Source organism: Bordetella sp. (genome assembly GCF_051960075.1).
Taxonomy (GTDB): domain Bacteria; phylum Pseudomonadota; class Gammaproteobacteria; order Burkholderiales; family Burkholderiaceae_B; genus Bordetella.
Genome location: NZ_JBQCER010000011.1, coordinates 1 through 54372 on the forward strand (window position 1 = coordinate 1; position 54372 = coordinate 54372).

At 65.0% G+C, this 54372-nt stretch carries 58 protein-coding genes and 1 riboswitch (1 of these 59 only partly in view); of the genes, 33 read left to right on the forward strand and 25 right to left on the reverse strand.

From position 1 onward, the window contains the following. Window positions 1-213: 213 nt before the first annotated feature. The gene (locus ACTHJ1_RS01095; RefSeq protein ID WP_440186534.1) at window positions 214-945 is read right to left on the reverse strand and encodes a phosphoribosyltransferase; all 732 of its coding nucleotides are present in this window, start codon (window positions 943-945) and stop codon (window positions 214-216) included. Window positions 946-1218: 273 nt separating this feature from the next. Here ACTHJ1_RS01095 and ACTHJ1_RS01100 point away from each other — a divergent pair, with 273 nt between their 5' ends. From ACTHJ1_RS01100 to ACTHJ1_RS01110, 3 genes are all read left to right on the forward strand, one after another. Next, entirely contained in the window at window positions 1219-2802 is a 1584-nt protein-coding gene (locus ACTHJ1_RS01100; RefSeq protein ID WP_440186536.1) for an AAA family ATPase, read from the forward strand. Between the two features lie 22 nt (window positions 2803-2824). Beyond that, complete coding sequence (locus ACTHJ1_RS01105; protein WP_440186538.1) at window positions 2825-3625, forward strand: L,D-transpeptidase; 801 nt, start codon at window positions 2825-2827, stop codon at window positions 3623-3625. Window positions 3626-3731: 106 nt separating this feature from the next. After that, entirely contained in the window at window positions 3732-4265 is a 534-nt protein-coding gene (locus ACTHJ1_RS01110; RefSeq protein WP_440186540.1) for an Hsp20/alpha crystallin family protein, read from the forward strand. A gap of 5 nt (window positions 4266-4270) precedes the next feature. Here the strand turns inward: ACTHJ1_RS01110 and ACTHJ1_RS01115 are convergent, their stop codons facing one another. Genes ACTHJ1_RS01115 through ACTHJ1_RS01125 form a run of 3 tightly spaced genes read right to left on the reverse strand, consistent with a single transcriptional unit; the run spans window position 4271 to window position 6912 of the window. Further along, the gene (locus ACTHJ1_RS01115) at window positions 4271-6004 is read right to left on the reverse strand and encodes a PHA/PHB synthase family protein (protein WP_440186542.1); all 1734 of its coding nucleotides are present in this window, start codon (window positions 6002-6004) and stop codon (window positions 4271-4273) included. A gap of 21 nt (window positions 6005-6025) precedes the next feature. Then, complete coding sequence (locus ACTHJ1_RS01120; RefSeq protein ID WP_440186544.1) at window positions 6026-6679, reverse strand: BON domain-containing protein; 654 nt, start codon at window positions 6677-6679, stop codon at window positions 6026-6028. A gap of 47 nt (window positions 6680-6726) precedes the next feature. Further along, entirely contained in the window at window positions 6727-6912 is a 186-nt protein-coding gene (locus tag ACTHJ1_RS01125) for a hypothetical protein (protein WP_440186546.1), read from the reverse strand. 194 nt (window positions 6913-7106) lie between these two features. Here ACTHJ1_RS01125 and ACTHJ1_RS01130 point away from each other — a divergent pair, with 194 nt between their 5' ends. The 5 genes from ACTHJ1_RS01130 to ACTHJ1_RS01150 all read left to right on the forward strand — a co-directional run bounded on the left by ACTHJ1_RS01130 (window position 7107) and on the right by ACTHJ1_RS01150 (window position 11998). Next, window positions 7107-8582 (forward strand): PAS domain-containing sensor histidine kinase, encoded by a 1476-nt coding sequence (locus ACTHJ1_RS01130; protein WP_440186548.1) that lies wholly within the window; start codon window positions 7107-7109, stop codon window positions 8580-8582. Next, entirely contained in the window at window positions 8579-8992 is a 414-nt protein-coding gene (locus ACTHJ1_RS01135) for a response regulator (RefSeq protein WP_440186550.1), read from the forward strand. Before ACTHJ1_RS01130 ends, ACTHJ1_RS01135 begins: the two co-directional genes overlap by 4 nt. Window positions 8993-8994: 2 nt before the next feature. Beyond that, window positions 8995-10494 carry a PAS domain-containing protein gene (locus tag ACTHJ1_RS01140; protein ID WP_440186552.1) on the forward strand — a complete coding sequence of 500 codons (1500 nt, stop codon included), beginning with the start codon at window positions 8995-8997 and terminating at the stop codon, window positions 10492-10494. Beyond that, window positions 10475-11113, forward strand: coding sequence for a response regulator (locus ACTHJ1_RS01145; RefSeq protein WP_440186554.1), 639 nt, complete (start codon window positions 10475-10477; stop codon window positions 11111-11113). Before ACTHJ1_RS01140 ends, ACTHJ1_RS01145 begins: the two co-directional genes overlap by 20 nt. Before the next feature lie 141 nt (window positions 11114-11254). Next, window positions 11255-11998, forward strand: coding sequence for a helix-turn-helix domain-containing protein (locus tag ACTHJ1_RS01150; protein ID WP_440186556.1), 744 nt, complete (start codon window positions 11255-11257; stop codon window positions 11996-11998). Between the two features lie 22 nt (window positions 11999-12020). Here the strand turns inward: ACTHJ1_RS01150 and ACTHJ1_RS01155 are convergent, their stop codons facing one another. After that, window positions 12021-12986: a universal stress protein gene (locus tag ACTHJ1_RS01155; RefSeq protein ID WP_440186558.1), complete on the reverse strand. Its 966-nt coding sequence runs from the start codon at window positions 12984-12986 to the stop codon at window positions 12021-12023. A gap of 17 nt (window positions 12987-13003) precedes the next feature. Next, window positions 13004-13357, reverse strand: coding sequence for an SPW repeat protein (locus ACTHJ1_RS01160; protein ID WP_440186560.1), 354 nt, complete (start codon window positions 13355-13357; stop codon window positions 13004-13006). A 252-nt stretch (window positions 13358-13609) separates the two neighbouring features. Here ACTHJ1_RS01160 and mgtA point away from each other — a divergent pair, with 252 nt between their 5' ends. Further along, the gene (gene mgtA, locus ACTHJ1_RS01165; RefSeq protein ID WP_440186562.1) at window positions 13610-16126 is read left to right on the forward strand and encodes a magnesium-translocating P-type ATPase; all 2517 of its coding nucleotides are present in this window, start codon (window positions 13610-13612) and stop codon (window positions 16124-16126) included. Here mgtA and ACTHJ1_RS01170 read toward each other — a convergent pair. From ACTHJ1_RS01170 to ACTHJ1_RS01185, 4 genes are read right to left on the reverse strand one after another with little or no spacing between them, the layout of a single operon-like run. Further along, complete coding sequence (locus ACTHJ1_RS01170) at window positions 16116-17099, reverse strand: zinc-dependent alcohol dehydrogenase family protein (protein WP_440186564.1); 984 nt, start codon at window positions 17097-17099, stop codon at window positions 16116-16118. The genes mgtA and ACTHJ1_RS01170 overlap by 11 nt on opposite strands. Window positions 17100-17102: 3 nt before the next feature. After that, window positions 17103-17549 carry a carboxypeptidase-like regulatory domain-containing protein gene (locus ACTHJ1_RS01175; RefSeq protein ID WP_440186566.1) on the reverse strand — a complete coding sequence of 149 codons (447 nt, stop codon included), beginning with the start codon at window positions 17547-17549 and terminating at the stop codon, window positions 17103-17105. 38 nt (window positions 17550-17587) lie between these two features. Further along, on the reverse strand, window positions 17588-18040 hold the full coding sequence (locus ACTHJ1_RS01180; protein ID WP_440186568.1) for a baeRF12 domain-containing protein: 453 nt from the start codon (window positions 18038-18040) through the stop codon (window positions 17588-17590). Between the two features lie 26 nt (window positions 18041-18066). Beyond that, the gene (locus ACTHJ1_RS01185) at window positions 18067-18717 is read right to left on the reverse strand and encodes a SagB/ThcOx family dehydrogenase (RefSeq protein ID WP_440186570.1); all 651 of its coding nucleotides are present in this window, start codon (window positions 18715-18717) and stop codon (window positions 18067-18069) included. Window positions 18718-18856: 139 nt separating this feature from the next. Between ACTHJ1_RS01185 and ACTHJ1_RS01190 the strand changes: the two genes are divergently transcribed. Both ACTHJ1_RS01190 and ACTHJ1_RS01195 read left to right on the forward strand, forming a co-directional pair. Next, window positions 18857-19300, forward strand: a complete 444-nt coding sequence (locus tag ACTHJ1_RS01190; RefSeq protein WP_440186572.1) for a hypothetical protein — start codon at window positions 18857-18859, stop codon at window positions 19298-19300. A 6-nt stretch (window positions 19301-19306) separates the two neighbouring features. Then, entirely contained in the window at window positions 19307-19528 is a 222-nt protein-coding gene (locus tag ACTHJ1_RS01195) for a hypothetical protein (RefSeq protein ID WP_440186574.1), read from the forward strand. Between the two features lie 16 nt (window positions 19529-19544). Here the strand turns inward: ACTHJ1_RS01195 and ACTHJ1_RS01200 are convergent, their stop codons facing one another. The 4 genes from ACTHJ1_RS01200 to ACTHJ1_RS01215 all read right to left on the reverse strand — a co-directional run bounded on the left by ACTHJ1_RS01200 (window position 19545) and on the right by ACTHJ1_RS01215 (window position 23064). Further along, on the reverse strand, window positions 19545-19946 hold the full coding sequence (locus tag ACTHJ1_RS01200) for an SPW repeat domain-containing protein (protein ID WP_440186576.1): 402 nt from the start codon (window positions 19944-19946) through the stop codon (window positions 19545-19547). Window positions 19947-20134: 188 nt separating this feature from the next. After that, window positions 20135-21355 (reverse strand): amidohydrolase family protein, encoded by a 1221-nt coding sequence (locus ACTHJ1_RS01205; RefSeq protein ID WP_440186578.1) that lies wholly within the window; start codon window positions 21353-21355, stop codon window positions 20135-20137. 24 nt (window positions 21356-21379) lie between these two features. Next, window positions 21380-22858, reverse strand: a complete 1479-nt coding sequence (locus tag ACTHJ1_RS01210; RefSeq protein WP_440186580.1) for a sodium:solute symporter family protein — start codon at window positions 22856-22858, stop codon at window positions 21380-21382. After that, window positions 22855-23064 carry a DUF3311 domain-containing protein gene (locus ACTHJ1_RS01215; RefSeq protein ID WP_440186582.1) on the reverse strand — a complete coding sequence of 70 codons (210 nt, stop codon included), beginning with the start codon at window positions 23062-23064 and terminating at the stop codon, window positions 22855-22857. Before ACTHJ1_RS01215 ends, ACTHJ1_RS01210 begins: the two co-directional genes overlap by 4 nt. A gap of 181 nt (window positions 23065-23245) precedes the next feature. On the opposite strand from ACTHJ1_RS01215, the gene ACTHJ1_RS01220 reads away from it, so the two are divergent. The 7 genes from ACTHJ1_RS01220 to ACTHJ1_RS01250 all read left to right on the forward strand — a co-directional run bounded on the left by ACTHJ1_RS01220 (window position 23246) and on the right by ACTHJ1_RS01250 (window position 28531). Further along, complete coding sequence (locus tag ACTHJ1_RS01220; protein WP_440186584.1) at window positions 23246-24004, forward strand: GntR family transcriptional regulator; 759 nt, start codon at window positions 23246-23248, stop codon at window positions 24002-24004. Window positions 24005-24011: 7 nt separating this feature from the next. Next, complete coding sequence (locus ACTHJ1_RS01225) at window positions 24012-24626, forward strand: DUF2946 family protein (protein ID WP_440186586.1); 615 nt, start codon at window positions 24012-24014, stop codon at window positions 24624-24626. Window positions 24627-24636: 10 nt separating this feature from the next. Further along, window positions 24637-25218: an NUDIX hydrolase gene (locus ACTHJ1_RS01230; protein ID WP_440186588.1), complete on the forward strand. Its 582-nt coding sequence runs from the start codon at window positions 24637-24639 to the stop codon at window positions 25216-25218. Window positions 25219-25307: 89 nt separating this feature from the next. Further along, on the forward strand, window positions 25308-26048 hold the full coding sequence (gene aat, locus ACTHJ1_RS01235; protein ID WP_440186590.1) for a leucyl/phenylalanyl-tRNA--protein transferase: 741 nt from the start codon (window positions 25308-25310) through the stop codon (window positions 26046-26048). Window positions 26049-26126: 78 nt separating this feature from the next. Continuing rightward, window positions 26127-26840, forward strand: a complete 714-nt coding sequence (locus ACTHJ1_RS01240) for an arginyltransferase (protein WP_440186592.1) — start codon at window positions 26127-26129, stop codon at window positions 26838-26840. Between the two features lie 58 nt (window positions 26841-26898). After that, window positions 26899-27936, forward strand: coding sequence for a quinone-dependent dihydroorotate dehydrogenase (locus tag ACTHJ1_RS01245; RefSeq protein WP_440186594.1), 1038 nt, complete (start codon window positions 26899-26901; stop codon window positions 27934-27936). Between the two features lie 49 nt (window positions 27937-27985). Continuing rightward, window positions 27986-28531: a DUF924 family protein gene (locus tag ACTHJ1_RS01250; protein WP_440186596.1), complete on the forward strand. Its 546-nt coding sequence runs from the start codon at window positions 27986-27988 to the stop codon at window positions 28529-28531. Window positions 28532-28656: 125 nt separating this feature from the next. Here the strand turns inward: ACTHJ1_RS01250 and phaP are convergent, their stop codons facing one another. Continuing rightward, on the reverse strand, window positions 28657-29232 hold the full coding sequence (phaP, locus tag ACTHJ1_RS01255) for a TIGR01841 family phasin (RefSeq protein ID WP_440186598.1): 576 nt from the start codon (window positions 29230-29232) through the stop codon (window positions 28657-28659). 364 nt (window positions 29233-29596) lie between these two features. Between phaP and ACTHJ1_RS01260 the strand changes: the two genes are divergently transcribed. Beyond that, window positions 29597-30577 carry a tripartite tricarboxylate transporter substrate binding protein BugD gene (locus ACTHJ1_RS01260; protein ID WP_440186600.1) on the forward strand — a complete coding sequence of 327 codons (981 nt, stop codon included), beginning with the start codon at window positions 29597-29599 and terminating at the stop codon, window positions 30575-30577. 76 nt (window positions 30578-30653) lie between these two features. Here ACTHJ1_RS01260 and ACTHJ1_RS01265 read toward each other — a convergent pair whose 3' ends face one another. Beyond that, window positions 30654-31559, reverse strand: a complete 906-nt coding sequence (locus tag ACTHJ1_RS01265; RefSeq protein WP_440186602.1) for a LysR family transcriptional regulator — start codon at window positions 31557-31559, stop codon at window positions 30654-30656. A 114-nt stretch (window positions 31560-31673) separates the two neighbouring features. On the opposite strand from ACTHJ1_RS01265, the gene ACTHJ1_RS01270 reads away from it, so the two are divergent. Both ACTHJ1_RS01270 and ACTHJ1_RS01275 read left to right on the forward strand, forming a co-directional pair. Continuing rightward, the gene (locus ACTHJ1_RS01270) at window positions 31674-32747 is read left to right on the forward strand and encodes a succinylglutamate desuccinylase/aspartoacylase family protein (RefSeq protein WP_440186604.1); all 1074 of its coding nucleotides are present in this window, start codon (window positions 31674-31676) and stop codon (window positions 32745-32747) included. Between the two features lie 42 nt (window positions 32748-32789). Continuing rightward, window positions 32790-33713, forward strand: coding sequence for a pyridoxal-phosphate dependent enzyme (locus tag ACTHJ1_RS01275; RefSeq protein ID WP_440186606.1), 924 nt, complete (start codon window positions 32790-32792; stop codon window positions 33711-33713). A gap of 13 nt (window positions 33714-33726) precedes the next feature. On the opposite strand, the gene ACTHJ1_RS01280 is transcribed toward ACTHJ1_RS01275, so the two are convergent. The 3 genes from ACTHJ1_RS01280 to ACTHJ1_RS01290 all read right to left on the reverse strand — a co-directional run bounded on the left by ACTHJ1_RS01280 (window position 33727) and on the right by ACTHJ1_RS01290 (window position 36261). Next, on the reverse strand, window positions 33727-34578 hold the full coding sequence (locus tag ACTHJ1_RS01280) for an IclR family transcriptional regulator (protein WP_440186608.1): 852 nt from the start codon (window positions 34576-34578) through the stop codon (window positions 33727-33729). A gap of 81 nt (window positions 34579-34659) precedes the next feature. Continuing rightward, complete coding sequence (locus ACTHJ1_RS01285; RefSeq protein ID WP_440186610.1) at window positions 34660-35460, reverse strand: competence/damage-inducible protein A; 801 nt, start codon at window positions 35458-35460, stop codon at window positions 34660-34662. A gap of 15 nt (window positions 35461-35475) precedes the next feature. Then, on the reverse strand, window positions 35476-36261 hold the full coding sequence (locus ACTHJ1_RS01290) for an EI24 domain-containing protein (RefSeq protein WP_440186612.1): 786 nt from the start codon (window positions 36259-36261) through the stop codon (window positions 35476-35478). 71 nt (window positions 36262-36332) lie between these two features. Here ACTHJ1_RS01290 and ACTHJ1_RS01295 point away from each other — a divergent pair, with 71 nt between their 5' ends. Then, the gene (locus tag ACTHJ1_RS01295; RefSeq protein ID WP_440186614.1) at window positions 36333-36716 is read left to right on the forward strand and encodes a thioredoxin family protein; all 384 of its coding nucleotides are present in this window, start codon (window positions 36333-36335) and stop codon (window positions 36714-36716) included. A gap of 41 nt (window positions 36717-36757) precedes the next feature. Here ACTHJ1_RS01295 and ACTHJ1_RS01300 read toward each other — a convergent pair whose 3' ends face one another. Continuing rightward, on the reverse strand, window positions 36758-38197 hold the full coding sequence (locus tag ACTHJ1_RS01300; RefSeq protein ID WP_440186616.1) for a DEAD/DEAH box helicase: 1440 nt from the start codon (window positions 38195-38197) through the stop codon (window positions 36758-36760). Window positions 38198-38326: 129 nt separating this feature from the next. Between ACTHJ1_RS01300 and ACTHJ1_RS01305 the strand changes: the two genes are divergently transcribed. Further along, window positions 38327-39826, forward strand: coding sequence for an MDR family MFS transporter (locus ACTHJ1_RS01305; protein ID WP_440186618.1), 1500 nt, complete (start codon window positions 38327-38329; stop codon window positions 39824-39826). A gap of 34 nt (window positions 39827-39860) precedes the next feature. On the opposite strand, the gene ACTHJ1_RS01310 is transcribed toward ACTHJ1_RS01305, so the two are convergent. Both ACTHJ1_RS01310 and ACTHJ1_RS01315 read right to left on the reverse strand, forming a co-directional pair. After that, on the reverse strand, window positions 39861-40184 hold the full coding sequence (locus ACTHJ1_RS01310) for an AzlD domain-containing protein (RefSeq protein WP_440186620.1): 324 nt from the start codon (window positions 40182-40184) through the stop codon (window positions 39861-39863). Next, entirely contained in the window at window positions 40184-40930 is a 747-nt protein-coding gene (locus tag ACTHJ1_RS01315) for an AzlC family ABC transporter permease (protein ID WP_440186622.1), read from the reverse strand. The genes ACTHJ1_RS01310 and ACTHJ1_RS01315 overlap by 1 nt, the downstream gene beginning before the upstream one ends. Window positions 40931-41030: 100 nt before the next feature. On the opposite strand from ACTHJ1_RS01315, the gene ACTHJ1_RS01320 reads away from it, so the two are divergent. From ACTHJ1_RS01320 to ACTHJ1_RS01330, 3 genes are read left to right on the forward strand one after another with little or no spacing between them, the layout of a single operon-like run. Beyond that, entirely contained in the window at window positions 41031-41951 is a 921-nt protein-coding gene (locus ACTHJ1_RS01320) for a branched-chain amino acid transaminase (protein WP_440186624.1), read from the forward strand. 40 nt (window positions 41952-41991) lie between these two features. Continuing rightward, a complete protein-coding gene (locus tag ACTHJ1_RS01325; protein WP_440186627.1) occupies window positions 41992-42201 on the forward strand; it encodes a zinc-finger domain-containing protein in 210 nt (69 codons plus the stop codon). A 1-nt stretch (window position 42202) separates the two neighbouring features. Further along, window positions 42203-43300 carry a YheT family hydrolase gene (locus ACTHJ1_RS01330; RefSeq protein ID WP_440186629.1) on the forward strand — a complete coding sequence of 366 codons (1098 nt, stop codon included), beginning with the start codon at window positions 42203-42205 and terminating at the stop codon, window positions 43298-43300. Between the two features lie 99 nt (window positions 43301-43399). Here the strand turns inward: ACTHJ1_RS01330 and ACTHJ1_RS01335 are convergent, their stop codons facing one another. Next, complete coding sequence (locus ACTHJ1_RS01335) at window positions 43400-44908, reverse strand: M48 family metalloprotease (protein WP_440186631.1); 1509 nt, start codon at window positions 44906-44908, stop codon at window positions 43400-43402. A gap of 131 nt (window positions 44909-45039) precedes the next feature. On the opposite strand from ACTHJ1_RS01335, the gene galU reads away from it, so the two are divergent. After that, window positions 45040-45879 carry a UTP--glucose-1-phosphate uridylyltransferase GalU gene (galU, locus tag ACTHJ1_RS01340; RefSeq protein WP_440186633.1) on the forward strand — a complete coding sequence of 280 codons (840 nt, stop codon included), beginning with the start codon at window positions 45040-45042 and terminating at the stop codon, window positions 45877-45879. A 110-nt stretch (window positions 45880-45989) separates the two neighbouring features. Here galU and ACTHJ1_RS01345 read toward each other — a convergent pair whose 3' ends face one another. Then, on the reverse strand, window positions 45990-46991 hold the full coding sequence (locus ACTHJ1_RS01345; protein ID WP_440186635.1) for a sodium:calcium antiporter: 1002 nt from the start codon (window positions 46989-46991) through the stop codon (window positions 45990-45992). A 76-nt stretch (window positions 46992-47067) separates the two neighbouring features. Then, a riboswitch (yybP-ykoY riboswitch) is annotated at window positions 47068-47218 on the reverse strand. A gap of 44 nt (window positions 47219-47262) precedes the next feature. On the opposite strand from ACTHJ1_RS01345, the gene pepP reads away from it, so the two are divergent. Next, window positions 47263-48609 carry a Xaa-Pro aminopeptidase gene (gene pepP / locus ACTHJ1_RS01350; protein WP_440186637.1) on the forward strand — a complete coding sequence of 449 codons (1347 nt, stop codon included), beginning with the start codon at window positions 47263-47265 and terminating at the stop codon, window positions 48607-48609. Window positions 48610-48613: 4 nt separating this feature from the next. Here pepP and ACTHJ1_RS01355 read toward each other — a convergent pair whose 3' ends face one another. Beyond that, window positions 48614-49519, reverse strand: coding sequence for a polysaccharide deacetylase family protein (locus ACTHJ1_RS01355; protein WP_440186639.1), 906 nt, complete (start codon window positions 49517-49519; stop codon window positions 48614-48616). 210 nt (window positions 49520-49729) lie between these two features. Here ACTHJ1_RS01355 and ACTHJ1_RS01360 point away from each other — a divergent pair, with 210 nt between their 5' ends. From ACTHJ1_RS01360 to ruvC, 5 genes are all read left to right on the forward strand, one after another. Next, window positions 49730-50920 (forward strand): UbiH/UbiF/VisC/COQ6 family ubiquinone biosynthesis hydroxylase, encoded by a 1191-nt coding sequence (locus ACTHJ1_RS01360; protein ID WP_440186641.1) that lies wholly within the window; start codon window positions 49730-49732, stop codon window positions 50918-50920. A gap of 134 nt (window positions 50921-51054) precedes the next feature. Further along, window positions 51055-52062 (forward strand): tRNA dihydrouridine synthase DusB, encoded by a 1008-nt coding sequence (dusB, locus tag ACTHJ1_RS01365; RefSeq protein ID WP_440186643.1) that lies wholly within the window; start codon window positions 51055-51057, stop codon window positions 52060-52062. Between the two features lie 47 nt (window positions 52063-52109). Beyond that, on the forward strand, window positions 52110-52349 hold the full coding sequence (locus tag ACTHJ1_RS01370) for a helix-turn-helix domain-containing protein (RefSeq protein WP_440186645.1): 240 nt from the start codon (window positions 52110-52112) through the stop codon (window positions 52347-52349). A 13-nt stretch (window positions 52350-52362) separates the two neighbouring features. Next, the gene (gene purH / locus ACTHJ1_RS01375; protein WP_440186647.1) at window positions 52363-53952 is read left to right on the forward strand and encodes a bifunctional phosphoribosylaminoimidazolecarboxamide formyltransferase/IMP cyclohydrolase; all 1590 of its coding nucleotides are present in this window, start codon (window positions 52363-52365) and stop codon (window positions 53950-53952) included. Window positions 53953-53998: 46 nt separating this feature from the next. Continuing rightward, a protein-coding gene (gene ruvC, locus ACTHJ1_RS01380; protein WP_440186649.1) for a crossover junction endodeoxyribonuclease RuvC crosses the window boundary here: on the forward strand, window positions 53999-54372 show its 5' portion. Its footprint extends 169 nt past the window's final position; 374 of the gene's 543 nt are visible here — the first part of the coding sequence; the start codon lies at window positions 53999-54001; its stop codon lies beyond the right edge, outside the window.

Consider the following 54372-nt stretch of genomic DNA (forward strand, 5'->3'; position numbering starts at 1 on the left):
CTGCGGGGTAATAGCTCAGTGGGTAGAGCCCAACGTGGCCACGGTTGTGGTGGCGAGTGCGAGACTGTTTTCCCGCTCCCGATTTTTCCCGCGGGCCTTTTTGGGCGCAAGACCGCCGGTATCTCAGGGGGACACCCCTAAAAAGACAAACCCGGCGGGACAAACCCAAAAAGACGAAGTGCAAGGGACGACATCGCAAGGTTCGTCCCTTTGTCATTGCACCGATGTCTTTTGCGCGCCATTCGAATGCACCCAAAGCGGCAGCCCGGCAAGCGCATCGCGCACCTGTCTGTCGCTGACCTGCTCGAAGTCGTCGTAAAACTGCGAAACGCCGTTGAACGAGGCCGAGACGGCAGGACAAACGACCCGGTCCGCCTCCTTTTTCAATGCTTGTATCGTGTCGCCGGCTCCTGCGGGAAGGGCGAGGATCACCGACCGGGGCTTGCGCGCCCTCACCGCCCTCAGGGCGGCGCGCGCCGTCGAACCCGTCGCCACACCGTCATCCACCACGATCACGTTGCGGTCGGCTAGATCGATGCGCGGACGTCCGTTCAGATACAGGCCGCTGCGTCTGTGCAACTCGTCGGTTTCCAACCGGCATACGGCCTCGAACTCGACCGGGCTGACACGTGCCATCTGCATGACATCCGAGTTCGTGACCACGATCAACGGCGAGCCTTCGGCGATGGCGCCCATTGCCACCTCGGGCTGGCCGGGCACGCCCAGCTTTCGTACGACAAGCAGATCAAGCGGCGCATGCAGCGCGCTTGCGACCTCGATGGCCACGGGCAGGCCGCCTCGGGGAAGCGCCACGACCACCGGCCTCTCGATGTCGATCAACTGAAGCGCCCGTGCCAGATGCCTTCCCGCATCCCGTCTATCGCTATAGGGTCTCATTTGCACTCTCCGACGTTTCCACGACTTCCTCATATGAGGAAGGTCCATACCGACGGATCGATCGTCTTGCCGCCGCCTTTTTGCCAGATTGCTACGCGCTCGGGCTGCACGGTTTGCGCTATGTCAATTCTGGCGCAGTTGAGGATGGCGCGAATGGTTTCGAACCGGAGAGGAACGGCGCAGGGAAAGGCCTTCGTTTGTCCTGGATCAAAACCTGCTTGGAACGCGTCTGACACATTCTGAATACGCGCAGATTGCCCCTATGTGTGATCCCTGCGCGACGCGTTTTTATCTTGCAGCGGGAGAGCAGCAATGCATAGCTTGGCGCAGTGCGATGCAGCGCCGCGAGGTGTCGCGAACGCGAGCCCGATGTCTGAGGATGGCGCCGATAGCGCATTGGAAGCGGCCTTGCGCTTTCTTGCAAAAGAGCAAGGATGCGCCGCCGGGGAAGATTGCGCGGTCATGGAGACGCCCATTTCAAAAATTCTTCTGGCGGGCTCGCACGCGTTCAAGTTCAAGCGTTCCGTACAACTGCCTTATGTGAACTACGCAACGCCGCAAGACCGGCTAAGGGCTTGCGAAAAGGAAATCGAGCTCAACCGGCGCTATGCCCCCGATCTCTATGACTGCGTCATGCGCATCACGCGCAAGCGGGATGGAACCCTGCAAGTCGACGGCGAAGGCGCCCTGGTCGAACCCGTCATAAAAATGGCCAGATTCGACCAGCGCTGTCTGCTCGATCACATGACGACGGCAGGACAAGTGACGCCCGCCCTTATCGCGGCGCTCGCATCCGCGATTGCCCATTCGCACGCGCTCGCGCCGGTATCCCGGGACGTAGAAGGCGCAAGACGAGTCCGCGGCGTGCTGGACTTGAATGCCAAGTCATTTGCCATCTCCTCGCTAAGCGGCGTCCATGCCGGCATCGACTCCAGGCTCCAAGACGCCTGCCTCGCTCATTCGCAATTGCTCGACGAGCGTGCGTCGCGCGGCAAAGTGCGCCGCTGCCACGGCGATCTGCATCTGGCCAACATCTGCGTCATGGCGGGGCGTCCGGTTCTCTTCGATTGCCTCGAGTTCAGCGACGAGCTGGCCACCACCGACGTTCTCTACGATCTTGCGTTCCCGCTGGCGGACTTTTCAAGCCGAAATCGGGCCCAATATGCAAACACCCTCATGAATCGTTACCTCGATCTGTGCGATGAAGACGACGGCCTGGCGTTGATGCCGCTCTTCATGGCGATGCGAAGCTGCGTTCGAGCGCTGGTTCTTCTGAGCAAGAAAGCGGCACCGTCAGCTTCCCTCGGATCCGAGTCCGGAACGTCGGCATCCTCTTATCTGGCCTTCGCACGCGCTTGCCTGGAGCCCGGCCAGGCACGATTGATCGGCATCGGTGGCCTGAGCGGCTCGGGAAAGTCGACCGTGGCCGCGGCCCTGGCGCATCGCCTCGGCCCCGCCGCAGGCGCGCGTATTTTCAATACCGATCGAATACGCAAGCACCTGTTCGGGGTGCAACCCCAGGAGCGTCTGACCGATTGCGCGTATCTTCCGCCTATATCGGACGAGGTTTACGCCCTGCTCCTGAAGAAGGCGCGCAGCGTGCTCAAGCAGGGGGGCTCAGTCGTGCTGGACGGCGTCTACGAGTCCGCGTCTCGTCGGCGCGAGCTGCAACATCTCGCCCAAGATGTCGGAGTTCCCTTTTTTGGCTATTGGCTCGACGCGCCGCTCGAGGTACGCGGGCCACGCGTGGCAGCCCGCACGGGTGACGTCTCGGACGCAACCGTGGGGCTGCTGGCGGCGCAATCGTCACGTAGTACGGCCGTCCGCGACTGGACCACGCTGGACGCGACAGCCGATGCGCAAGCGACCGCCCGCCGAATCGAACGGGACGTTCTGGGCTGCTAGGGCCCGGCGTCCATCGGCCTCCATGTTTGCCCGGCGTCCTGCCCTCCTCGCCGGCGCGCTGGCGTTCGCCGCCGCCATCTGCACGGGCAATGCCACCGCAACAGCGCCTACGCCGGATGACCTGACTACGGCCTATCGCGAGCGGGTGCGACAGCAGCTGCATCCTCCCGCGCGCGAGGTGCGCCAATACGCGGACGCCGCGGATCGCATGCTGCATGACGCCGGCATCGACCTGCGCGAGCCGCAATACGTCACCGTCGTCGACCGCAACCCGCATATACAGGCGCTGCTGGTCTTTTGGGACGATCCGGTTTTCGGCTTCCGGCTTATCGGAGCCTCTCCCGTTTCCACGGGGCGCACAGGCCGGTTCGATCACTTTCGAACACCGATAGGCGTGTTCGACCACAGACTGCCGGACGGCGATTTCAGGGCGTTGGGAACCAAAAACGAACTCGGCATCCGCGGCTACGGCAAAAAGGACTCGCGCGTCTATGACTTCGGCTGGCAGCAGGCCATTCGTGGATGGGGGCGCGGCGGACTCGGAACCATGCGCCTGCAGATGCACTCGACCGACCCGGATCATCTCGAATCCCGTCTGGGTACCGTCAGTTCGAAGGGATGCATCCGCATACCGAGCACATTGAATGCCTTTCTGGATCATTTCGGCGTACTCGACGCCGACTACGAGGCGGCCGTGAAGCAGGGCGTGAAGGTATGGGTGCTGGCGCCGGATCGGCAACCGGTCGTTGGGGCCGGCCGCTATTTGATCGTTCTCGACAGCAAACGCGCCGAACGCCCGGCATGGTCCCCCAAGCCTTTCTGAAACGTGTCCGCCCCCTGTTTTCCGGAGAAACGGCTTTTTGATGTGCGTCAATTCCGGCCTTTTGAGGCTACCCATAATGGGTCTACCTCATCCAGGAGAACCTCTCATGAACGACCAAACCACCACGCTGCCCGTCAAGGCCGACGACAAGAACGAGCAAGTCGCCCCTATGCAGACCTGGCCCTCCGCGGACCGCTTTCTAAGGGAAATTGAACGCATGTTCGAGGACTTCGATTCCGGCATGTTCCCGTTCCGGCGCTCATTGCTCGGGCTCGCCGGTCTGCCGCGCCGTACGCCGCGCCATGCCCTGGCGCCGGCCGTCGACCTCGCGGAGACCGACAAGGGCTACGAGATCACGGCCGAGATGCCGGGCATGGACGAAAAGGACATCGAAGTCCGGCTCGTCAACGGCGGCCTCGCCCTGAAGGGCGAACGGCACGACGAGAAGGAGGAGAAAAGAAAGGACTTCTATCTCCAGGAGCGCCGCGTCGGCACCATGGAGCGCTACATTCAGCTGCCCCCGGGTATCGACACGGATCATATCGAAGCCACGTTCAAGAAGGGCGTATTGAAGGTGCTGCTGCCCAAGACGGCCGAAGCGCAGAACGCGGAAAAGAAGATCCACATCCGCGCGGAGTGAGCTGCTCAGCCGAAAACATAAGTGCCCGGCGCTGCGCCAAGCGCCGGCTCTTGCGCCGGGCGCTGCACTGGCAGCCGCTCGCCGGAATGGCCGGCCAGCCATTGCTGCCACGCCGGCCACCACGATCCGGCAACGGGCGCATTGCGGCCAAGCCAGGCTTGCGGCGACCGGTAGGATTGGCCGCTCTTGCGCTGTCCGATGCGAAACTGCGCATGCGACTGGCCGGGCGGCGCCACGATCCCCACATTGTGTCCGCCCGATGCCAGGACGAACGTGAGATCCTGGCTGCAGAGCCGATGCAGTTTGTACACCGACTTCCACGGTGAAATGTGATCGCGCTCGGTTGCCACCAGGAACGCCGGCGTACGGATGTCGGACAAAGAAATCGGTTCGCCGTGCCAGCAATAACGGCCCTCGGCCAGATCGTTGCCGCGATACAGCCAGCGCAGCGTTTCGCTGTGCAGGCGATACGGCAGCCGGGTCGTATCGGCGTTCCACACCATCATATCGGTCACGCGCAGCGTGCGCCCGAGCAGATAGTCGCGCACCAGCCGCGACCAGATCAGATCGCGCGCGTTGAGCAGCTGGAAAACGCCGGCAAGCTGCTTGCCGTCCAGATAGCCCTGTTGCCACATCAGGCCGTCCAGAAATGCCGCGGTGCTCGATCCCATGAACAACCCCAGTTCGCCGGGCTCTTCGAAATCCGTCTGCGCCGCCAGCAGCGTCATGGTCTGCAACTGCACGCCTGCGTGCGGTTCGCGCGCAAGCGCGGCGGCGGCCGCGGCGAGCAGGGTTCCGCCCAGGCAATAGCCGGCGGCATGAACGCGCTTGCTGTCCGAGATTTTCCCGACCTCTTTCAATGCCTGGAGCAATCCGCGTTCGAGATAGTCGTCCAGCCCGATGTCGCGCGCCTCGGCATGGGGATTGCGCCATGACATCGCAAAAACGGTATGTCCGGCATGCACCAGATAGCGCACCAGCGAATTGTGCGCAGAAAGATCCAGGATGTAGTACTTCAGCAGCCACGAGGGAACCAGGACGACGGGTTCGCGCCAGGTCGTCTCGGTAGCCGGCGCGTAGCGGATCAGCTCGAACAGATCGTTGCGGAAAACCACCTGCCCCGGGGTCGCCGCGATGTCTTTCCCGACGCGGTAGGCGGCCAGCGCGTCGGGAGACGTTCCGGGCGAATCGCCGACAAGCAGATCCCGCCAATCCGACGCCATGCGCAATCCGCCGCGCACGAAATTCATTCCCCCCGACTCCCAGCTGGCCGCCAGCACTTCGGGATTCATCCACCAGATATTGCTCGGCGACAGCGTGTCGACCCATTGCCGCGCCGCGAAGTTCAGCACATGCAAATGATGCGGCTGCACACCGGCTACCTCCCGGGTCGCCTGGTCCCAGAACGCCTGCGTGCGAAGGAACTGGTCGCGCAGCGGGAGGTAGGGCCATTCCTTCCAGCCGGGATGTGCGAAGCGGCGATCCGCCGCCGCGACAGCGGATCCGTCGTCGCCATCTCGTGCGCCGAGCGACTGCAGCAAGGAGAGGACCTTGCCCGGACTGCACATCAAGTGAGCGGCCCAGTCGAGATGGGCGAAGCCCATGCCGAAAGGCGATAAACCGCCGTAAAGCTTGGCCAGCGTCGCGAACGAAACACGGTCGATCCGCTCCCAGGCGTTGTCCGCATGCGGCGGAACACAATGCGCGGACGCCGCGAAAAGCTGGGAAGAATCATTCATCGCCGCCTCCCGGCCACGTTCTTATCCGACCGACAATCGATCATCCACCGATTTGACCCCCGCGATCGACCAGGCGGCCCGCTCCGCGGCGGCGCGCCCGGCCCAGGATTTGACGTTTCCATTGAGCGTGATCTTGTTGTTGCCGTCGACATCCACGCGGATCGCGGCCGCATCGACGTCGGCATTGCGGTGCAGGGCCGCCTGGATGGTGGCTTTCACATCGGCGGCGTGAACGTGAGGCGTGATGTCGATCTGGTTGTTCACGCCGCGAACGCCCGACAGGCGGCGCACGGAGCTCATCGCGGCATCCCGTTGAAACTGCCACGGTACGGAACCGGTCAACGTCACCCAACCGTCCTGGACCTTGACCTGGACGGCGCCCTGCGGAATCGCCACGTTCCAGGCGATGATGTCGAGCGCGCGCTTGGCGATCTGATCGTCGGCGGTCTGCGGCGTGCCGGGGTACATCACATGAATCTCCTGCGCGATGCCGCGTATGCCTTTGACCCGCAGGGCGGCGCGCTCGGCGGCGCACTTCTGGTCGTAGGTCGGAACATGCCCGCTCAGCGTGACGATGCCGTCGCCTACGGCGATTCCGATACGGCTGGCATCCACGCTGGGTTCGAATTCCAGTTCGTCGATCACCAATTGGCGCAATTCTTCATCTCTCTTCATTTCAAGCTCCCGGATAGGATCGTCAATGCCCGATGGGTGTTGCCGCGTCAGTGCAGACGCTGCGTACCTTCGTGCCGATGCTGGGCGGGGACATCGGATTTTGTATCACGAAGTAACTGAACCGCCACTTCAAGGGTATCGAGCGCGACTGCGGTCGAAACGCCCAACGCCATGATGGAAGAGATGGTGCGAGCGGCCAGGTAGGCGATGTCGTAGGGTTTCCGTCCGTCCATGATCAACTCCTGCACATTAGATGCGCTCAGTATGTGCCGCCCGCGCGGCCTCTCATTGACCTGCGTCAAACAGAGAAACAGGCAAAAAAATGTTGCGGGCGCTGGACCGGCACGTCAAAATCGAAATGCCCCATCTGCAAATAATCAGGCCGCGAGCCGGTTGCTCGCGATAAAAACCAAGACTTCAGGTGGCTATGGAAAATCACGTCGTCGAAAGCCAGACCATGCGCTGGCTGCTCGGTTCCGCGACCGAACCCATGCTGATTGCCGACGGCAATGGCCGAGTGCTCATGGCCAATGCGTCGGTCGAACGGCTTTTCGGCTATAGCACCGGAGAGCTGCGTGGGGCGGCACTTGCCGCGCTATTTCGGGACCTGGGCTCGGACGCCCACGCAGTGGCGCAAGCTTGCGGGCCGATGGAGCTCGCGGCGCGCGGCAAGGACGGCGAGGAATTTTCCGTCGAGGTGCATTTCTCGCCGCTGCTGACTCACTGGGGCCTCGCGCTCGTGCTCGCGTCGATCCAGGATCTCACGCCGCGCAAGCAGACACGGCAAGCCTTGCAGGACAGCGAAGCGCGAATGCGCGCCATCGTCGATACCGCCGTCGACGCCATCATCACCATCGATCAGAACGGCCTCATCGAACGGATGAATCCCGCCGCGATCCGCATGTTCGGCTATGAAGAACACGAGACGCTGGGTCGCAACGTATCGATGTTGATGCCGGCTCCCTATCGCGAATTGCACGACGGGTTCTTGCAGCGCTATCTCGCAACGGGCGAGAAGCGCATCATCGGCATCGGGCGCGAGGTGATGGGGCAACGCAAGAACGGCGCCTGCTTCCCCATGGATCTGGCCGTCGCCGAAATGTATATCGGGGCAAAGCGCATGTTCACCGGCATGGTCCGGGACATCTCCGAGCGCAAGCGCTCGGAAGCGGAAGTGACGCGCCTGCTGGCCGAATTGACTCGCGCGAATGAAGAGCTCACGAGCTTCGCCTATGTCGTGTCGCACGACCTCAAGGCGCCCCTGCGAGGCATCAGCGTCCTGGCCGACTGGATCGTCTCGGACTATGCAGAACGTCTGGACGACCAGGGCCACCAGCATCTGCATCAGCTTTCCGCGCGTGTCGCGCGCATGGGCGCGCTGATCGACGGCATTCTCGAGTATTCGCGCGTGCAGCGCAGTCGTGAAGCCACGGAGCGAATCGACACCGTCGCGTTGATCCGAGAAATCATCGATTCTCTCGCGCCTGCGCCGCATATCGCCATTTGGGTGGACCCGCGCTTGCCGGCGTTGACGGCAGACCGCACGCGCATGCATCAGCTGTTTCAGAATCTGCTTGCAAACGCGATCCAGTACTGCGACAAAGAGCGCGGCGATATCCGGGTGCAATACCGCCGGGAAGCCGACGAGCCCGTCTTCTCGGTGTCCGACAACGGCATCGGTATCGAATCGCGCCACTTCGACCGGATTTTCCAGCTTTTCCAGACGCTTGCACCTCCGGAACACGCAACCGGCACCGGGGTGGGCCTGGCCCTGGTCAAGAAAATCGTCGACATGTACGGCGGGCGGATTTCCGTCGAATCGACACCGCATGTCGGAAGCGCGTTCTCGTTCACCCTTCCCCGCGCCATGCCTGCCCCCCAAGACCGGGGAACGCCGGCATGAGGCCCGCAGACCGCCCCATACTTGTCGTCGACGACGACGACATCGGCGTTCAGACGGTTCGCCGCGCCCTCCAGGAACTGCGGGTTCCCAATCCGGTAGTGGGCTGCCATAACGGCGAGGAGGCCCTGAACTATCTGCGCGATTCCAGCCGCCCCAGGCCGACGATCATTCTGCTGGATCTGAACATGCCGGTCATGAACGGCATCGAATTCCTGCGTATCGTCAAAGAGGATGAACAACTGCGCCAACACCCCGTCGTCATCCTGACCACGTCCACCGAGCAGCAGGACAAGACCGACAGCTTTCAGTTCAGCGTGGCCGGCTACATGGCCAAGCCCATGGATTATCGGCAGTTCATCCAGATAATGCGTCATATCGACCAATACTGGACGAGCAGCGAATTGCCCTGATCATGTCCAAGCACCCGATCCGGATCCTGCTGATCGACGACGACGACGTCGATCGCATGGCCTGCGCGCGAGCCCTGGTTTCGGATGCGGCGTATGACTACACCCTCTTCGAGGCAAAGACGGGGCAGGCCGGTCTGCAGATCATCCAGGCGGAACCCCTGGATGCCGTCATTCTCGATTATCGGCTGCCGGATCAGACCGGGTTGGAATTTGTCACGGCGCTCCATGAAAACCTGGCCGGAAAACACCAGGAACCGCCGCCGGTCCTGGTCCTGACCGGCCATGACAACGCAGCCGTCGCTGCGGAGCTGATGCGTCGCGGCGCACTGGAATACCTGGGCAAGGATCAGAACCTTCAGTATCTGCAATCGCTGCCGGCCATCGTGCAGCGCATGCTGCAAACCCGCCAGGCAGCAGACTTGCAGCGCCGGGCGGAGGCCAAGTACCGGTTGCTGGTCGAACAAATTCCGGCCATCACCTATGTGCATCCCTTGCGCGATGGCGAGGAAGGCGCCTATGTCAGTCCGCAGGTCAAGGTGCTGGGCTACTCGCCGCAGGAATGGATGGCGGATCGCGGATTTCATTTGTCCCGCATTCATCCTTCCGATCGCGCCAGAGTCGAGAGGCAGCTCGCCCGCAGCCTGCAGGGCGGCAAACCCCTGCATACCAGCTACCGCGTCATGACGCGCGACGGCAGCTACCGCTGGTTCAGCGACCATGCCAACATTCTGCGCGACGACCGGCAGCATCCGATTTTTCTGCAGGGCGTGATGTTCGACATCACGCAGAGCAAGGCGGACGAACAGGAATTGCGGGCGTCCCGCGAAGCGCTGCGCCGCCTGTCGGCGCACCAGGACCGCATCAAGGAACGGGAACGCAAGCGCATTGCCCAGGAGATTCACGACGAACTGGGCGGCATGCTGACGGGGATCAAAGCCTATCTGTCCGTGTCGATCGCACGCGCGCGGCGCGACGGACAGGCTGCGGACAACCTGCTTGCGGACGCGGCGCGGCTGGCCGACGATGCGTTCGCCGCTGTCCGCCGCGTGATTGCCGACCTGCGGCCCAGCGTTCTGGACCAGCTGGGCCTCTGGGAGGCCATCGCGTGGTACGCGGGACAGGTCGAATCCCGCTCCAACCTGAGCTGCAGGTGCCTGATATCCCCCAGGGCCAGGGCGGCCACGCTGGATCCGGACGCGGCCACCATGCTGTTTCGTATCGTCCAGGAAGCGCTCACCAATGTCATCCGGCATGCCCAGGCGTCGACGGTGACCCTGCGCGCCGATGCCGACGGCCGAGTGCTGGAGCTGAACATATCGGACGACGGCAAGGGCATCGACGCGTCGAAACTCGCCACCGGCGACTCATGGGGCATATTCGGCATGCGCGAAAGAGCTCGACATATGGGCGGAGACCTGACGGTGCATGGCGAGAACAGCCACGGCACCATCGTCAGGGTGCGGATTCCGCTGGAGGCCATTCATGACTCCCCGCGGCCTTGATGTGCTTCTGGTCGACGACCATGCGGTCGTGCGCAGCGGCGTCCGTCTGATGCTCGGCGATGCGCCCGACATCCACGTGACGGGCGAAGCCGCATCCGCGTCCCAGGCCATCAGCCTGGTCGAGAAGCAGCATTTCGACGTCGCGCTGGTCGACATTGCCCTGCCGGGTCGCAACGGCCTGGACCTATTGCAGGCGTTGCGACGCCAAAATCCCGGCATGGCCGTTCTGATCCTGAGCACGTATTCCGAGGAGATCTATGCCATCCGGGCGCTGAGGCTGGGCGCGGCGGGCTACCTGACCAAGGACAGTGCGGGCGCCACGCTCATCGAGGCGATACGCAAGGCCGCCAACGGGCTCAGGTACGTCAGCCCGGGCCTGACCGAGCGCCTGGCGGGCATGTTGACCGGCGCGCCCTCCGGATCGCATGAGAACTTGTCGAATCGCGAACTGGAGGTGTTGAAGATGATCGCGGTCGGAAAAAGCCTGGTCGACATTGCGCAGCTGATGCATCTGAGTCCAAAGACCGTGACGACCTACCGGACGCGCATCCTCGAGAAAATCGGCGTTCGCACCAATGTCGAACTGGCCCGCTACGCCGCGGAGAACGGTTTGCTCTAAATCTTAAAAAGCGAAACAGTTGAAACTCGCCTGAAAACACGCGTAGGGGAACCCTTACAGGATATCGGTCGTCATACCTGATAGGCGTGCACCTGGAGGCCGGGCAGAATTGACTTACCCCGATGCCCACAGGAGCACGCCATGACCGCCGCAACCCCCCATGAAGTGCCCTTGCTTCGCCGCGACAAACCGCCGACGATCGCCGCGAACGACTGTGACGAATGCGCGGCCCGTCGGCTTTGCATCTGGTCTCACCTGAATCCGCTTCATTGCGATCGCCTGCAGGAGCTGGGACGGACGACGCGAAAAATCGCCGCGGGCGAAGCCATCTTTCGCGCCGGCGATCCGTTCCGCAATCTCTATATCGCGCGCGCCGGCTCATCCAAGACGGTGTTCGTGCGCGAGGACGGCCGACATCAGATCACGGGGTTCCAGCTCGCGGGCGAATTGCTCGGCCTGGACGCGATCGCTGCGCACGTGCACCAGACCGATGCGATCGCGCTGGAAAACAGCGTCGTATGCGTACTGCCCTATGCCGGCCTGGACCGCCTGGCGGAATCGCTGAGCGAGGTGCGCGGTTATTTGAACCAGGCCATGAGCGAAGAAATCTCCCGCGAGGCCAGGCTGCTGATGCTGATGGGCAACCTGACCGCGCTGGAACGCGTCGCCGCGTTTTTGGTGAACCTGTCCGACCGTTATGCCATGCGCGGATACTCGCCCCTGGAGTTCAACTTGCGCATGAACCGCGAAGATATCGGCTGCTACCTGGGCATGAAGCTGGAAACGGTATGCCGCATGCTGGCGCGCCTGCATGACCGCGGGCTGATAGATATGCAGGCCCGCCAGATCCGCATCCGGGATCTGCACGGCCTGCGAGCCGCATAAAACCGCGCCGGACCGCAACGCGTCACGACGCCGTGTCGAGCCCGGTCTGCTCGTGATGCGGAACGAGAACGACCGGGCAGTGCGACTGGCGCACGAACGATTCCGCGACGCTGCCCAGCAGCATCCGGCGAAAGCCGCGCCGGCCGTGCGTGCCCATGACCACCAGGTCGGCCTCGATCTCCTGCTCGACCTTTTCGATTTCTTCGGCCACCTCGCCGAAAAGCATGCCCGAATCGACCAGCCGCGTTTCGCCCTCGACGCCTGCCTGGTTCATGTCGAATTGCGCCTTGCCGAGCACACGGCGGCCGTCCGACGCTGCGGCCTCATGGAAAGGCTCGAATTCGAAATAGGCCGAAGAGTAGACGGCGCTGGGATGCGCCACCACATAAATCCCCAGCAGTGAAGCGTGCAGCGCCTTGGCAAGATCGATGGCATAGCCGAGCGCGCGTCGCGATGTATCGCTGCCGTCGAGCGCCAGAAGAATGCGTCGCTCCATGGATTTTCCGCCGACGCGGGCAACGGCTTTCGGTTCGGCCGACGGGGGCTCGGCTTTTACTAAAAGCACCGGCAGCGGACACCTGCGCACCACGGACTCCGCGTCGCTGCCCAGCATCAGGCGGCTGAATCCGCGCCGGCCGTGAGTGCCCATCACGATCAGGTCGGCCCCCCAGCGCCGGGCGCCTTCCAGCACGGCATCGGCGACGCGCACGCCGGAGCTTTCTATCAGTTCGGTCTCGCAGGCCACGTCATGGCGGGTCATGACCTCGCTGGCCGCCTTCAGCACCCGCCTGCCCGACTGCAGCATGGCCGGCAGCAGTTGATCGAAGTAGATCTCCGGCCGCTCGAAATCGTCGACGTAATAGACCGAATCTACGACGTGCAGGAGCCGCACGCGCGACTTTTCTTCGGCCGCCATTTCAGCCGCAAGGATCAGCGCGCGCTCGCTGGCATCGCTGCCGTCGACCGGGACAAGTAGTTTGCGCAACATGATGTGCGGTTCTCTCTTTATGCGGATCGCGCGGAATCGGCTTTCAGCGGGCCGAGCGAAACCAAGATGAGTATGAGACCGGATATCACCGAATTCCAGGTGAAGACTCGCGCCGAGGCAAAACCCAGCGTCCACGGCGCCATAACGATCCATGCGCCCAGCAGGGTCGCCACCCAGGCCTCCCACAGGCGGAATTCCGACATGGCCAGAACAGCCACCAGGATGACGGCCGTTCCGGTGACGAAATGGCTCCACATGGCGGCCGGCCCCAGCGTGGACGCGGGTGAAAAATAAGGAATGAGCCAGGGCGTGACCACCACATACAGACCCAGCACCAAGGCAACCAGCGACTGCCATTGTTCTTTGAACATGATCGACCTCTCCTGTCGGACATCGTCGCGCCACAGGTCGCGGCAAGGCCGTTGCGGCGAAACCAGCTGATGCAGCCAGCGTTCAGAATAGGCAAGGCAACGGCAGGGATATTGACCTGGGTCAACCCGATTTCACGGCCGCATCCGACTTGACGCATATCAACGCCGCAAAAGCGCCGACGCGGCCATGATGGCGTTTTCACGACGCTGCACCGCGTCGGCTTCATGCCGGCCGGCGAATAAGGCCGACCTATGGATACGATGGAATCGAGCGCGCACGCCGCAAGCGGCGCCGGGCTGACCATGGCCGAGGCGCAGAAGCGCCTGCGCATATACGGCCCAAATCGCCTGCGCGATCAACCCCGAAGGCGTGCGCTGGTCGACCTTGCGATGCGATTTCGCAATCCGCTCGTCCTGACGCTGCTCAGCGCAGCCGCCATCTCCGGACTGACGCATCAACAGGACAGCTTCGTCATCATCGTCGCCATCGTGCTGCTCTCGATCGCGATGGACTTCGTGCAGGAACTGCGCGCCACCGCCGCAGCGGACCGTCTGCGCGAGCGGGTGGCGCTGCGGGCAACGGCGTTACGCGACGGCAAGCCCTGCGATATCGCCGCAGTCGATCTGGTGCCGGGCGATGTCGTCCGACTGCAAGCGGGCGATCTCGTTCCCGCCGACGCGCGGCTGCTGCAGTCCAAGGACCTCTTCGTCAACGAGGCGCTGCTCAGCGGCGAATCCTATCCGGCGGAAAAGCACGCGACGGGAACGGCGCCCGCGCAACGGGAAGCCACCGCGTTGCCCGCCGACATGATTCTCATGGGGAGCTCGGTCCTGAGCGGGACGGCAAGCGCGATGGTCGTCGCGACCGGCCAGGGCACGCAGTTGGGCAGCATCGCCGGCAGCCTGCGGGAACCTGCGCCCCCGACGGCTTTCGAACACGGCCTGCACCGTTTCGGCATGCTGATTCTGCGCCTGACCGTGCTCATGGTCTTGTTCGTGCTGCTCGTCAATCTGTTTTTCCATCGGCCGCTGCTGCAATCGTTCCTCTTTTCCATGGCGCTGGCCGTAGGCCTGACACCGGAGCTCCTGCCGATGATCGTATCGGTCACGCTCGCGCGCGGCGCAGTACGGATGGCTCGCAGGCAGGTAATCGTCAAGCGGCTGTCGGCGATTCACGACCTGGGCAGCATGGACGTGCTGTGCAGCGACAAGACCGGCACCCTGACGCAGGCCCACATCAAACTTGTCCGACAGGTCGACGCACAAGGCAGAGACTGCGGCGACGTGCTGCACTGGGCAACGATCAATGCCGCCTTCGACACCGGCCTGAAAAGCCCGTTGGATCAAGCCATTCTGGAGGCCGGTGCGCACGACCTGTCCGACTGGAAGAAGATCGATGAAGTCCCGTTCGATTTCGAGCGGCGGCGCCTGTCGGTTCTGGTCGAACATCAAGGCCAGCGTTACCTGATCGTCAAGGGCGCCCCCGAGGACATTCTGGGTCTCTCCGACACCTGGCGCAGCGCCGAAAGCGGATCCGAAGAACCGCTGGACGCAGACTCCAGAAAGGCCGCGCTCGCATCGCTGCGTCGGCTGGGCGACGACGGCTTTCGCGTGCTGGCAGTAGGCTGGCGCAAGGTGGAGCCCGAACGCATGCATGCCAGCATCGCCGACGAACGATCGCTCATCTTCGTCGGCATGGTCGCGTTTCTCGACACGCCCCGGGAAAGCGCCCGCGAAGCCCTGCGCAAGCTGAAGCGGCTGGGCGTATCGGTGAAAGTCATCACCGGAGACAACGAAGGCGTTGCCCTTCATGTATGCAAAGCGCTGGAACTTACGGTCAAGGGAGTCTTGACCGGACCGCAACTGAACGAATTGAGCGACGAAGCGCTGGGCGCAAGGCTGACGCGCACGACACTGTACTGCCGCATCACGCCGGCGCAGAAAGCGCGCATCATCCGCGTTCTGCGCGCCCGGGGGCACGTGGTAGGCTATCTGGGCGACGGCATCAACGATGCGCCGCCCCTGCGCGCAGCCGATGTGGGCCTGTCGGTCGACGGAGCAGCGGACGTTGCGAAGGAGGCCGCCGCGCTGATACTGCTGCAGCCCGATCTCGGCGTGGTGGCCGACGCCGTGCAGGAAGGCCGGCGCACATTCGCCAACATCATGAAATACGTGATGATGGCGACCAGCTCCAACTTCGGCAACATGTGCTCGATGGCGGGAGCCGCCCTGATCCTGCCTTTCCTGCCCATGCTGCCGGCGCAGATACTGCTGAACAACCTGCTCTACGACGTTTCCGAACTGGCCATTCCCCTGGACCATGTAGACGCGAAAACCATGATGCGCCCCCTGCACTGGGACATGTCTTTCGTCCGCAAGTGCATGCTGGTGCTGGGGTCGGTCAGTTCGCTATTCGATTTCATGACCTTCGGCCTGCTGCTGTGGATATTCCACGCAAGCCAGGCTCAGTTCCAGACGGCGTGGTTCGTCGAATCGCTGATCACCCAGGCGCTCGTGATCTTCATCATTCGCACGCCGGAAGCGTTGCGGCGCGGCCGGCCCCATCCCGCCCTGACCGCAAGTTCGCTGGGGGTCGTCCTGATCGCCGCGGCGCTGCCCTATTCCCCGATCGGCCCGTGGTTCGGCTTCGTCCCGGTTCCGATGCCGATTTTTGCCTCCATGCTCGCCATCACCTTCGCCTACCTGGCCGTCGTCGACCGGGTGAAGCGCCGCCTGTTCAGGCATATCGGCCGGCGCGTCAGGGGATGAGGACGGCTGCCCCGACCACGCGCCCCTGGCGCAGATCGTCCAATGCGCGATTTGCTTCATGCAGTGCGTAGGTGGTCGTCCTGGGCGTGACGCCGATCCTGCCGGCCAGTTCCAGGAACTCCCTTGCGTCGCGCCGCGTCAGATTCGCCACCGACACGAGCTCCCGCTCTTCCCATAGCAAGCGGTAAGGCATCGAAGGGATATCGCTCATGTGTATGCCGCCGCAAACCACCCGGCCGCCCTTGCGGACAGCGGATAGCGCCGCCGGCACCAGCGGGCCGAACGGCGCGAAGATGATCGCGCCGTCCAGCAGGCGGGGCGGCGTTTCGTCCGACCCGCCGACCCAGGCCGCGCCCAGCGACCGTGCCAGGGCCTGGCTAGGCTCGTCCCCGGGGCGCGTAAACGCATGAAACGAACGCCCTTGCCAGCGCAGCACCTGCGCGAGCAGATGCGCCGCGGCGCCAAAGCCGTACAGACCGACGCTCTGTGCATCGCCCAAGGCGCGCAGACACCGCCAGCCGATCAAACCGGCGCACATCAAAGGCGCAAGCCCGACGGGGTCCGCGTCGCGCGCGAGGGGAAACACAAACGCGGCATTTGCGACGACATGCGTCGCGAATCCGCCGTCCCGCGTGTAACCCGTAAACGCCGGCGAATCGCACAGATTTTCGCGATCTGCCCGGCAATAGGGGCACACGCCGCATGCCTGTGCCAGCCATGCCACGCCGACCCGCGCCCCCACATTCACCGTGGTGACGCCCTGCCCGACGGCCTCGACAATGCCGACGATCTCGTGGCCTGGCACGATGGGCAGCCGTCCGCCCGGCAAATCGCCGTCGACCACGTGCAAATCCGTGCGGCAGACGCCACACGCCTCGACGCGCAGGAGAACCATGCCCCCACCGGGTTCAGGCGTATCGCGAACCTCCAGATCCAGGGGTTCGCCGTATTCGCGAAGCACCATCGCTTGCATGAGTCACTCGCCTTCAGGCCAATAGAACTGCAAAGCCGCTGCGCGCCCCTGCCTCAGATCCACGTCCGCCGTTTGAACGGCCCCCTCGTACGTGACTCGGACACGGTAGGCGCCCTCGGGCAGCCGCGCGTAGAAAAACGGCCCGTCGGAAACGAGCGACGCCAGCGCGGCTCCGCTCGTGGAGCCGATGTCCACGCGCACATTCGCCACGTACTGACCGCTGGTCTTGTTCGCGAAAAGCAGGCGCAAATTAAAATCCTGCCGGATCGACTGCATGTACTGCGCCTCGTCGCTCCCGATGCCGCCGCTGACGTAGGTGACGACGCCGACGTGTCTACGCTCCGGCAGCGGTTGGCTGACCGCTGCGACGGCGCTCACGGCAAGCGCCGCGGCGACGACGATACGCGCAGCGCTCGGCGCGAGATCCGGAATAATTCTTCTCATCATCACACAGGCTCCTCGCCGGGGTTTGCGCACGCCCTATTTTTTCAATCGGGAATCGACAGCAGTGTTTCGATATGGTTGACGGGGAAACCCACCACATCCCGGGCGATTTCCTTTTTCAACATCTGCAGCAGGCGGGGGCTGAGCTTGCGGCGCACGATACCCAGCGCCTGCGGGGGCGCCACGACGATCAAGGTTCCTTGAAGGTCATGCGGCGGAACCACCTTGTCGAGGCTTCTCGCGAAGTCCTCCAGAAATTGATTCTCCGCGGATCGGTGCCTGTCGACGACCTCGACCGCATGTCGCCCCGAGCCCGACGGGGCGCTGATCCTGTCTGGCCGGTCGCTCCCATGTTCATGCGCGGGCCGACGCTCTGCGTTCATGGCGATGACGGTGCGCAGATTCAGCGATCCGAGTTCGCCATCGTTGCGAAACACGATACCTTTTGCGCCATCGCAAACGGCAATCCAGGCGTGATAGGGAATTCTGGAGGACATGTTGAACCTCTTTCGAGCTTGTTCGCCTACGTCGAGGCCGGGAAACCGATTGTCTGCGCGAGAATCGGCACTTCGTCTTCATTCAGGGACAGTGCGTCGGACAATATTCTTTCGGATAGCCATCCGCGCACCACGCTGCTCAGGCCCGCCGATGCGCAATACAGGGCTACATTTTGGGCAATGGCGCCCGCGGTCACCGCGGAAAACCGCTTGCGTTGCTCTGCCGGCATGTCGATCAGGCGAGAGGTCTGTACCACATAGACCAGATCCAGCGGGGCATGGCCCACGAAATCCTGATAGCCGGTCTGGCCGCGCGCATCCACCGCGTGTTTGAGTATGAGGCGATGCGTCGCCGCGTCGTAGCGGTAGACGCCTGCAGGCAATGCCGCATAGATGTCGACTTCGTGCCGCGCATGCGGAGACGGCGCCGTGCGGCCGCCGGACAAGGGACGGTTCACGCCGTCGGCGGCCCACAGCAGCGACCCGAGTAGGGTCATGGGCAATTCCGCCGACTTGAAATCGCGGCAGCTTGCCCGGCGCGTCAATGCCTGCATCAGCGGCATTCCATTTTGATAGTCCGGCGTGGGCAGGTTGATGATGCGTTCGGGCTCGGCGGCCACCGCTCGAACCGGGGCAGGCCGCCTCTGCTCATATGCGATAAGTCGTTCCTCGTTCATACGCGCCTCCGATAAATTTCAGCTTTTCCGATTCTCATCCTAGCGTCGAGACCGGTTGCTTTATTGACGTGCGTCAAAGGAAGCGGATAGCGGACGCGCACACTGCAATCATGATTTCTTATCCAGGGAGGACACAATCATGGAACAGAACGACGCTTCGATATCCGTTTACAAGGCCGGCGCGGCGGTCATGCTCGATGCCTTCAGAACCTACTTCACCTACATGGAGCGATTGCGCGACGTGCAGCGCCGCGCCAACGCGGAGTTCGCGGAGGCAATCGCCCGACATGCGGGCACGCTGAAAAATGCAAACAATCTGACTCAATGCTCATCCTGGCAGCAACAGGCCTACGCAGAGCAGATTGGTCGCTGGAATCAGTACGCGCTGGAACTGATTCAGATTGCGTCCGAAGGGCAGGCGCTTTCACAGGTTGCGCTGCGCGATAGTCTGGCCCAGACCCAACAGGCGTACGCGGAACTGGCCACACACATGCCTGCCATGCCGTATGCCTTCCCGACCGGACTCGGCCAGGAATCGGCCGGCGCGCGCAAACCCAACTCGCAACGCACCAGCGCGCATTGACCGATCATGACGACGAACACCTGTGCCCTGCTCGGCAAGCGCGAACCGAATCGCGCGGCTGCGCCGACGACCGCCCAGGATGCCGTCGTCGGCGACATGCCTCCTGCGCCTGCGCAGGAGACATGCACGCTCACATCGCGAACCGATGCCGCCCGCGCGCCGAGTCCGAAGCAGGTGCGCGCGGTGCGAAAACTGCTCGACACCGCCGCACGCCACTTCGACCTCTAGCAAATTCGATCCTCGGTCAGGCTCCGTACTCGCGGTGATAGCGTACATAGAGCACGGCTCCCGCTGTCAGCGCGACGATGAGCAGACCGACGATCACGGCATTCCAGACAAACGGGGCGATTTGGCTGAACCCGAGCAACCAGGGCGAAGCAAGCAGCAATAGACCCAGTATGCCCAGGGCATACTCCTCCCATACCTTGCCCGAGGCGAGCACGACGAGCGAGATAATCATCAACGCGGCACCGATGAGGTAATGGCTCCATTGCGCCATCTCGCCGATCGATGATGCGGGTGAAAAATAGGGAATGACCCAGGGCGAGACAAACACATAAAGACCGATGATCGCCACGGTCCAATTTTGCCAATGGTATTTCATGGAAATCTCCCGAATGGATGAAGGCAATACCAACATAGCCATCGGGTCTGCACGCGATCTTGACCGGAATCAAATTTTGAACGCGATCCGCGTCCGCCTCGAACCTCTTCAGGCGAGGCTCCGGGATGCCGGGCCAGCGGCGTCGAGCGGGTCGACCGAAAAGCCGGGCGGGTTCGACATGCGGCAAATGCCGAACCCGCATTGTCGATTTCTGCCGCCCGCAAAAGAATTCAATACGGCGCGCCCGGCACATCGGCCTGCAGCTGGCCGTGGCGCGCCACGATCTGCCCGCCCGCCACGACCAGCCGCCGCGCCGGACGCGCCACGACCGCCTCGGCCGGTGTGCGCGCATCGACCAGCACAAGATCCGCGCGATGGCCGGGCTGTAAGCCGTAGTCGGTGAAATGGCAGCCGCGCGCGCCCGATTCGGTGACGCAGTCGAGCGCGACGGCGAGTTCGTCGTCGCGGCGCAGGTTGTAGCGCAGGCCGATCAGCATGGCCCGCTCCAGCATGTCGGGCATGCCGTAGGGGTTCCAGGTGTCGCGTATGCCGTCGTTGCCGCCCATCATTGTCACCCCCGCGGCGCGGCAGATCATGAGCGGCGGCACCGCGCGCGAACCCGGCGCGCTGGTGATCAGCGCCACGCCGAGTCTGGCCATGCGCGCCAGCAGCGCATCGCGCTCGGCGGGCGCCACGTCGCCCAGGCAAAAGCCGTGACTGATCGCGACGCGGTCGCGCAGGCCGTGTGCCTGGGCGCGGTCGAGTATCAGGCTCAGGGAGAAAGCGCCCATGGCGCCGGGTTCGTGCAGGTGTATGTCGATCGGAGCCTCATGGCGCTCGGCGATATCGAACAGCACGTCGAGCGAGCGCACCGGATCTCCGTCGATGGCGCAGGGATCCAGGCCGCCGAGCACGTCGGCGCCCGCCGCCATGGACTGGTCCAGCAACTGCGCCGTGCCGGGACGACCCAACAGACCCGATTGCGGAAACGCCACGACCTGGATCTGCTGCATGTCTTTCAACAGGGCTCGGGTATGCAGCACCCCTTGCAGATGCCGCAGGCCGGCCTGGGTATCGACGTCCACGTGTGTACGCAGCCGCGTCGTGCCGTTTGCCAGGAAGGCGCGAGCCAGCGCCAGGGACTGCGCGCCCGCGTCATGCCCGCTGGCGCGGCGAAACTCCCGTTCGTTATCGATCTTGTCGATCAAGCTCGGGCCGACCTCGTTGCGGTACCAGTCCAGGCCCCACATCGTCTTGTCCAGATGCGTATGGCCTTCGACCAGGCCCGGCAGCAGCAGCGCGCCGCCGCCCTCTTCCACCCGCGTCTGCGCCGGCGCATCGAGATCGGCCCCCACGGCCGCGATGCGGCCGTCGCGCACCAGCACATCCACGCCGGCAGCCCCGAAAGGACGGACATTGCGAATCAACAGATCTGACGAGACATGAACCATGACGAAGCTCCGGATTTTGCGCGATCAGGCTGCCGCGGGAACCAGCTCGACGCGCCGCCAGGCGCGCGGCCCGGCCAGCGCCACCACGGCAAAGACGATCGCGTTGGCGGCCAATGCGACCAACCCGATATTGATCGATTTGACCATGGTCGACGCATGCGGAAACAGCTGCGCCAAGCTGACGCCGCCCAGTGTGCCGAGGCCGACCATGACGCCGCCCGCCAGAATGCCCGCGATCGCGGCCTGCTTGCTGCCGAAGGAACGCGGCAGCAGGCTGAACAGCAGCGAGGGCAGGAGTTGCGTCAACAGGCTGGAGGCGAAGATGGCGATAGACACGATCGTGGCGCCGCCGCGCAGCACGAAATAGACCCCGACCAGCGCGAACAGGGGCAGCGCGATGCGCGCGGCGCGCGCGACCTGACGGTCGGTGGCCTGCGGCGCGAAACCTTCTTTGTAGACGTTCTTGCCGATGATCGTGGAGGCGGTGAGCAGGATCATCGATCCCGGCACCAGCGCCGTGAGCACGCCCGCGCCGCCGATGACGCCGACGAACCACGGGTCGAAGGTGAGTTTGGCCAGGCCGAAGAGCGCCAGGTCGACATCGGCGCCCTTCAGACCCGGCACCTTGAGCATGGCCGCGAAGCCCACCATGAACAGGAGCGCGATGACGATCGTGTAGAGCGGCATCAGGATGGTGTTGCGCCGCACGGCCTGCGCGCTCTTGGCCGTGAAGACCGAGGTCAGATTGAACGGGTACAGGTAGTAGCCCAGCGCCGTCAGCAGCACCGTGCTGTTGTACCAGGTGAGGTTCAGGCCTTCTTTGGGAAAGCTGAAGTAGTTCGGATTCTCGGCATGGATGGCCTGGAACATGGGTGCGATGCCGCCGTAGTAATGCCAGGGCAGGTAGATGCCCAGGAAAACGGCCAGTCCGAGAACCAGGACGTCTTTGACCACGGCGATGCTGGCCGAGCCATGAATGCCGGAAAACAGCAGATAACCCACCATCACCGCTACGCCGATCCAGATCGAGACGCTGGGTGCGATGCTGCCGTAGGAGGCCTGGGCGACGATGATGCCGAGCCCGCGCAACTGAATGGTGAGCAGCGCCACCATGCCCGCGAGCGCCACCAAGGAAACCACCACGCTCAGCGCCCGGCTCTGGTATTTGTGGGCGAAGAAATCGGAGAACGACACCAGTTTGTGCGCCGATGCATAGCGCCACACGGCCGGCAGCATCCAGAACGCCAGGACGAAGCCCACGGGGCCGTAGGCCAGGATGTAGAAAGTCGGCGCGCCCTTGCTGTAGGCCCAGCCGCTCGCGCCCAGAAAGGTGAATGTGGAGAAGGCCTCGCCTGCCATCAGCAGAAACACCATGACCGTGCCCAGGCCGCGGCCCCCCAGGGCCCACTGTTCGAGGCTCATCTTGCGGCCGCGCCGCGCCAGGATTGCAAGGACCACGGCGAGGACGAGGAAAGAGACGATGACCAACAGCGCGGCGTTCATTGTTCGCCTCCTTGGGCGTTGTCCGACGGGATCGGATGCGTGCGATCGATGAGCATCAGGATCAGTCCGGTCAGGACCATCCAGAGCACGTTCCAGAACAGCAGAAAGGGAATGCCGAACACGAAGGTCGGCGCGACGCCCGTGAGCCAGCCGCCGCTGAAAAGCGCAATGACCGGCAGCGCGACCAGCCAATAGATGGGTTTCATATGCCGTTCCTCGATATGAAAATTTGTTGACCAAATATATAGATTTGGTTAACCATTTTAGGCAGGCATTGCGCTCAATACTGTCCGTGTAAACCCCTATGAATCTGCAAAATGCCGGTTCTTGCGGCTCTTTGTCAGGTACCCGCAGTAACATCGACGCTCTCCAAATCCCCCTTTTTTTATGCCGGCATCCGCTTCCCGTCGTACCGCCCCCCGCCCCGCCGCGTCCCAGGACACGCCGTCGAACGGCGCGGTGGAAGAGCGCGTCTACGCCGCCATCTCCAACGCGCTGCTCAGCGGACGGCTGCGCCCCGGCACGCCGCTGCGCGAGCGCGCGCTGGCCGAGGCGCTGGACTGCACGCGCGGCGCCTTGCGCAAAGTGCTGACGCGCCTGGGAGCCGAGAAACGGCTGGTGCTCGAGCACAACCGCGGTGCGTTCGTCCCCAGCCCCACGGCCCAGGACATGCGCGACGTGTATCGCGCCCGGCGCATTATCGAAGCCGGTCTCGTCGCCACGCTGTTCGGCCGGGTGACGGCCGAGCAGGAGGCCGTGCTGCGCCGCCATGTGCAGGCCGAACAAAAGGCTTTCAAGGACGGCCGCCGCGAGGACGCAATACGGCTGGCCGGCGAGTTCCACCTGCTGCTGGTGCGCATGGCCGGCAGCGAAGAACTGCTGGGCTACACGCGCCAGCTCGTGTCCAACACCGAGCTGTACAAAGCGCTGTTCGACAGCGTCGATGCGGCCATCTGCGCGCCCACGGAACACGAGCAGATCATCGAAGCGCTTACCGGCGGCACCCTGCGCCGCGCGCTCGACAAATCCCTGGCGCATCTGGATCACCTGGAGCAGCGCGTCATCGCCGGCGCGGCCCAAGAGCAGCCGGTGGAATGGACCGATATTTTTTCCGCCAAGCCGCCCCGGGGCAAAACCGCCCGATAATCGCGCCATGGACGAGGACGTCATCAAAGCCATGGCGCGCTGGCCCGACGTGCCGGCCGCCTACGGCTGGCTGTCGCTGGATGCGCGCGGTCGCTGGCGGCTGCACCCCGCGGGCGACGCGGCGGCGGGCGGCCCGGGAGAGGCCATCGATCACCCCGGCGTGCAGGCATTCATGAATCGCAACTACGCCTGCGAAAGCCGCGACTGGTATGTGCAGAACGGCCCGCAGCGCGTCTATGTGCGCCTGGATGCGGCCCCCTACCTGCTGTGCCGCGCCGACGCCGGCCCCGGCCTGCAGACGCACACCGGCCTGGTCGTGAGCCGCGTAACGCATTGGTGGCTGGACGAGGACGGCCGGCTCTATGCCACGACGGATCGCGGACCCGCCATGGTGCACGACCGCGAACTGCCCTTGCTGCTTGAGCGACTGCGCACCGCGACGGGAGAGCCGGCGCTGCAGGTGCTGGAACGAGGTCTGGCCGATGCCTGGAGCCCGCTGCCCGACATCGCGCTCGACGACGGCCTGCCCGTGACGCTCGCACGCCTGGCCCGGGCCGACGTCCCGGCGCGCCTGAGCTTCCAGGCCAATCCGACCCCCCGCGACCCTCGGGCAGGCAGGTAAAATCTTCGGCATGACAGCCCCTGCGCCCACCCGCTATTTCCCGGCACCCCGAATCGCCCGGTTCTGCTCGCAATGCGGCTCGCCCATACGGCGCGGCGTTCCCGACGACGACAACCGCGAACGCGATATTTGCGACCGTTGCGGCGCCATCCACTACCAGAATCCGCGCGTCGTGGTGGGCACCCTGCCGCGCTGGCAGGGCAGGATCCTCCTATGCCGGCGCGCCATCGAGCCGCGCTACGACACCTGGACCCTGCCCGCCGGCTTCATGGAGCTGAACGAAAGCACCGTGCAGGGCGCCGAGCGCGAAACGCAGGAAGAATCCGGCGCGCAGGTGGCAATCGGGCCGCTCTATACGATGGTGGATCTGCCGCACATCGGTCAGGTGCATATGTTCTATCTGGCCGACGCGCTCGGCCCCGAACTGGATCCCGGCCCCGAAAGCCTGGACGCCCGCTATTTCGACCCGGCCGAGATTCCCTGGGACGAGTTGTCCTTCCACTCGGTGTCGTCCACCCTGCGGCATTACATCGAAGACAGCAAGCGCGGCGTGTTCCCGGTGCGCCAGTACGCACTGAAAACGCCGCTCTGAAACACGAACTGCCCCCACGTTAGCGCGGGCACGACCCCATTGATGAAAGCATCGGCACCTTGGACCCGGCCCGGCGGAGCTGACCCCACTTGAAACTGCCCTGGCTCAACCTCGACACGCCCTTTCCGTCCGTCAACGAGGCGCTCGACGACCCGCCCGGCCTGCTGGCCTTCGGCGCAGATCTGTCCGTCCCCCGGCTCACCGACGCCTATCGCCACGGCATCTTCCCCTGGTATTCGCCCGGCGAACCCATCCTATGGTGGAGCACGCATCCGCGCATGGTGCTGGCCTGCACGGACTTCGCCCCTTCGCACTCGCTGCGCAAGCGCCTGCGCCGTATCGAAGCCGAATCCGCCGGCCCAGACCGCCGCATCGTCGTCAAGACCGACACCGCCTTCGCCGACGTCCTCACCCACTGCGCCGCGCCGCGCGACAAACAGAGCGGCACCTGGATATTGCCCGAGATGCAGCATGCCTATCGCGCCTGGCACGAGGCCGGCGGCGTGCACAGCATCGAAACGTGGATCGACGGCGAACTGGCCGGCGGCCTGTACGGCGTCAGCCTGGGCCGCATGTTCTTCGGCGAATCCATGTTCGCGCGCAAGACCGACGCCTCCAAGATCGCCCTGGCCCACCTGGTCGCCTTTTTGCGCGCCAACGACGTGCCCTGGATCGACTGCCAACAGGAAACCCGTCACCTGGCAAGCCTGGGCGCAAAACCCGTCGACCGCGCCGATTTCGTCAAACACCTGGAACGCACCGTCGACGAACCCGGCCCCGCGTGGCGTCCCGGCATCCTGACCTTGTCCGGCGAGCTGAAACCGCTCTAAAAGCCGCGTGAAAAAGATCCCCGATCTGGCGCGATAATAAAGACAACGAAGACAGCCATCGCACCTTGGCCATTCACCATGAGCCAGCTAAAAGAACTCCCCTTCTCAACGCTGCAGTTCTACTCCACGGCCCCCTATCCGTGCAGCTATCTGCCCGACCAGCAAGCCCGTTCGCAAGTCGCCGCGCCCGCCCACCTCATCAACGCCGGCACCTACTCCCAACTCGTCGAACAAGGCTTTCGCCGCAGCGGCCTGTTCACCTACCGCCCGCATTGCGACCACTGCAAAGCCTGCATTCCGGTGCGCGTCGACGCCGCCGCCTATGTCCCCAACCGCAGCCAGCGCCGCGCCTGGAAGCAACACCGATCGCTGCGGACCCTGGTCGCCGAGCCGGCCTGGTCGCCCGAACACTACAAGCTCTACACCCGCTATCAACAGAGCCGCCACCCCGGCGGCGGCATGGACGACGACAGCCGCACCCAATACGCCCAGTTCCTGCTGACCACCCGCGTCAACACCCGCCTGGTCGAATTCCGCACCCCCGAAGACGAACTGGCCATTGTCTCCATCATCGACGTGCTCGACGAGGGCCTGTCCTCGGTCTACACCTTCTACGATCCCGACATGGCCGGCAGCCTGGGCACCTACAGCATTCTGTGGCAGATCGAACAATGCCGCCTGCTCGACCTTCCCTGGCTCTACCTGGGCTACTGGATCGCCGAAAGCCCCAAGATGTCCTATAAAGCCAGCTTCCAGCCGCAACAAAAGCTGATCGACGGACGCTGGCAATAACCCGTAGGAACCCGAGACGGACGCCAAAAGAACTCAACAAACTACAATAGCGCCCACCATGTCGATCTTATTCAACGCCTATCCTCTGGCCCGCGCCGCCCTCTTCGCAATGGACGCGGAAACCGCCCACGAAGTCACCCTGGCCAACCTGCAGCGCGCCTACGACTGCGGCGCCCTACGCGCCCTCCTGCACGCCAACCCCAAGGCCCCCACCACCCTCATGGGCCTTAAACTGCCAAACCCCGTGGGCCTGGCCGCCGGCCTGGACAAAAACGGCGCCCATATCGACGCCCTGGGCAATATGGGATTCGGCTTCGTCGAAGTCGGCACGGTCACCCCGCGCGCGCAGTCGGGCAACCCCAAGCCGCGCATGTTCCGCCTGCCCAAGGCCAACGCGCTCATCAACCGCCTGGGCTTCAACAACCAGGGCCTGGACGCCTTTCTGGCCAATGTGCAGCGCAGCCAATGGCGCAAGCAGGGCGGCATCGTCGGCCTGAACATCGGTAAAAATGCCGACACGCCCATCGAACGCGCCGCCGACGACTACCTGCTGGGTCTGGAGGGCGTGTACCCGCACGCCGACTACATCACGGTGAACATCTCATCGCCCAACACCCAGAATCTGCGCGCCCTGCAAGGCGAAGACGAACTGGCCGCCCTGCTGGACAAGCTGCGCGACAAACGCGCCGAACTGGCCGACCGGCACGGCCGCCACGTGCCCCTGGCCGTCAAGATCGCCCCCGATCTCACGCAGGAGCAGATCGACGTCATCGCCGACCTGCTGCCGCGCCACGGCGTGGACGGCGTCATCGCCACCAACACCACCCTGTCGCGCGCATCCGTCAAAGGCCTGCCCCATGCCGACGAAACCGGCGGCCTGTCGGGCACGCCGGTGCATGCGCTGTCCCTGGTGGTGATCGAACGCCTGCGCAGGCAGGCAGGCCGCGCGCTGGCCATCATCGGCGTGGGCGGCATCCTGTCGGGCAAAGAAGCGCGCGAGAAAGTCGCCGCCGGCGCCGACGCCGTGCAGCTCTACACCGGCCTCATCTACCGCGGCCCGGCGCTGGTGGCCGAATGCGCGCGGGCCCTGGCCTGATCGCGCCGAACGGCACGCGGCGCTGATCTGCCCGCAAAGGAGCCCCGCCATGTCCGCGCCGCTAGACCAAGCCCAAGCCATCGTCGAATTCTGGCGAGGGGCCGAAGCGCACTGGTTCCGCAAGAGCGACACCTTCGACCGGACATTCCGCGAACGCTGTCTGGAACTGCATTTCGCCGCGGCCAGGCGCGAGCTCGACGACTGGAACCGCACGCCGCACGGTTCGCTGGCGCTGCTCATCCTGCTGGACCAATTTCCGCGCAATGCCTTTCGCGGCACGGCGCACATGTACGCGACCGACCCGCTGGCACGGCACCACGCCCGGCAAGCCCTGGCGCAAGGCCATATGGAACAGGTAGAAGAAGCGCTGCGCCTGTTTTTCTGCCTGCCGTTCGCGCATTCGGAAGACCTGGCGGACCAGGACCTGTCGATGACGCTGCATGCCCGACTGGGCCCGGGCTTCATGACGCATGCGAAGGAGCACCGCGACATCGTCTTGCAATTCGGGCGCTTTCCTCACCGCAACCCTTTGCTATTGCGCGAGACCACAGACCGGGAGCAGGCTTTCCTGGATTCCGGCGGTTTCGCCGGCTAGGCAGGCCACGCACGGGCAGAACGCATACCGCGTGCGGTAAAAAAAGAAAGGCCGCCCGGAGGCGGCCCTTCTTTTGTGATGCGGTTGCTGCTGCGCTTCGCCCCGCAGAGCGAAGCTCGCCTGATTTAGGCGGCGCGGCGGCGCGAAGCGACCTTGCCGGCAGCTTCGGCGGCGTCGGTAGCGGCCTTGAACGTCGCGTTGGCGGCGGCGCTCAGGTTGCTTTCGGCGACATCGGCAGCCTGCTTGGCGGCCTTGGCCAGCGAGTCATAGGCGCTGGTCGCGGTGGCCAGCGAAGACTTCAGCATGGCGACGGCGCTTTCCGAACCGGCGGGAGCGTTCTTGGTCAGTTGCTCGACGGCAGCGCTGACTTGCTGACGGCCTTCGGCGATCTGGGCTTCGGCCAGCTTCGACAGTTCGGCCTGCACACCGGCGAAGATGTCGTACACATGCTTGCTGTAAGCCAGGGCCTTGTCGGCGCTGGGTTGAGCGGAAGCGGAAATGAACGACGACACTTCCTGGGCGTCCTTCAGATCGGTGGCTTGCTGGGACTTTTGCGACACTTCGTCCAGCGTGGCCTTGACAACCTTCAGGTTCAGATCGATCAGCTTTTCGAAGCCTTCGAAGACGGCGCTTTGAGCGGCGACGAAGGTGTTGACGGCGGCTTTCTGGCGAGCCAGAACTTGTTGGGGGATGGCGCTCATTGAATCTCTCCTTGCTTGAGATAAGTTGGGCGGCCTTGCTGCTACCGCCGTGTAAATGCTGCATTTGCTGCACTGCACAAGTGCTATTTTAGGCTTCTGTCCGCAGCTGTCAAGAGTTTTTTGTGCAACGCAATATAAGCGGATGCTTCTATCTGGCAAAGCTCCTGGCAATTATTCTTCGCAACGATGTTGCGGCGCAACATTTATGTTTTCAGTTTGCTCTAAGGGAAATCCGGGGTGACCCTCTCTTGCGCTTTTCCCTAGACTCCCGATCACCCAGACGACCGGCCGGCCAAGCACCGCGCCCGGCTCGGGGAAAACAAAAAAAGCACCCAGGCTCCCGGCCTCCCTTCTTGGAGATAACATGAAACGATTCACCCGCACCCTGGCGGCAACGCTGGGAACCGCAGCCCTGCTCGCCGCCGCCGGCGCCAGCGCCGCCGACTACCCTGACCACGCCATCAGCTTCGTGGTGCCCTTCGCCGCAGGCGGTCCCACCGACACCGTGGCCCGCAACCTGGCCCAGGCCATGGCCACGAACATCGGCCAAGGCATCGTCGTCGAAAACAAGGGTGGCGCGGGAGGCACCATCGGCACCAGCTTCGTGGCGCGCGCCCCGGCCGACGGCTACACACTGCTGCTGATGCACGTGGGCTTCTCCACCGCGCCCAGCCTCTACAAGAAGCCGGGCTACGACCCCTACACCAGCTTCGAGCCCGTCGGCCTGGTCGTGGACGTGCCCATGACCGTGCTGGCCCGCTCCGACTTCCCGCCCAAGGACATCTCGGAGCTGGCTGCCTACGTCAAGGCGAACGCCAGCAAGATCACCCTGGCCAATGCCGGCATCGGCGCAGCCAGCCATCTGTGCGGCGTCATGCTCAATGAAGCGTTCGGCGTGAACCTGCTGACCGTGCCTTACAAGGGCACGGCGCCGGCCATGAACGATTTGCTGAGCAAGCAGGTGGACATGCTGTGCGACCAGACCACCAACACCACGCAGCAGATTCGCGCCAAGACGGTCAAGGCCTATGCGGTGACCAGCCTGACGCGCGTGCCGACCCTGCCCGACCTGCCCACCATGGACGAGTCCGGCTTCAAGGGCTTCCAGGTAGGCATCTGGCATGGCCTGTGGGCGCCCAAGGGTACGCCCAAGCCCGTGATCGACAAACTGGTCAAGAGCCTGCAGGCCGCGTTGGCCGATCCCAAGTTCCAGAACAGCATGCAGAAATTGGGCGCCAGCGTGCTGACCAGCGAGGCCAACCCCGAAGCGCTGCAGGCCAAGGTCAAGCAGCAAGTGCCCCAGTGGGCGGAACTGTTCAAGAAGGCCGGCGTGAAGCAGCAATAAACCGCCCCGCGTTCGGGGACTGTCGACACTGGCAGGGCTCTGTTCCAGCAAAAACCCGGCTATTGCCGGGTTTTTTTCAGGTTTGCCGCGGCAATTTCCGCATGGCCGGAAGCTGGCGAACGAAACCGCGCAGCAGCGGATCGCGCGAATCCGCACGCCACACCAGCTCCAGATCGAATTTCAGATCGAGCCCCTCGATCTGCCTGAAGACAATGCCGGCCGGGCCGTGCTGCTGGTATGACGAGGGAACAATGGCACAGCCCAGCCCCGCCGAGACCAGGCCGACAATGGTGGGAATGTCGGCCGCCGCCGTGCCCAACTGACCTATCGGAATATCCGCCGCTTTCAGGATGCGCGCCAGAGCGTCGTAGTGGGAGGGCGAATCCTCGCGCGGAAAAAGAATGAACTTCTGCCCGGCCAGATCGCCCAGCGTGCGTATCGGCCCCAGAGCGCGGGCCATGGCCGTCGGCATCGCAAGCATCATCCGGTCTTCGTAGACCTTGACGCCTTCGACCTCCGCGTCCAGGGGCGAACGCCAGGCGACGATGCCGGCGTCGAGCTCGTGCCGCTTGACGGCATCGAGCTGCCAGGCCGACAGGCCAGATTTCACCAGGACCGCCGTATCGGGCGATTCGCGCGACAGCGCGGCGATTGCGTGCCCCAATGCCGGCAGCCAGCTATAGCCGGGCACGACCCCGATGCGCAGGGAGCCGGCCTTGCCCCTGGCCGCCAGCCCCACTTGCGCACGCAATGATTCTGTGCCGGCGAGCAGCAGTTTCGCCTGGGCGAGCAATGCCTCGCCAGCCCGCGTGAGTGCCACGCCGCGCGGCAGGCGCACCAGCAGCTTGGCGCCCAATTCGTCTTCCAGCGCCGCCATCTGGCGCGACAGCGCGGGCTGCGCGATGTGCAAAACTTTAGCCGCGCCGGCGACGCTGCCGGCGTCGCAGACGGCAATGAAATAGCGTAGTTGTCTCAGTTCCAATGTATGCCCTGCAGGTATAGGAAGACGCATGCAAAAAGTATTTTTCACGCAAGCCCTTTGACTCCTACTATTTCTACTCCCCCCTTGTTTGCAGCATATATACCGGAAAGGTCTATGGCCGAGGCAAAATTTCGAACCCCGCCCTTCCTGCGCGATCGGAAAAAAGCGCATACGCCGGCCCGCAATCCGCATTGCGCCACGGCATTCACCGACATCGATCTGGATGCGCCGGGGCGCCAGTCGGGATTTCTCTACATCCCGCAGTCTCCTCACGACGACGCCTGGGGCACCGTGCCCATCCCCATGGCCGTACTGGCAAACGGCGCGGGGCCCACGATCATTCTCGAAGGCGGCAATCATGGGGATGAATACGAAGGCCAGATCGTGCTGGGCGAACTCATCCGCGACCTTCCGCTGAATCGCGTGCGCGGCCGCCTGATTTTCATGCCGTCCATGAATGCGCCGGCCGCGCAGGCAGGCCTGCGGACGTCGCCGCAGGACGGCAGGAATCTCAACCGCACATTCCCCGGCGATCACGCCGGGACCATCACCGAGCAGATCGCCGCTTACGTCAGCGACGAGCTTTTCTCGCGCGGCGATGCGTTCCTCAGCCTGCATTCCGGCGGCTCGTCCCTGGACATCATCCCGAGCGCCCTGGTCCAGCCCTCGGACGACCCGGCGCAGACCCAGCGCAACATCGATGCCGTCATGGCATTCGGCGCGCCCTTCAACGTGCTGCTGAACAATCTCGGCGACACCCGCACCAGCGTGGCCACCGCCGTCGCGGCCGGACTCACCTGCGTCAGCACCGAGATGGCGGGCCGGGGCACCGTGACGGACACCGCGCTGGCCCTGTGCCGCGCCGGTGCGCTACGGGTTCTGGCGCACTGGGGAGTCCTGGACGAGGCCTATGCTGAGGAACCCGCGACGCCCGCCGCTCCGCTCTACAGGGTGACGGGTTCGAAGTCGTATGTCATTGCAACGGATCGCGGCGTTTTCGAGGCGTACCATCGTCACGGCGAGCAGGTCGAGGCGGGACAGCCCGCGGGCAGAATCCATCAGACCCATGATCCGCGGCGTGCGCCGATCGAACTCACCTATGGCGTCAGCGGCGCGGTCTTCGCAAAACGCCATCCGGGCATCGTCGCGCCGGGAAACGTCTGCTGCGTGATCGCGACGCCGACCTGAGACGACGCCCTCCGTTCAACAACCCGCTTTCAGGAAGCCGGCATGGCCATCCATATCGAAACCCCCACGCTGGCATCCCGCGCGTTGTCCCTCGCCACCGGCAAGGATGTGCGCTTGAAGATGGAAGCGCTGCAGCCCAGCGGCTCGTTCAAGACGCGCGGCATCGGCCATGCCTGCGAGACCTACAAGGCGCGCGGCGCGCGGCGGTTCATATCGTCGTCCGGCGGCAACGCCGGCTATGCGGTGGCTTATGCGGGCCGGATGCTCGCCACGCCAGTGACGGTGGTGGTTCCCGCCACCACATCCGAACGCGCCAAGCATCTCATTCAATCCGAGGGCGCCCAGGTCATCGTGCACGGCGAGTCCTGGATGGAAGCCAATGCCCGCGCGCTCGAGCTCATGACGCCCGCCGACGCGTTCATCCACCCCTTCGACGACCCCCTGTTGTGGGAAGGCCATGCGACCATGATCGACGAGCTGGCGCGGCAAGGCGAGCGGCCCGATGTGGTCGTCTGCTCCGTGGGCGGCGGCGGGCTGCTGTGCGGCGTGGTGCAAGGCCTGCAGCGCAACGGCTGGCGCAGCGTCCCGGTGATCGCCGCCGAGACGGCCGGCGCGGATTCGTTCGCGCAGGCCGTGCAAGCCGGCGCGCCGGTCATGCTGCCCGGGATCTCTTCCATCGCGACCTCGCTCGGTGCCCGGCAGGTCTGCGACCGCGCGTTCGCCCTCATCAGAGAGCATGCCGTCGAAAGCGTCGTCGTATCGGATGCCGCCGCCGTCGCGGCCTGCGAGCAAATCCTGCTGGAACACCGCGTGCTGGTGGAGCCTGCCTGCGGCGCTTCGGTGGCGGCGCTTCAAAGCGCGTCGGCCTCGCTGCAAGAGGCCCGCTCGGTGGCGGTCATACTCTGCGGCGGCGTGGGCGTCACCGCGCGGCAGCTGTCGCAATGGAGCATGCAGTTCGCCGCGTGACGCGCCCCGCCGCTCAGACCCGGGCGGTGACGGAGGGTTCGTAGCCCAGGGCTTCGGAAATGCCCGCGGCGGTATGAACGAGCAGGTCTATCCACTCGTCGCGCATGCGTTCGGCAGGCGCCGAGATGGACAGGCCGGCCACCAGCTTGCCGGTATCGTCCTGGATGCCGGCGGCGATGCAGCGCACCCCCATTTCCAGCTCTTCGTTGTCGCGCGCATAGCCGTGGCGGCGCACCTGGGCCAGCTCGCGCTGCAGCTGGTCGATGTCCGTCAGGCTGTTGCGCGTGTGGCCCGCCAGCCCGGTGCGCTGCGCATACGAACGCACCTGTTTGGGATCGGCGACCGACAGGAACAATTTGCCGGTGGAGGTCAGGTGCAGCGGCGCGCGGCCGCCGATGGCGCGCACCACCTGCATGCCCGAGCGTTCGCTCCAGGCACGTTCGATGTAGACGATTTCGTCGCCCTGCTGCACCGACAGGTTGACCGTCTGCCCCGTCTGATGGTGCAAGGTGCGCATGGCCGCCTGCGCCGCTTCGCGCACGTTCAGGCGCCCCTTGACCAGCGAACCCAGTTCCAGCAGGCGCATGCCCAGCTGATAAAGACCGTTGTCGACCCGTTCCACGTAGCGCCCTACCACCAGATCGTTGAGAATGCGGTGCGCGGTGGACGCGTGCAGGCCGGTGGTGGCCGACAGTTCCTTGAGCGTGACGGGGTCGGGATGCGCCGCCAGGGCGTCGAGCAGGCGCATGGCCCGGTCGATGACCTGGATGGCGACTTCGGTCGAACGGACGCCGCCCTTGGAGGCGGCGTCGGTTTGCGCGATAGGGGCGAGAGGGTCGGGATGCGAAAGAGCCATATCCCGCATTATGAAATCCAAGCCGGGTTTTGGCAATCCGCCCCAAAAGGCGGCCGGCGCGCGGCTACGCTTTTGGAACGCCGACCGGCCTCAGGGCGTCATGCGTCCGCCCAGGCGTTCGGCCTCGGCCTGCAGAAAGGCCAGCGCCTCGGCCGAAGGGCCGGGCTCGCCTTTGACGCCCAGCTCGATGTGCGGTCTGCGGCCGTCTTCGCCCACGGTAGGCAGGCTGAAGGCGCGCACGCCGGGCCAGCGCTGCTCGACGGCGACCATGGCCGGCGTGATGCGCGATTCGGGTATGCCGTAGACCAGAAAAGCATGCTCGGCGCGCTGCTCGACGTGATGCAGGGCGCGGTAGCGCGTGTCCAGCGTCCATTCGAGCATGGGCCAGGCCATGACCGGAAAGCCCGGCATGAAGGTGTGGTCCTGGATGTAGAAGCCAGGGATGCGGTTGTAGGGGTTGGGCACGATCTCGCAGCCGCGCGGGAACACGCCCATCTGCAGCCGCTGCTGGTTCTCGGGCGTGTTCATGTCGGGTGCGGGGCGGCCTTCTTTCTGCGCCATTTCCATGGTGCGCAAGGTGATGGCCTCGCGCGCCTCGGGGTGCAGCTCCAGGGGCAACCCCAGCGCCGCCGCCGCGGCCTGGCGCGTATGGTCGTCGGGCGTGCCGCCGATGCCGCCACAGGAAAAAACGATGTCGCCCGATGCGAAGCTGCGCTTGAAAGCCGCAATCAGCATATCGCGGTCGTCGCCCAGGATCTGCGCCCAGGAAAGTTGCATGCCGCGGGCGCCCAGCAGCTCGACTGCCTTGGCAAAGTGCTTGTCTTGATGACGGCCGGACAGGATTTCATCGCCGACGATGATCAGACCGATGCGGCGGGAAGTAGTAGACATGCGGATTCCTATATATCAAACGTCGATCGTACGCTCGCCGCGCAGCCGCGCAAGCGCGTCCAACCCGAAATGCGCGTACACCAGGCTGCCGTACACCGGCAGCACCACCCAGGCGGGCGGCAGCAGATTGATGAGAGCGCAGATCAGGCCTATGCCCCAGAAAGACAGATTGTGCCGCGCCAGCAGCACGCGCCGCTCGGCCGGGCTGGCGTGATCGACGATGGCGTCCACGCGCAGCATGCGCGAAAAGGCGAAAGCCCACCAGAGAACGTGCAGCACGATGGCCATCGGCGGCACCAGCCAGAGCGGCAGCGTCACGACCCAGCCCGCGGCAAAAACCAGGCTTACCCAGGCGGCGTTCCAGACGCTGACGGCCACGGCATGGCGGCCCCGCCGCGCCAGGTCCGGGTAATCGTGGCGCTCGAGATGGCGCAGTACCAGCGGCATGACGAACACCGCCGCGATGGCCAAACCGAGGACGCCCGCGGCGGGCAGCAGCATGGCGGCCGCAATGACGGGCGCGAGATAGAGCTTGAGCGAAAACATGCCGACTGCGGCCAGCCAGTCGTCGACGCGGTTCACCGCCCCCCAGCGCGCAAGCTCCATTCGCAGCCAGTCGGTGAGCGGCGTCCAGAAAAGCCACATCATGAGTATCGATCCGACCAGCGCGATCAGAAAAGGCAGCAATACGGCGAACAGCATGGCCGGATGACACTGCGACAGCAGCGCGCGCTTGAACGCCCGCGCCATGGCGGCGGATCGGCCATGGGGCGGGGAGTCGATGCGATAGGCGGAAACCATGGAGAAGAAACACCGGACAGGCGAAATGCGATGGCAGGTATCATAGGTCAAAGATCTTTCGCTCTGCCTACATGCCCCTATTCGTTCCTGCCACCGACCGCACGGCCCTGCGCAGGGCCCTCGCCGACCCCGACGCCTGGCTGGTGGCCTGTTTCTGCGCCGCCTGGTGCAACACCTGCACCGAATACCAACCCAAGCTGCAGGCCTTGTCCGAGGCCAGGCCGCAACACGTCTACGTCTGGATCGACATCGAAGACGAACCCGATCTGCTGGGCGACGAAGATGTCGAGAACTTCCCCACTCTGCTCATCCAGGCGGGAGATCGCGTGCTGTTCTACGGCCCGATGCTGCCGCATATCGGGCATCTGGAGCGCATGCTGGATAATCTCGACCCCGGCGGCCCGGCCGTCGGCACCCAATTGCCCAATGTGGCCGAACTGCTCCGGCAGGCCTGAGCTGGCAGGGCGCGATCGCGACGAGCGCCGCGTCGGGCGCGTCAGGCCTTGCGACCGCCGCCCAGCAATGCCGCGAGCGGGCGCTTGGCGATCGCGGACTTCGATGAGGCCGCCGCGCCGGCGTCATCCGGCGGGTTCGCCCCACCTTGCGCGGGCTCGTAGGGCTTGAGGAAAAATTCGTCGATGGGCTCGGCGCGCGGCGCGCGGTGTTCGCGCGCCGGACGCTCGCGCCGATCGCTGCGCTCGCCGCGTTCGTGGCGCTCGCCGCGGCTGTGGCCGTGGCTTATCGCGTCGGCAGGCAGATCGAGCTTGCCGCGCGGTACCTGACGCTTGATAAGGCCTTCGATATCCAGCAGATAGCGCTCTTCCTCGGGCGCAAACAGCGATATGGCCTCGCCCTTGGCGCCCGCGCGGCCCGTGCGGCCGATGCGGTGGACGTAGTCCTCGGCATTGCGCGGCAAGTCGTAATTGATGACGCAGGGCACGCCGGCCACGTCGAGGCCGCGCGCGGCCACGTCGGTGGCCACCAGCACTTCGAGCTCGCCGGCCTTGAACGCGTCGAGCGCCTTCATGCGGTCGAGCTGGCTCTTGTCGCCGTGGATGGACTCGGCCTTGACGCCGTCGCGCTCGAGCTGACGCGCCAGGCGCGCCGTGCCGATCTTGGTGTTCGAGAAGACGATGACCTGATTGAGCCCGCGCGACTTGACCAGATGCACCACCGCGGCGCGCTTGGCTTCGCCCGACAAGGGATAGGCGATCTGCGTGACGGTGTCGGCCGTGGCGTTGCGCGCGGCGACTTCGATCTCGACCGGATTGTTCAGGAAGGTGCGGGCGAGCTTGCGGATCTCATTGCTGAAAGTGGCCGAAAACAGCAGGCCCTGGCGCTGCGCCGGCAGCAGCTTGATGATGCGATCCAGATCGGGCAGAAAGCCCATGTCCAACATGCGGTCGGCTTCATCCAGCACCAGAATGCACACCTGGCCCAGGTTGACGTTCTTTTGCTCGACGTGATCGAGCAGGCGGCCCGGCGTGGCCACCAGCACTTCGCAGCCGGCGCGCAGGGCTTCTTTCTGCGGGCCGATATCCACGCCGCCGAACACCACGGCCGAGCGCAGGGGCGTGTGCTTGGAATAGCGCTTGACGCTCTCGAAGACCTGGTCGGCCAGCTCGCGCGTGGGAGCCAGGATGAGCGCGCGCACCGGATGGCGCGCCGGCGAGGCGCTGGCGTTGGCCAGCGGCATCAGCCGGTGCAGGATGGGCAGCGTGAAGGCCGCCGTCTTGCCCGTACCGGTCTGCGCCGCGCCCATGACGTCGCGCCCTTCCGACACCACCGGAATCGCCTGCGCCTGGATAGGCGTGGGCGTCATGTAGCCGGTATCGACGATGGACTTCAACAACTGCGGATGCAGGCCGAAATCCGCGAAGGTGAGAGCAGGTGCTGCGTCCGCAGCGGGTACGTCGGTAGGGATGGATTGGGTCATCGAATGGGCCCGGACGGCGCGATAAAAAAGCGCCCCGGATAGAGGGAGATGGAGGATTTTAACAGCCTAGGGTTATCCCGAGCCAAAATCTTTTATAGTGATTGGTTACGCTGCCTTGATTACACCCCGATGTCCGCCTCGAATCACGCCCACCGGCCATTTATCATCGCCGCCATCATGACCGCTCAGGTCATGGTGGCGATCGAAGCCACCATCGTCTCGACCGTCATGCCGCAGATCGTGGCCGACCTGAGCGGACTGGATCTGTACAGCTGGGTGTTTTCCTCCTTTCTGCTGGCCCAGACCACCATGACCGTGGTGTTCGGCAAGCTGGCCGACGTGATCGGCCGGCGGCCCATGATGCTTTTGGGCATCGCGATCTTCCTGCTGGGCTCCCTGCTGGCGGGCTTCGCCACGAGCATGCCCTGGCTTATCGCCTTCCGCCTGATCCAGGGCGTCGGCGCGGCTGCCATTCAGCCCTTGTGCGTGATCATCGTGGCCGACTACTACCCCGCGGCCGAACGCGGCAAGGTGCAGGGCTACCTGGCCAGCGTATGGGCCGTCGCGGCCGTGCTCGGCCCCATGCTGGGCGGCCTCATCATCCACCACCTGCCCTGGTCCTGGATCTTCTGGATCAATCTGCCCATCGGCCTGGCCGCCGCGGGCATCTTTCTGCGCTTCATGCGCCACGACACGCCGCATCGGCGGCCGTCCATCGACGTGCTCGGCGCCCTGCTCTTCACGGTCGCGATGGCTACGCTGATGATGGTGCTGTCCGACGCGGCGAGCCTGCCGCCCGGGTGGGCCTGGAAACTGCTGACCGTCTGCGCCGCCGCATCGATCGGCTTCATCTGGCAGGAGCGGCGCGCGGCCGACCCGATGGTGTCGTTCGCGCTCTGGGGCGGCCGCGCCATCGCCTCGACCAACACGGCCACGCTGCTGGCGGGCATGGCGCTGCTCGGCCTGACCACCTTTCTGCCCATGTATGCCCAGGGCGTGCTGCACCAGACCCCCATCGTGGCCGGCATGGTGCTGACCCTGATCATGTTCGGCTGGCCTTGCGGCGCCACGTTGGCGGCCCGCAGCTTCACGCGCACCGGCCTGCGCCCCGTGATGATCGCCGGCAGCGTCTTCATTCCCGCGGGTGCGCTGTTCATGGTGTTCCTGCATCCGGGCAGCTCGCCCGTGCAGGCCGGCATCGGCTCGCTGATCATGGGTTTCGGCATGGGCCTGCTCAGCATCAGCAGCCTGATCCTGATCCCGGAGATCGTCGACCGATCCCAGCAGGGCAGCGCCATGGCGTCCAATCTGTTTTCGCGCAATCTGGGCAGCACGCTGGGCGCGGCGCTGTTCGGCGCCGTCCTGAACTACGGCCTGAACAACAACCGCACGGGCTCGCCCATCACCTCGGACCAGATCAAGCATGCGCTGGAATTCAACGACACCCGCAGCGCGCTGGTGAGCGAAGTCCTGCAGCACTCGCTGCACCTGACCTTCATGTCGGTTTTCGTGGTGTCGGCCTGCATTCTGGCGCTGGTGCTGTTCATCCCGCGCGCCGCGACCCTGCACTTGTCGAAAGAGACGCTGGCGGAAAAAGCCAGGCGCGCCGCGGAACACGCCGCCGGCTAGCGTCTGCCCGCGCAAGGCTCCTGCCGTGCGCAGGTCAGGCGATCCAGCGCAGCAGCCAGAGGACGAGCATCCCGACGACGATGACCAGCGTCGAATTGCGGGTGCGCAGAAAAACGAGCGCGCCGGCGACGCCGGCCAATAGCTTGAGGTCGAACACCGGGCCCACGCCGGGATGCCAGGGCATCATGTCCGGCACGATGATGGCCGTGAGCGCGGCCAGCGGCGCATAGCGCAGCGCGCGCCGCACGCCGTCCGGCAAGGGCAGGTAGCTGCCCACGAGCATATAGCCCGCGCGTGTCACGAGGGCGCAGGCGACCATCACCACCACGGCCCAGACATCGTAGGAACTGTGCGACATCACGCCCTCGCCCGATGTTGCCGCCGCTCGACCACCATGCCCGCGGTGATGCCCACGACGACGGCGGCCAGCAGGCCCAGCTTGAGGGGCAGTACCTGACCCACCCAGGCGACTGCGCCGGCCGACAGCACCGTGGCGAGCATGGGCCGGGTCCGGGTCATGGGCACCACGATGGCCAGAATGGCCAGGGAAGCGGCGAACTCCAGCGACCAGGACACGGGCACCAGGGTGCTCAGGTAAATGCCGGCAATGGAAAAGGCCTCCCAGCTGAGCCAGGACGGAAAGATCATGCCGATATAGAACCAGCGCTGCACCGGCGTGGCCAGCGTGGGTGAGTCGGCATAGCGCGCCATGTAGATGGCGAAGGCCGCGTCGGAATTGAAAAACCCCAGAGCCATGCGCTGCCACACGGGCCGGTCGCGGAAGTAGGGATACAGGCCCGCGTTGAAAATGATGAAGCGCGTATTGACCATGAACCCGGCCATGAACACCAGCCACAACGGTGCGCTGGTCGCCAGCAGAGGCAGCACCATCAGTTGCATGGTGCCGGAATAGACGATGATCGTGATGATCAGGGCCATGAGCACGCTCATGCCCGATTTCACCATGGCCACGCCGGTCACCAGGCCCCAGACGCTGTTGGCGATGATCGCCGGCGCAATCGCGCTCGCGCCCTCCCGAAAGGCGTCCAGGCATGCGCGCCGCGAAGCGATGTCCGGCGCCGATTCGAGGGATTCAGAGGCCAACGACAGGCTCCGAACGTGCAATGCAATGCGGCATGATGGCGCGCATTGTAACGCTCACGGCTTGATACAATAAGCCGACATTTCTAGGGAGGGCTCCATCATGTCGATGGCGGACCGAGACGGCTTCATCTGGTATGACGGCAGGCTCGTGCCTTGGCGCGACGCCACCACGCACGTGCTGACGCACTCCCTGCATTACGGCCTGTCGGTCTTCGAAGGCGTACGCGCCTACAAGACCGACGCAGGCACTGCCATTTTCCGGCTGCAGGACCACACCCGGCGCCTGCTCAATTCCTCGCACATCTATCAGGTCGCGGTGCCTTACGATGCCGCGGCGCTCAATCAGGCGCAGCGCGAGGTGGTCAAGGCCAACAAGCTCGAATCCTGCTATCTGCGCCCCCTGGTTTTCTACGGCTCGGAAAAGATGGGCGTCTCGCCCAAGGGCGCCAAGGTGCACGTGGCCATCGCGGCCTGGCCCTGGGGCGCCTACCTGGGCGAAGAAGCGCTGGCCCAGGGCATCCGGGTCAAGATTTCCTCCTACGCCCGCCAGCACGTCAACGTGACCATGCCGCGCGCCAAGGTGGCCACCACCTACGCCAATTCCATCCTGGCCAACAACGAGGCCCTGCAGGACGGCTACGACGAAGCCCTGCTGCTGGACACCGAGGGCTTCGTGGCCGAAGGCTCGGGCGAAAACGTCTTCATCGTCAAAGACGGCGTGCTCTACGAACCCGAGATCGCCTCGGCGCTCACCGGCATCACGCGCTCCACCGTGCATGCGCTGGCCGCCGACCTGGGCATCCAGCTGGTCACTCGCCGCCTCACGCGCGACGACCTCTACATCGCCGACGAAGCCTTCTTCACCGGCACCGCAGCCGAAGTCACGCCCATCCGCGAGATCGACAACCGCCGCATCGGTTCGGGCTCGCGCGGCCCGATCACCGCCAAGCTGCAGAAGGCCTTCTTCGATCTGGTCGCCGGACGCAACCCCAAATACGCGCACTGGCTCACGCTGGTCTGACGTCTCTCCCCCTTACGCACGCATCACTTCAGGAATCACCATGACCGCAGCCGCCCCCGCCGCCGCCCCGGAAACCGTCCTCGTCGGCGCCGAGCACCTCCCTCTTTACTGCCCCGGCCCCAAGGCTCCTCTGTGGAGCATGCATCCTCGCGTTTTCCTCGATATCGCCGATACCGGCGCGGTCCGCTGCCCCTACTGCAGCACCGAATACCTCCTCAAACCGGGTACCGTGATCAAGCACGGGCATTAATTTGCCTTACAGCAAGCTCGACACCTCCGCCTGCCCGGTTCCGTCCTGGCTGCCCAGCGGACACATCCAGACGATCCACGCATCGCTCTTTGCAAGGCATCACCGCATCGCCTTCGTGCGCGATCGCGTCGATACGCCGGACAAAGATTTCGTCGATTTCGATTGGGCAGGCCCCGGCCTTTTCCCGCACAAACCGCCCGCCGGCCCGCATGCAGAGCCGGCGCAGCTTCAAGCCGGCGCGTCGGCCGCCGCGCGCTGGATCGCCCCGGGCGACTGGCAGGCTCTGCCGCAGGAGCCCGGCGCGCCGGCGCTCATTCTTTTCCACGGCCTCGAAGGCAGCAGCGGCAGCAACTACGCTCAGTCCATCGCCGCGCATTTCCGTTCGCGCGGCTGGGTCGTAGTGGTGGCGCATTTTCGCGGCTGCTCGGGCACGCCCAACCGCCTTGCGCGCGCCTACCATTCGGGCGATACCACCGACATCGCCTTCATGCTCGACACGGTGCGCAGGCGCCTGCCGCGCGGCCGTTGGCACGCCGTCGGCGTCTCGCTGGGCGGCAATGCCCTGCTCAAATTCCTCGGCGAACAGGCGCACGAGACCGGCTGGCTGACGGCCTGCGCCGGGGTCTCGGTGCCGCTGGATCTGGTCGCCGGCGGCGCGGCCCTGAGCCGCGGCTTCGTCGAACGGCAGATCTACACCCGCCACTTTCTGCGTACCATGCGCCGCAAGATGCTGGAAAAAGCCGAACGCTATCCCGGCGTGATCGACGTCATGCGCATCGCCCACGCGCGCGACCTGCACGATTTCGACGACACCTACACCGCGCCCATGCACGGCTTTCGCAATGCGCTCGATTACTGGGAGAGGGCGTCGAGCAAACCTTGGCTGAGTTCGGTCTGCGTGCCCACGCTGGTGCTCAACGCGCGCAACGATCCGTTTCTGCCCCCCGCATCCTTGCCCACCCCAGAGCAATGTTCCGAACGCGTGCTTCTGCACCAGCCCGAGCAGGGCGGCCATGCCGGCTTCGTCGTCGGCCGCTTTCCCGGCAACCTGCAATGGCTGCCCGAACGGCTGGGCCGCTTTTTCGAAACGGGCGCCTGAGCGCGAAGCGGGCGAGGGCCGTCCCGCACGCTCAGCGCGCGCCGGGGCCTGCCGCCCGATTACCGGCCAGTGCGTGGCTCTTTTTAGCGTTGACAGGCCCTAGCCCTTGGGCACGACGCCCTTGAATTTCTCGAGCAGATTGCGCTCGTCCTGCAGTCGCATGCGCACATCGTGCAATTGCGCGTCCAGTTCCGACTGCTCGTAGAAATCGGTGGACAGGCTGCGCGCCTGCTGCAGTTGATAGGCGGCGGCGGCATAGGCCCCCGTCGCCAGGTAGTAGCGCGCCATATCGCGCCGCGCCGCCACCTTTTTGCCGCTCTTGTCCTCGCTGCGGGCCAGCATCTGATACACGTCAGGCTGATCCTTGCCCCACTCTCGGGCCTTGGCACGCAGATAGGTCTGCGCGTCGGCCGTCCGGCCCGCATCCTGCAGTGCCGTGGCATATGCCATGCCCAGGGCCTGCCGATCGGGCCAGCGCTTGATCGCGACCTGCGCCTGTTCGATGGCGCCCGACACGTCCTTGCGCGCCAGGGCAATGTCGATGCCCAGCCTGGCCAATTCGGGCGCCCCGCCGGGCCATGCCGCATTGGCCTGATCCCAATATGCGGCGGCCTGCTTCACGTCTTCGCGGCGCAGCCAGTAGCGCGACAGGCCGTACAACGCGGCGGCGCGGCGCACGCCCCGATCGGCGACGGCCTCCGAGCGCAGCGTCTCGCGAATGTCGCGCAGTGCCTGCGAATCGCCGCCTTGCAGCACGCGCACCTTGGCGCGCAGGAACCAGAAATCCGGCGTATCGGTGTAATGCACCGCAGGCAGATCGCGAATGCGGTTCTGCATATCGGTCATGCGCTCGATGGACTGCGGGTGGGTGCTGGCCCAAGGTCCGCCGCCCCGGCCCTCGTTCAGACGCGAGGCCATCATCAGGCGGCCGAATATGCTGGCCATGCCCCTGGGGTCGTAACCGGCCTTGTAGAGCATGCGCAAACCGGCGCGATCAGCTTCGCGCTCGGCGTCTCGGGAAAATTCGAGCTGGCGGTTGACCGCGGCAGCCTGGCCGAAGGCGGCGATACCCACGCCAAGATCGCCCGATCTCGTCGCCAACCCGGCGATCAGGCCCGCGGCCATGCTGGCCAGAGCGATCAGGCCGTCCTGACCGCTCTGCGTCATGCCTCGGGCGATATGGCGCTGCGTCACGTGGCCGAGCTCGTGGCCCAGCACGCCGGCCAATTCGGACTCGCTCTCGCAGGTCACGATCAAGCCGGTATTCACGCCGATGAACCCGCCCGGCAAGGTAAAGGCATTGATTTCCGGATCCAGCACGCCGAACATCTCGATGGGCGGCATCGGGTTGGGCGCATAGGCCGCCAGCTTGCGGCCCACGCCCGTGAGATATTGGTTGAGCTCCGGGTCGTCGATATAGGTGGGGTCGAGCCGGCCCTCGGCCATGATGGCCTGGCCGAGCTCGCGTTCCATCTCGGGAGAGAGCTCATCCGAGGAAACCGCACCCATCGACGGCAGGCCTACGGGCTGGGCAACGGCCGGAAAACCCGGCAAAGCAAGCGCAAAACAGAGCGCCCCGACCACGATACGCTTTGCATTCGGCAACATCGATATCACGCCCTATTTGCAATAAGCACTATGATAATGACCCTCTCGGGCGTACGCATGTTTGCATGCCTGCGGCAACCCGATGACCGATTGATTGGCAACCCGCTCGCGTCGAGCAGGAGTTATTTTTTATGATACCTATCCGCAAAGCCGTCTTCCCCGTCGCAGGCCTGGGCACCCGTTTTCTGCCGGCCACCAAGGCCATGCCCAAGGAAATGCTGCCGGTGGTCGACAAGCCGCTGATCCAGTATGCCGTGGAAGAAGCGGTCGCCGCAGGCATCACGCATCTGATTTTCGTGACCGGCCGCAACAAGCGCGCCATCGAAGATCACTTCGACGCATCGCCCGAACTCGAGCGCGAGCTCGAAGAAAAGGGCAAGAAAGAACTGCTGTCGCTGGCCCGCGACATCCTGCCCGATCACGTCAGTTGTCTCTTCATCCGCCAGAAGGCCGCGCTGGGCCTGGGCCACGCCGTGCTGACGGCCCAACCTGCGGTGGGCGACGAGCCCTTCGTCGTGCTGCTGGCCGACGACCTGATCGATTCCGAAACCTCGGTCACCAAACAATTGATCGACACCGCGATGAGCAACAATGCCAGCGTGCTGGGCGTGCAGGACGTGCCGCGCGAAGACACCAGCAAATACGGCATCGTGGCCGGCGAGCGCCTGAACGCGCGCACCGAACGCGTGACGCACATCGTCGAAAAGCCCAAGCCCGAGAATGCGCCCTCGACGCTGGCCGTGGTGGGCCGCTACGTGCTCGAATCGGCCATCTTCGATCATCTGCGCAAGACCGAGCGCGGCGCCGGCAACGAAATCCAGCTCACCGACGCCATCGCCTCGCTGATGCGCGAACGCGAGGTCTACGCGCATCGCTACGAAGGCACGCGCTACGACTGCGGCAGCAAGGCCGGGTTGTTCCAGGCCAATATCGCGTTCGGCCGCAAGTATCACGGGTTGATTCCCGAGTGATTCGTTGTATGGGTTCTTGAGCCGCCGGCGGCAGGACTGCGGCAGTTCCGATGCTCGCCCGGTGGGCTTCGCATCGGCGTTGCGCAGGGCAGCCTTGGCGTCTCAAGAACTCAAACGCCGAAATACCAAGCCAACCAAACGGCGAACAACAGATAGAACCCGCCGGTCCAAGCCAGCATACGCGCCGTAATACGCCCCTGCCGCAAACGCAGCCACAGCAGCACGATGGCCGCCAGCGTCACCAGGCCTGACATCAGCAGCGGCGCATCGAACAGCCACGGCGTCATGAAAATCCCCAAGGCGCTGGGTATGGTTGCCTGAATCATCATGGCGCCCGAGATATTGGCCAGCGCCAGGCGCGCCTTGCCCTGCCTCACCCAGATCAATGCGTTGAGAATCTCCGGCAGCTCGGTGGCGACCGGCGCCAACAACAGGGCCGCCACGTGCGGCGACATGCCCATGAACCCACCCAGCTCGCCGATCTGATGCACGAACACGCGTGAGGCCGCGGCGATCACCGCCAGGGCCAACAGGGTCTGACCACCGGACCAGAGCAAGCCGGGCCGTGGGTCGGACGGGCGCAGCTTGAGCGGTTCCAGGTCTTCGTGATTGATGCTCTCCTCGTCGTGGGCCAGCTCGCATTTGATATAGAACGCGTATACGGCCAGGAACAGAATGCCCAGCCAGGGCTTCCACGCGAAAGCCAGCAGACCCAGACCCAGCTTGACCACGAACACCGCCATGAACCAGGCCTGATCGCGCGCCAGGCGCCGCTGGACGCTCCGCCTTATCGCAGGCACCCTGTCCTTGCGAGCCATGGCCAGCATCACCCATCCGACCACGGCATAAGCCACCGTGGACAGCACCAACGGACCGCCCATGGCCGCCCCGACGCCGATGTCTTTTTGCTCGGGCGTCTGACCGAACATGACCGCGATGAAAGTCACCACGCTTTCCGGCAACGCCGTGCCGAAGGCGGCCAGCACCGTGCCCGTGGCCGTGGCGCTCATGCAGAAACGATGACCGACCCACTCGACGCCGTTGACGAAATACTCGCAAGCCAGATAGATCAGGGCCGCGGATAACAGAAAGAGAAACAGGGTGAGCAGCATGCAATGACGGCCGGGCAAGCGAAGACAATGGCGCAACGCCGCGGCTCGCCCGGCAGGGTGAACGCGTCGTGGCCAAAGGTCTCGCCGGGCCGCCGGCGCACGGTGAACGGCGCGCCGGAGACTGCCTGCGCCACGGGATACACGCAAAGCGGTATCGCCAAGTTTGTTGACGCAGGCTCCCTGATGGATGGCTCCAGCAGGGATGGCTACTCCCCAATGACGGAAGTGCGGGTGCATTGTAGCAGCCGACCCTCGCGAGTAAAGTAATCGCATGACCCTGCCCGCTACCGATATCGCCCCTTTCTGCGAACGCCGCCGCCGGCTGCTCGCGCTCATGCGCGCCCAAGGGGGAGGCATCGCCGTGCTGCCCACCGCGCCCGAACTCGTGCGCAATCGCGACGCCGAATACCCCTACCGCCACGACAGCGATTTTTATTATCTGAGCGGCTTCATCGAGCCCGAGGCGTGGTTGGTGCTGATCGCCGGCGCGGACGATCATGCCCTGCTGTTCTGCCGTCCGCGCGACCCCAAGATGGAAACCTGGACGGGGTATCGCGTCGGCTCCGAAGCCGCGGCCGAACGCTTCGGCCTGGACGAGGCCTACAGCATCGACGAACTCGACGACATCGTGCCCGAGCTGCTGCTCGACCAGCCGACGCTCTATGCGCCGTTCGAGCGGCGCGACATGGTCGACGGGCCGGTGCAGGCATGGCTGGAGGTCGCCCGCGGCCAGGCCCGCCAAGGACGCCGCGTGCCGCAGCGCATGCAGAATCTCTCGCCCATCCTGGCCGAGATGCGCCTGATCAAAGACGCCGCGGAAATCGCCGTCATGCGCCGCGCCGCGCGCATCTCCGCGGGCGCTCACGCCCGCGCCATGCGCGCCGTGCGTCCCGGCATGCGCGAATACGAGCTGGAGGCCGAGCTGCTGTATGAGTTCCGCCGCCACGGCGCCCAGGCTCCGGCCTACACCAGCATCGTCGCCGGCGGCGCCAACGCCTGCATTCTGCATTACCCCGCGGGCGAAGCCGAGCTGCGCGACGGCGATCTGGTGCTGATCGACGCCGGTTGCGAGCTCGACAGCTATGCGTCCGACATCACGCGCACCTTTCCCGTCAATGGCCGTTACGGTGGCCCGCAACGCGCGCTTTACGATCTGACCGTCGCAGCCCAGCATGCCGCCGCCCAAGCGATCCGCCCCGGCCAGCCCTGGAACGCGGCCCATCAGGCTGCGCTGCGCGTGCTGGTTCAGGGCATGCTCGATGAGAAACTGCTCAGGGGTTCGCTGGACGGCGTATTGGAATCGGGCGACTACAGCCGCTTCTATATGCACCAGACCGGCCATTGGCTGGGGCTGGACGTGCACGACGTGGGCGACTACCGCGATCCGGCCGCACCCTATGCCGACGACAATCGCCCCTGGCGCACGCTGGAGCCCGGCATGATGCTCACTGTCGAGCCGGGCATTTATGTCACCGCGGCCGACGACGTGCCGTCTCAATTCTGGAACATCGGCATACGCATCGAAGACGATGCGCTGGTCACCGAGACCGGCTGCGAACTCATTACGCGCGGCGTGCCAGTCGATGCCCGCGAGATCGAAGCCCTGATGCGGGAATAAAACCCTACTCAGGCCGCATCGCGTCGGCCTGAGCAAAGGCAGGCACGGCGGCAGCGTCCGCGGATACCGCCGCGCGCAGGGTCGTCCAGCCCAGCCCAGCTTGCTGCGCAGCCTGCAGGACAATAGGCAGCACATCCAGAATCAAGGGCCTGCCGCCGGCATCGCGCCCTGCGTTGCCGTCGTGCAGCAGCAGGATGTCGCGCGCGCTCAGGCCGCGCAGCAGGCTTTGTGCGACCTGCTGCGTACCCCGGGCGCACGTGTCGAAGCCGCGCCGCGTCCAGCTTGCCAGATTCAAGCCCAGCGCGCACAGCACCGGTTCCAGAAACGGATTGCGCAACCCGGCGGGCGGGCGAAAAAACAGCGGGCGCGCGCCGCTGATTTCGGTGAGCGTGCGCTGCGCGGCCTCGATATCGCGCCGCAAGGAGCGCGGCCCGCACAGCGAGAACAGCAGATGGTGATGCTGGCTGTGGTTTTCGACCGCATGGCCGCGCGCCACGATGTCCTCGATCAGACGCGGATGCCGGCGCGCCGTCTCGCCGATGCAGAAGAACGTGGCGCGCGCGCCATGACCGTCGAGCAAATCCAGCACGCGCGGGGTGACTTCGGGATCGGGACCGTCGTCGATCGTGATCGCGATCTGGTTGCCGGCGCTTGCCGGCAGTCTCGTCAGATTCGGCCCGAGCAGGTTGCTGCGGGGCAGGAGACCGGACGCCGCAATCGCCGCATGGGCCGCCGCCGCGCCGGCCGCGGCCCACGGCCACGATGCCGGATAGGACGCAACCGCCGCCGCCGCGCCGGCATGCAAGGCCGCCGCGCCCATGACCAACGGCGTGGGTTTCCAGCGGCGCGCGGCGCCTGTCATGCCGGCTTGCGCGAAAGTCAAGGTGGCGTCGGGGGCAGAGGGATGCATGTTCAAGGTATCGAGGCGCCTGCCTTTTACAGGAGCGGCAGACGCGCAAAACGCAAGCTTAGCCAATGTCGAGCGGCACTGTACTGTAGGCGGATTGCAGCATCGAAACCGCCGTCAAAATGTTGTATCCGTATTCGACGCGCTCAGGCGCAGAGCAGGCTATGGGCCGGATATCCCGGCACAACCCGCCCAGCCCGATAAAATCCCGCTATGCCTACCGTTGAATACGACATTGCCATCCTCGGCGCCGGCCCCGTGGGCCAGGCGCTGACGCTGCTGCTGGCGCGCCTGGCGCGCGATCCCGCGCGCATCGCGCTGCTCGCGGGCGACGGCGGTGCGGGCCAACCCGGAGCGAAACAAGCCGGCGCGGCCCAACCCGCTCCGGCCGACGACCCGCGCATCATCGCCGTCAACCACGGCAGCCGCGTACTGCTCGAAAGCCTGCAGGCCTGGCCCGTGCGCTCGGCCGCCATCGATCACATCCATATTTCTCAGCGCGGCCGCCTGGGCCGCACCGTCATCGCCCGCGAGGATTTCGGTGTGCCGGCCCTGGGCAACACCGTCTCCTACGCCGACCTGCATGCCCGCTTGCAGGAGCGCATTGCGGCCAGCGGCGTCACCCTGCTGTCCGGCCCGCCCGCTATCGTCGACGCCCAGGACGCGGATGCCGTGCACGTCAGGCAGGGCGATACGACGCTGCGCTGCGCCGTCGCCGTGCGCTGCGACGGCGCGGGCGGCCAGGACGTGCGGCGCGACTACCGCCAACATGCCATTCTGACCCGCACCCGCGCCACGCTGGCCCAACCCGGCTGGGCGTGGGAGCGCTTCACTCGCGAAGGCCCGCTGGCGCTGCTGCCCCATCCGCAAATACAGGGCGACTATGCCGTGGTCTGGTGCTGCGAACCCTCGCATGCCGCCGCGGTCGCCCAGGCCGACGACGACACATTCTCCGCCGCCCTCACCGAGGCCTTCGGCACACGCCTGGGCCGCCTGCGCAGCACGGCTGCGCGCCAGGTCTTTCCTTTGCACCTGAAAGCCCGCCATGCCCAGGCCCAAGGGCGCGTCGCCACCATCGGCAACGCCGCCCAAACCCTGCATCCCGTCGCGGGCCAGGGCTTGAATCTGGGTTTGCGCGATGCCGCGCAGTTGGCTCACGCTTTGAGTTCCTGGCTTGCCGGCGCACAAGACGGCAGCCCCGCCGCGCTGCTCGCCGATTTCGCGCGCACTCGGCTGCCCGACCGCCTGGTCACCGCGGGCATCACCGACATCATGCCGCGCGCTTTTGCCACAGGGTTCGCCGCGGTCGAACATGCTTGCGGCCTGGCGCTGCTGGGCCTGGATCTCTCCGCGTCGATACGCTCGCCTGTAGCCCGGCATTTTCTGCAAGGACTGCGGAATTGAAGCGGCCCTGGCTCCGCTGATTGGTTCTTAAGTCCGTTCTTTGTGCGTTGGGCTTGCCCTGTCCGCTTCGAAGTGCCGGGTTCGACCGCCGCTCAAAACTCCAACCCGACGAGTTGGTTAAAATCTGACCAATCATGCAAATCGGCCCCTGGACCCTCCCGAACAACGTGCTCGTCGCGCCCATGGCCGGCGTCACCGATCGCCCCTTCCGCCAGCTCTGCAAGCGCCTGGGCGCGGGCTACGCCGTGTCCGAGATGGCCGCCAGCAACCCCAGGCTCTGGGACAGCGTCAAGACCTCCCGCCGCCTGAACCACGACGGCGAGATCGCGCCCGTCTCGGTGCAGATCGCAGGCGCCGACCCGGCCATGATGGCCGAGGCCGCGGCGTTCAACGCCGGGCGCGGCGCCCGCATCATCGACATCAACATGGGTTGCCCCGTCAAAAAGGTGTGCAACGTCGCCAGCGGCTCCGCGCTGTTGCGTCAGGAAGACCTGGTTCAGCGCATCCTGGAGGCCGTCGTGTCGGCCTGCGCGCCGCTGGGCGTACCCGTGACGCTCAAGACCCGGACCGGCTGGGACCGCGAGCACAGGAACGCCCTGCGCATCGCGCACATGGCGCAGGACGCCGGCATTGCAGCGCTCACACTGCATGGACGCACCCGCGCCGATCTCTACACGGGCGAAGCCGAATACGAGACCATCCGTGCGGTCAAGGCCGAGCTCGACATTCCCGTTGTCGCCAATGGCGACATCGACTCGCCCGAAAAGGCGCGCGCCGTCCTGGATTACACTGGCGCCGACGCCGTGATGATCGGCCGCGCGGCCCAGGGCAGGCCCTGGATATTCCGCGAAATCGATCATTATTTGCGCACCGGCACCAAACTTGCTGCACCCTCGCACGCCGAGATGCGCGACCTGTTGCTGGAACATCTGGACGACCACTACTGCTTCTACGGCGAGCACACCGGCGTACGCACGGCGCGCAAGCATATCGGCTGGTACATCGAAGGGCTGCCCGGCGCGGACGACTTCCGCTCGCGCATGAACCTGATCGACAGCACCGCCGACCAGGCGCAAGCCGTGGCGCGGTGGTTCGGCCAGCTGGCGCAAGACGGCGACGAACCGCAGCGCATGGCGGCATGACAGTGCCGCCGGCCATTACCCATAAAAACGATCTGCAATCCATAACAATGAGCAAGCAAACTGCCCTGGAAGAATGCGTGCGCGCCAGCCTGGCGCGCTATTTCGAAGATCTCGACGGCTCCGCCCCTCACGATATGTGGGATATGGTGATGCATTGCGTCGAGCGGCCCGTTCTCGAAGTCGCCATGGAACGCGCCGGCGGCAATCAGTCGCGCGCCTCCGAAATGCTCGGCATCACCCGCAACACCCTGCGCAAGAAATTGCTGGCGCATAACCTCCAGCCCTGAGCCTTCCTTTCCCATGAAAATCGAAACCGCCCTTCTCTCGGTGTCCGACAAGACCGGCATCGTCGAATTCGCCCAGGCACTGCACCTGCGCGGCGTACGCCTGCTGTCCACCGGCGGAACCGCCAAGCTGCTGGCCCAGGCCGGCTTGCCCGTGACCGAAGTGGCCGCGCACACCGGCTCGCCGGAGATCCTGGATGGCCGCGTCAAGACTCTGCATCCCAAGATCCACGGCGGCTTGCTTGCACGCCGTGACAGCGACGAGCACCTCAAGACCATCGCCGAACACGGCATCGACCGCATCGACCTGCTGGTGGTCAATCTCTATCCGTTCCGCGAAACCATCATCAAGCCGGACTGCACCTTCGCCGATGCCGTCGAGAACATCGACATCGGCGGCCCGGCCATGCTGCGCGCCGCGGCCAAGAACCACGGCACCGAGGTGGGCGGCGTCACGGTCGTGATCGACCCCTGCGACTATGCCCGCGTGCTGGACGAGATCGACGAGAACGACGGCACCTCCTATTCGCTGCGCCTGGAACTGGCCGGCAAGGTCTACGCCCATACGGCCTCCTACGACGGCGCCATCGCCGCCTACCTGAGCAGCCTGAAAGACCCGACGCCCGAGCAGAACGCTGCCCCCGAGCGCACCGAATATCCCGGTGTGCTCACCTTGCAGATCCAGCGCGAACAGACCCTGCGCTATGGCGAGAATCCGCATCAGACCGCGGCCTTCTATGTCGATCCGCAGCGCCCCGTGGGCCTGCTGGCCGGCTATGCGCAACTGCAGGGCAAAGAGCTTTCTTACAACAACATCGCCGACGCCGACGCCGCGTGGGAATGCGTACGCAGCTTCCAGCTTCCGGCCTGCGTCATCATCAAGCACGCCAACCCCTGCGGCGTGGCCGTGGCGGCCGACGCCTACACGGCCTACCGCCAGGCGTTCAAGACAGATCCCACGTCCGACTTCGGCGGCATAATCGCATTCAACCGCAATGTCGAACTGGCCACGGCCGAGGCCGTGAGCAAGCAGTTCATGGAAGTGCTGCTGGCGCCCGCCTACGACGACGACGCGCTGGCGCTGCTGGCCGCCAAGAAGAACGTGCGCGTGCTGATCGTGCCGCTGGGCGACGGCCAGAACCCCTACGACGTCAAGCGCGTGGGCGGCGGCTGGCTGGTGCAGACGCCCGACTTCTACGACCCCCCGTTCGCCCAATTCAAGGTCGTCACCTCGCGCAAGCCCACCGAGAACGAGATGAACAATCTGCTGTTCGCCTGGAAGGTAGCCAAGTTCGTCAAGTCCAACGCCATCGTCTTCGCCGGCAACGGCCTCACGCTGGGCGTGGGCGCGGGACAGATGAGCCGCATCGACTCGGCGCGCATCGCCTCGATCAAGGCCGCCAATGCGGGGCTGTCGCTGCAGGGCTCGGCCGCGGCGTCCGACGCCTTCTTCCCCTTCCGCGACGGCCTGGACGTGATCGTGGACGCGGGCGCGACCTGCGTGATCCAGCCCGGCGGCAGCGTACGCGACGACGAGGTGATCGCCGCGGCCGAAGAGCGCGGCATCGCCATGGTGCTCACGGGCACCCGCCACTTCCGCCATTGAACGCCCGCCGGCGCCGGACTACGATGCCCCGCGGCCCGACACGCGCATGAGGGTGCTCGGCATCGATCCCGGCCTGCGCCGCACCGGCTTCGGCGTCATCGACGCCGAAGGCATGCGGCTGCGCTACGTGTCCAGCGGAACCATCGTGGTTCCGCCCGAACTGCCGTTGCCCGAGCGGCTCAAGGTGATCCTGGACAATCTGCGCCAGGTCGCCCGCGAGACGCAGCCCGACGTGGCCGCACTCGAGATTGTCTTTCTCAACACCAATCCGGCTTCCACGCTGCTGCTGGGCCAGGCGCGCGGCGCCGCCCTGTGCGCGTTGGCCGACAGCCGGCTCGACGTGCATGAATACACCGCCCTGCAGATCAAGAAAGCCGTGGTGGGCACCGGCCGCGCGGCCAAAGAGCAGGTGCAGATGAT

Bases quoted from the DNA above. Each gene is read 5' to 3' on its own strand.
- ACTHJ1_RS01095 (WP_440186534.1), bottom strand. From the start codon at position 945: ATGGACCTTCCTCATATGAGGAAGTCGTGGAAACGTCGGAGAGTGCAA.
- ACTHJ1_RS01105 (WP_440186538.1), top strand. From the start codon at position 2,825: ATGTTTGCCCGGCGTCCTGCCCTCCTCGCCGGCGCGCTGGCGTTCGCC.
- ACTHJ1_RS01110 (WP_440186540.1), top strand. From the start codon at position 3,732: ATGAACGACCAAACCACCACGCTGCCCGTCAAGGCCGACGACAAGAAC.
- ACTHJ1_RS01115 (WP_440186542.1), bottom strand. From the start codon at position 6,004: ATGAATGATTCTTCCCAGCTTTTCGCGGCGTCCGCGCATTGTGTTCCG.
- ACTHJ1_RS01120 (WP_440186544.1), bottom strand. From the start codon at position 6,679: ATGAAGAGAGATGAAGAATTGCGCCAATTGGTGATCGACGAACTGGAA.
- ACTHJ1_RS01125 (WP_440186546.1), bottom strand. From the start codon at position 6,912: ATGGACGGACGGAAACCCTACGACATCGCCTACCTGGCCGCTCGCACC.
- ACTHJ1_RS01130 (WP_440186548.1), top strand. From the start codon at position 7,107: ATGGAAAATCACGTCGTCGAAAGCCAGACCATGCGCTGGCTGCTCGGT.
- ACTHJ1_RS01135 (WP_440186550.1), top strand. From the start codon at position 8,579: ATGAGGCCCGCAGACCGCCCCATACTTGTCGTCGACGACGACGACATC.
- ACTHJ1_RS01140 (WP_440186552.1), top strand. From the start codon at position 8,995: ATGTCCAAGCACCCGATCCGGATCCTGCTGATCGACGACGACGACGTC.
- ACTHJ1_RS01145 (WP_440186554.1), top strand. From the start codon at position 10,475: ATGACTCCCCGCGGCCTTGATGTGCTTCTGGTCGACGACCATGCGGTC.
- ACTHJ1_RS01150 (WP_440186556.1), top strand. From the start codon at position 11,255: ATGACCGCCGCAACCCCCCATGAAGTGCCCTTGCTTCGCCGCGACAAA.
- ACTHJ1_RS01155 (WP_440186558.1), bottom strand. From the start codon at position 12,986: ATGTTGCGCAAACTACTTGTCCCGGTCGACGGCAGCGATGCCAGCGAG.
- ACTHJ1_RS01160 (WP_440186560.1), bottom strand. From the start codon at position 13,357: ATGTTCAAAGAACAATGGCAGTCGCTGGTTGCCTTGGTGCTGGGTCTG.
- mgtA (WP_440186562.1), top strand. From the start codon at position 13,610: ATGGATACGATGGAATCGAGCGCGCACGCCGCAAGCGGCGCCGGGCTG.
- ACTHJ1_RS01170 (WP_440186564.1), bottom strand. From the start codon at position 17,099: ATGCAAGCGATGGTGCTTCGCGAATACGGCGAACCCCTGGATCTGGAG.
- ACTHJ1_RS01180 (WP_440186568.1), bottom strand. From the start codon at position 18,040: ATGTCCTCCAGAATTCCCTATCACGCCTGGATTGCCGTTTGCGATGGC.
- ACTHJ1_RS01185 (WP_440186570.1), bottom strand. From the start codon at position 18,717: ATGAACGAGGAACGACTTATCGCATATGAGCAGAGGCGGCCTGCCCCG.
- ACTHJ1_RS01190 (WP_440186572.1), top strand. From the start codon at position 18,857: ATGGAACAGAACGACGCTTCGATATCCGTTTACAAGGCCGGCGCGGCG.
- ACTHJ1_RS01195 (WP_440186574.1), top strand. From the start codon at position 19,307: ATGACGACGAACACCTGTGCCCTGCTCGGCAAGCGCGAACCGAATCGC.
- ACTHJ1_RS01200 (WP_440186576.1), bottom strand. From the start codon at position 19,946: ATGGCTATGTTGGTATTGCCTTCATCCATTCGGGAGATTTCCATGAAA.
- ACTHJ1_RS01205 (WP_440186578.1), bottom strand. From the start codon at position 21,355: ATGGTTCATGTCTCGTCAGATCTGTTGATTCGCAATGTCCGTCCTTTC.
- ACTHJ1_RS01210 (WP_440186580.1), bottom strand. From the start codon at position 22,858: ATGAACGCCGCGCTGTTGGTCATCGTCTCTTTCCTCGTCCTCGCCGTG.
- ACTHJ1_RS01215 (WP_440186582.1), bottom strand. From the start codon at position 23,064: ATGAAACCCATCTATTGGCTGGTCGCGCTGCCGGTCATTGCGCTTTTC.
- ACTHJ1_RS01220 (WP_440186584.1), top strand. From the start codon at position 23,246: ATGCCGGCATCCGCTTCCCGTCGTACCGCCCCCCGCCCCGCCGCGTCC.
- ACTHJ1_RS01225 (WP_440186586.1), top strand. From the start codon at position 24,012: ATGGACGAGGACGTCATCAAAGCCATGGCGCGCTGGCCCGACGTGCCG.
- ACTHJ1_RS01230 (WP_440186588.1), top strand. From the start codon at position 24,637: ATGACAGCCCCTGCGCCCACCCGCTATTTCCCGGCACCCCGAATCGCC.
- ACTHJ1_RS01240 (WP_440186592.1), top strand. From the start codon at position 26,127: ATGAGCCAGCTAAAAGAACTCCCCTTCTCAACGCTGCAGTTCTACTCC.
- ACTHJ1_RS01245 (WP_440186594.1), top strand. From the start codon at position 26,899: ATGTCGATCTTATTCAACGCCTATCCTCTGGCCCGCGCCGCCCTCTTC.
- ACTHJ1_RS01250 (WP_440186596.1), top strand. From the start codon at position 27,986: ATGTCCGCGCCGCTAGACCAAGCCCAAGCCATCGTCGAATTCTGGCGA.
- phaP (WP_440186598.1), bottom strand. From the start codon at position 29,232: ATGAGCGCCATCCCCCAACAAGTTCTGGCTCGCCAGAAAGCCGCCGTC.
- ACTHJ1_RS01260 (WP_440186600.1), top strand. From the start codon at position 29,597: ATGAAACGATTCACCCGCACCCTGGCGGCAACGCTGGGAACCGCAGCC.
- ACTHJ1_RS01270 (WP_440186604.1), top strand. From the start codon at position 31,674: ATGGCCGAGGCAAAATTTCGAACCCCGCCCTTCCTGCGCGATCGGAAA.
- ACTHJ1_RS01275 (WP_440186606.1), top strand. From the start codon at position 32,790: ATGGCCATCCATATCGAAACCCCCACGCTGGCATCCCGCGCGTTGTCC.
- ACTHJ1_RS01280 (WP_440186608.1), bottom strand. From the start codon at position 34,578: ATGCGGGATATGGCTCTTTCGCATCCCGACCCTCTCGCCCCTATCGCG.
- ACTHJ1_RS01285 (WP_440186610.1), bottom strand. From the start codon at position 35,460: ATGTCTACTACTTCCCGCCGCATCGGTCTGATCATCGTCGGCGATGAA.
- ACTHJ1_RS01290 (WP_440186612.1), bottom strand. From the start codon at position 36,261: ATGGTTTCCGCCTATCGCATCGACTCCCCGCCCCATGGCCGATCCGCC.
- ACTHJ1_RS01295 (WP_440186614.1), top strand. From the start codon at position 36,333: ATGCCCCTATTCGTTCCTGCCACCGACCGCACGGCCCTGCGCAGGGCC.
- ACTHJ1_RS01300 (WP_440186616.1), bottom strand. From the start codon at position 38,197: ATGACCCAATCCATCCCTACCGACGTACCCGCTGCGGACGCAGCACCT.
- ACTHJ1_RS01305 (WP_440186618.1), top strand. From the start codon at position 38,327: ATGTCCGCCTCGAATCACGCCCACCGGCCATTTATCATCGCCGCCATC.
- ACTHJ1_RS01310 (WP_440186620.1), bottom strand. From the start codon at position 40,184: ATGTCGCACAGTTCCTACGATGTCTGGGCCGTGGTGGTGATGGTCGCC.
- ACTHJ1_RS01320 (WP_440186624.1), top strand. From the start codon at position 41,031: ATGTCGATGGCGGACCGAGACGGCTTCATCTGGTATGACGGCAGGCTC.
- ACTHJ1_RS01325 (WP_440186627.1), top strand. From the start codon at position 41,992: ATGACCGCAGCCGCCCCCGCCGCCGCCCCGGAAACCGTCCTCGTCGGC.
- ACTHJ1_RS01335 (WP_440186631.1), bottom strand. From the start codon at position 44,908: ATGTTGCCGAATGCAAAGCGTATCGTGGTCGGGGCGCTCTGTTTTGCG.
- galU (WP_440186633.1), top strand. From the start codon at position 45,040: ATGATACCTATCCGCAAAGCCGTCTTCCCCGTCGCAGGCCTGGGCACC.
- ACTHJ1_RS01345 (WP_440186635.1), bottom strand. From the start codon at position 46,991: ATGCTGCTCACCCTGTTTCTCTTTCTGTTATCCGCGGCCCTGATCTAT.
- pepP (WP_440186637.1), top strand. From the start codon at position 47,263: ATGACCCTGCCCGCTACCGATATCGCCCCTTTCTGCGAACGCCGCCGC.
- ACTHJ1_RS01355 (WP_440186639.1), bottom strand. From the start codon at position 49,519: ATGCATCCCTCTGCCCCCGACGCCACCTTGACTTTCGCGCAAGCCGGC.
- ACTHJ1_RS01360 (WP_440186641.1), top strand. From the start codon at position 49,730: ATGCCTACCGTTGAATACGACATTGCCATCCTCGGCGCCGGCCCCGTG.
- dusB (WP_440186643.1), top strand. From the start codon at position 51,055: ATGCAAATCGGCCCCTGGACCCTCCCGAACAACGTGCTCGTCGCGCCC.
- ACTHJ1_RS01370 (WP_440186645.1), top strand. From the start codon at position 52,110: ATGAGCAAGCAAACTGCCCTGGAAGAATGCGTGCGCGCCAGCCTGGCG.
- purH (WP_440186647.1), top strand. From the start codon at position 52,363: ATGAAAATCGAAACCGCCCTTCTCTCGGTGTCCGACAAGACCGGCATC.